The sequence below is a fragment of the Acinetobacter sp. ANC 5600 genome, from assembly GCF_002018395.1.
GTDB classification, from domain to species: Bacteria; Pseudomonadota; Gammaproteobacteria; order Pseudomonadales; family Moraxellaceae; genus Acinetobacter; species Acinetobacter amyesii.
The window spans coordinates 57,672-115,342 of the sequence record NZ_MVKW01000006.1 but is presented as its reverse complement, the minus strand read 5'-3'; the positions used below and the strand labels follow the sequence as shown (position 1 = coordinate 115,342).

At 40.2% G+C, this 57,671-nt stretch carries 51 protein-coding genes and 2 pseudogenes (2 of these 53 cut by a window edge); 22 read left to right on the top strand and 31 right to left on the bottom strand.

From position 1 onward, the window contains the following. The 4 genes and pseudogenes from B1201_RS13420 to B1201_RS13405 form a co-directional block, all read left to right on the top strand. A pseudogene (locus B1201_RS13420) lies at positions 1–969 on the top strand (circularly permuted type 2 ATP-grasp protein) (its annotated part extends 465 nt beyond the left edge of the window); the annotation flags it as partial. Between the two features lie 22 nt (positions 970–991). Then, a complete protein-coding gene (locus tag B1201_RS13415; RefSeq protein WP_078193974.1) occupies positions 992–1,594 on the top strand; it encodes a hypothetical protein in 603 nt (200 codons plus the stop codon). Beyond that, a complete protein-coding gene (locus tag B1201_RS13410; protein WP_078193973.1) occupies positions 1,591–2,370 on the top strand; it encodes a transglutaminase family protein in 780 nt (259 codons plus the stop codon). The genes B1201_RS13415 and B1201_RS13410 overlap by 4 nt, the downstream gene beginning before the upstream one ends. A 16-nt stretch (positions 2,371–2,386) precedes the next feature. Beyond that, positions 2,387–3,121: a proteasome-type protease gene (locus tag B1201_RS13405; RefSeq protein WP_078193972.1), complete on the top strand. Its 735-nt coding sequence runs from the start codon at positions 2,387–2,389 to the stop codon at positions 3,119–3,121. A gap of 82 nt (positions 3,122–3,203) precedes the next feature. Here the strand turns inward: B1201_RS13405 and alr are convergent, their stop codons facing one another. From alr to ppsA, 15 genes and pseudogenes are all read right to left on the bottom strand, one after another. Next, positions 3,204–4,277, bottom strand: coding sequence for an alanine racemase (alr, locus tag B1201_RS13400; RefSeq protein WP_078193971.1), 1,074 nt, complete (start codon positions 4,275–4,277; stop codon positions 3,204–3,206). A gap of 48 nt (positions 4,278–4,325) precedes the next feature. Beyond that, a complete protein-coding gene (dnaB, locus tag B1201_RS13395) occupies positions 4,326–5,765 on the bottom strand; it encodes a replicative DNA helicase (protein WP_078193970.1) in 1,440 nt (479 codons plus the stop codon). 238 nt (positions 5,766–6,003) lie between these two features. After that, positions 6,004–6,450, bottom strand: a complete 447-nt coding sequence (rplI, locus tag B1201_RS13390; protein WP_078188585.1) for a 50S ribosomal protein L9 — start codon at positions 6,448–6,450, stop codon at positions 6,004–6,006. 9 nt (positions 6,451–6,459) lie between these two features. Beyond that, positions 6,460–6,687: a 30S ribosomal protein S18 gene (gene rpsR / locus B1201_RS13385; RefSeq protein WP_004278792.1), complete on the bottom strand. Its 228-nt coding sequence runs from the start codon at positions 6,685–6,687 to the stop codon at positions 6,460–6,462. A gap of 12 nt (positions 6,688–6,699) precedes the next feature. Beyond that, a complete protein-coding gene (gene rpsF / locus B1201_RS13380) occupies positions 6,700–7,086 on the bottom strand; it encodes a 30S ribosomal protein S6 (RefSeq protein ID WP_004696436.1) in 387 nt (128 codons plus the stop codon). Between the two features lie 157 nt (positions 7,087–7,243). Further along, positions 7,244–8,031: pseudogene (locus tag B1201_RS13375) on the bottom strand (DUF3142 domain-containing protein). Between the two features lie 6 nt (positions 8,032–8,037). Next, a complete protein-coding gene (locus B1201_RS13370; protein WP_322853443.1) occupies positions 8,038–9,483 on the bottom strand; it encodes a hypothetical protein in 1,446 nt (481 codons plus the stop codon). A gap of 164 nt (positions 9,484–9,647) precedes the next feature. Next, positions 9,648–10,154 carry a hypothetical protein gene (locus B1201_RS17270; RefSeq protein WP_306670024.1) on the bottom strand — a complete coding sequence of 169 codons (507 nt, stop codon included), beginning with the start codon at positions 10,152–10,154 and terminating at the stop codon, positions 9,648–9,650. Between the two features lie 100 nt (positions 10,155–10,254). Then, the gene (gene cyoE, locus B1201_RS13365; RefSeq protein WP_078193969.1) at positions 10,255–11,133 is read right to left on the bottom strand and encodes a heme o synthase; all 879 of its coding nucleotides are present in this window, start codon (positions 11,131–11,133) and stop codon (positions 10,255–10,257) included. Between the two features lie 10 nt (positions 11,134–11,143). Further along, the gene (locus B1201_RS13360; RefSeq protein ID WP_078188582.1) at positions 11,144–11,470 is read right to left on the bottom strand and encodes a cytochrome o ubiquinol oxidase subunit IV; all 327 of its coding nucleotides are present in this window, start codon (positions 11,468–11,470) and stop codon (positions 11,144–11,146) included. Continuing rightward, positions 11,470–12,090, bottom strand: a complete 621-nt coding sequence (cyoC, locus tag B1201_RS13355) for a cytochrome o ubiquinol oxidase subunit III (RefSeq protein ID WP_078188581.1) — start codon at positions 12,088–12,090, stop codon at positions 11,470–11,472. Before cyoC ends, B1201_RS13360 begins: the two co-directional genes overlap by 1 nt. Before the next feature lie 4 nt (positions 12,091–12,094). Next, positions 12,095–14,083: a cytochrome o ubiquinol oxidase subunit I gene (gene cyoB / locus B1201_RS13350; protein ID WP_078193968.1), complete on the bottom strand. Its 1,989-nt coding sequence runs from the start codon at positions 14,081–14,083 to the stop codon at positions 12,095–12,097. A gap of 3 nt (positions 14,084–14,086) precedes the next feature. After that, the gene (gene cyoA / locus B1201_RS13345; protein ID WP_078193967.1) at positions 14,087–15,154 is read right to left on the bottom strand and encodes a ubiquinol oxidase subunit II; all 1,068 of its coding nucleotides are present in this window, start codon (positions 15,152–15,154) and stop codon (positions 14,087–14,089) included. A gap of 301 nt (positions 15,155–15,455) precedes the next feature. Then, a complete protein-coding gene (locus B1201_RS13340) occupies positions 15,456–16,238 on the bottom strand; it encodes an RDD family protein (protein ID WP_078193966.1) in 783 nt (260 codons plus the stop codon). Between the two features lie 82 nt (positions 16,239–16,320). Beyond that, positions 16,321–18,699, bottom strand: coding sequence for a phosphoenolpyruvate synthase (gene ppsA / locus B1201_RS13335; protein WP_078193965.1), 2,379 nt, complete (start codon positions 18,697–18,699; stop codon positions 16,321–16,323). Between the two features lie 153 nt (positions 18,700–18,852). Between ppsA and B1201_RS13330 the strand changes: the two genes are divergently transcribed. Further along, positions 18,853–19,689, top strand: coding sequence for a pyruvate, water dikinase regulatory protein (locus B1201_RS13330; protein WP_078193964.1), 837 nt, complete (start codon positions 18,853–18,855; stop codon positions 19,687–19,689). A 998-nt stretch (positions 19,690–20,687) separates the two neighbouring features. Here B1201_RS13330 and B1201_RS13325 read toward each other — a convergent pair. The 5 genes from B1201_RS13325 to B1201_RS13305 all read right to left on the bottom strand — a co-directional run bounded on the left by B1201_RS13325 (position 20,688) and on the right by B1201_RS13305 (position 24,665). Then, positions 20,688–21,260 carry a flavoprotein gene (locus B1201_RS13325; protein WP_078193963.1) on the bottom strand — a complete coding sequence of 191 codons (573 nt, stop codon included), beginning with the start codon at positions 21,258–21,260 and terminating at the stop codon, positions 20,688–20,690. Positions 21,261–21,523: 263 nt separating this feature from the next. Beyond that, positions 21,524–22,000 (bottom strand): inner membrane protein YiaA, encoded by a 477-nt coding sequence (yiaA, locus tag B1201_RS13320; RefSeq protein WP_078193962.1) that lies wholly within the window; start codon positions 21,998–22,000, stop codon positions 21,524–21,526. Positions 22,001–22,233: 233 nt separating this feature from the next. Continuing rightward, complete coding sequence (locus B1201_RS13315; RefSeq protein ID WP_078193961.1) at positions 22,234–23,241, bottom strand: LLM class flavin-dependent oxidoreductase; 1,008 nt, start codon at positions 23,239–23,241, stop codon at positions 22,234–22,236. A gap of 178 nt (positions 23,242–23,419) precedes the next feature. After that, a complete protein-coding gene (locus B1201_RS13310; RefSeq protein ID WP_078193960.1) occupies positions 23,420–23,947 on the bottom strand; it encodes a hypothetical protein in 528 nt (175 codons plus the stop codon). A gap of 289 nt (positions 23,948–24,236) precedes the next feature. Next, positions 24,237–24,665 (bottom strand): glycine zipper domain-containing protein, encoded by a 429-nt coding sequence (locus B1201_RS13305; protein WP_078193959.1) that lies wholly within the window; start codon positions 24,663–24,665, stop codon positions 24,237–24,239. A gap of 367 nt (positions 24,666–25,032) precedes the next feature. On the opposite strand from B1201_RS13305, the gene prfA reads away from it, so the two are divergent. Both prfA and prmC read left to right on the top strand, forming a co-directional pair. Next, on the top strand, positions 25,033–26,121 hold the full coding sequence (gene prfA / locus B1201_RS13300) for a peptide chain release factor 1 (protein WP_078193958.1): 1,089 nt from the start codon (positions 25,033–25,035) through the stop codon (positions 26,119–26,121). Continuing rightward, the gene (gene prmC / locus B1201_RS13295; RefSeq protein WP_078193957.1) at positions 26,121–26,939 is read left to right on the top strand and encodes a peptide chain release factor N(5)-glutamine methyltransferase; all 819 of its coding nucleotides are present in this window, start codon (positions 26,121–26,123) and stop codon (positions 26,937–26,939) included. Before prfA ends, prmC begins: the two co-directional genes overlap by 1 nt. A 115-nt stretch (positions 26,940–27,054) precedes the next feature. Here the strand turns inward: prmC and B1201_RS13290 are convergent, their stop codons facing one another. The 4 genes from B1201_RS13290 to B1201_RS13275 all read right to left on the bottom strand — a co-directional run bounded on the left by B1201_RS13290 (position 27,055) and on the right by B1201_RS13275 (position 30,757). Then, positions 27,055–27,816 carry an ABC transporter permease gene (locus B1201_RS13290; RefSeq protein ID WP_373684747.1) on the bottom strand — a complete coding sequence of 254 codons (762 nt, stop codon included), beginning with the start codon at positions 27,814–27,816 and terminating at the stop codon, positions 27,055–27,057. A gap of 70 nt (positions 27,817–27,886) precedes the next feature. Next, on the bottom strand, positions 27,887–28,855 hold the full coding sequence (locus tag B1201_RS13285; protein ID WP_078194005.1) for an aliphatic sulfonate ABC transporter substrate-binding protein: 969 nt from the start codon (positions 28,853–28,855) through the stop codon (positions 27,887–27,889). Positions 28,856–29,169: 314 nt separating this feature from the next. Then, complete coding sequence (locus B1201_RS13280; protein ID WP_078193955.1) at positions 29,170–29,523, bottom strand: hypothetical protein; 354 nt, start codon at positions 29,521–29,523, stop codon at positions 29,170–29,172. Positions 29,524–29,722: 199 nt separating this feature from the next. Further along, positions 29,723–30,757 (bottom strand): AraC family transcriptional regulator, encoded by a 1,035-nt coding sequence (locus B1201_RS13275; protein ID WP_078193954.1) that lies wholly within the window; start codon positions 30,755–30,757, stop codon positions 29,723–29,725. Between the two features lie 141 nt (positions 30,758–30,898). Here B1201_RS13275 and B1201_RS13270 point away from each other — a divergent pair, with 141 nt between their 5' ends. The 3 genes from B1201_RS13270 (at position 30,899) to B1201_RS13260 (ending at position 35,066) form a co-directional block, all read left to right on the top strand. Further along, positions 30,899–31,669, top strand: a complete 771-nt coding sequence (locus B1201_RS13270; RefSeq protein ID WP_078193953.1) for a 3-hydroxyacyl-CoA dehydrogenase — start codon at positions 30,899–30,901, stop codon at positions 31,667–31,669. Positions 31,670–31,988: 319 nt separating this feature from the next. After that, complete coding sequence (locus B1201_RS13265) at positions 31,989–33,125, top strand: acyl-CoA dehydrogenase family protein (RefSeq protein ID WP_078193952.1); 1,137 nt, start codon at positions 31,989–31,991, stop codon at positions 33,123–33,125. 297 nt (positions 33,126–33,422) lie between these two features. Then, positions 33,423–35,066 carry an AMP-binding protein gene (locus tag B1201_RS13260; RefSeq protein ID WP_078193951.1) on the top strand — a complete coding sequence of 548 codons (1,644 nt, stop codon included), beginning with the start codon at positions 33,423–33,425 and terminating at the stop codon, positions 35,064–35,066. A gap of 162 nt (positions 35,067–35,228) precedes the next feature. On the opposite strand, the gene B1201_RS13255 is transcribed toward B1201_RS13260, so the two are convergent. Then, positions 35,229–35,744: a pyridoxamine 5'-phosphate oxidase family protein gene (locus B1201_RS13255; protein ID WP_078193950.1), complete on the bottom strand. Its 516-nt coding sequence runs from the start codon at positions 35,742–35,744 to the stop codon at positions 35,229–35,231. Positions 35,745–36,420: 676 nt separating this feature from the next. On the opposite strand from B1201_RS13255, the gene B1201_RS13250 reads away from it, so the two are divergent. The 6 genes from B1201_RS13250 (at position 36,421) to B1201_RS13225 (ending at position 40,874) form a co-directional block, all read left to right on the top strand. Then, a complete protein-coding gene (locus tag B1201_RS13250) occupies positions 36,421–37,149 on the top strand; it encodes a HesA/MoeB/ThiF family protein (RefSeq protein ID WP_078194004.1) in 729 nt (242 codons plus the stop codon). Positions 37,150–37,207: 58 nt separating this feature from the next. Continuing rightward, positions 37,208–38,506: an ABC1 kinase family protein gene (locus B1201_RS13245; protein ID WP_078193949.1), complete on the top strand. Its 1,299-nt coding sequence runs from the start codon at positions 37,208–37,210 to the stop codon at positions 38,504–38,506. An 83-nt stretch (positions 38,507–38,589) separates the two neighbouring features. Then, a complete protein-coding gene (gene folB, locus B1201_RS13240) occupies positions 38,590–38,970 on the top strand; it encodes a dihydroneopterin aldolase (protein ID WP_078193948.1) in 381 nt (126 codons plus the stop codon). Next, on the top strand, positions 38,927–39,376 hold the full coding sequence (locus B1201_RS13235) for a 2-amino-4-hydroxy-6-hydroxymethyldihydropteridine diphosphokinase (RefSeq protein WP_078193947.1): 450 nt from the start codon (positions 38,927–38,929) through the stop codon (positions 39,374–39,376). The genes folB and B1201_RS13235 overlap by 44 nt, the downstream gene beginning before the upstream one ends. 161 nt (positions 39,377–39,537) lie before the next feature. Next, positions 39,538–40,116, top strand: a complete 579-nt coding sequence (locus tag B1201_RS13230) for a DedA family protein (protein ID WP_228144785.1) — start codon at positions 39,538–39,540, stop codon at positions 40,114–40,116. Between the two features lie 77 nt (positions 40,117–40,193). Then, complete coding sequence (locus B1201_RS13225; RefSeq protein WP_078193946.1) at positions 40,194–40,874, top strand: hypothetical protein; 681 nt, start codon at positions 40,194–40,196, stop codon at positions 40,872–40,874. Between the two features lie 69 nt (positions 40,875–40,943). Here B1201_RS13225 and coq7 read toward each other — a convergent pair whose 3' ends face one another. Beyond that, positions 40,944–41,579 (bottom strand): 2-polyprenyl-3-methyl-6-methoxy-1,4-benzoquinone monooxygenase, encoded by a 636-nt coding sequence (gene coq7, locus B1201_RS13220; protein ID WP_078188555.1) that lies wholly within the window; start codon positions 41,577–41,579, stop codon positions 40,944–40,946. Positions 41,580–41,582: 3 nt separating this feature from the next. Further along, positions 41,583–42,902, bottom strand: coding sequence for an MFS transporter (locus B1201_RS13215; protein WP_078193945.1), 1,320 nt, complete (start codon positions 42,900–42,902; stop codon positions 41,583–41,585). Positions 42,903–43,079: 177 nt separating this feature from the next. Between B1201_RS13215 and B1201_RS13210 the strand changes: the two genes are divergently transcribed. Together B1201_RS13210 and B1201_RS13205 are read left to right on the top strand one after the other, a co-directional pair. After that, complete coding sequence (locus B1201_RS13210; RefSeq protein WP_078193944.1) at positions 43,080–45,821, top strand: autotransporter assembly complex protein TamA; 2,742 nt, start codon at positions 43,080–43,082, stop codon at positions 45,819–45,821. A gap of 21 nt (positions 45,822–45,842) precedes the next feature. Beyond that, positions 45,843–50,363, top strand: a complete 4,521-nt coding sequence (locus tag B1201_RS13205; RefSeq protein WP_078193943.1) for a translocation/assembly module TamB domain-containing protein — start codon at positions 45,843–45,845, stop codon at positions 50,361–50,363. Positions 50,364–50,434: 71 nt separating this feature from the next. Here the strand turns inward: B1201_RS13205 and xseB are convergent, their stop codons facing one another. From xseB to B1201_RS13185, 4 genes are all read right to left on the bottom strand, one after another. Further along, the gene (gene xseB / locus B1201_RS13200) at positions 50,435–50,629 is read right to left on the bottom strand and encodes an exodeoxyribonuclease VII small subunit (RefSeq protein ID WP_078188551.1); all 195 of its coding nucleotides are present in this window, start codon (positions 50,627–50,629) and stop codon (positions 50,435–50,437) included. Next, positions 50,604–51,899 (bottom strand): exodeoxyribonuclease VII large subunit, encoded by a 1,296-nt coding sequence (gene xseA / locus B1201_RS13195; RefSeq protein ID WP_078193942.1) that lies wholly within the window; start codon positions 51,897–51,899, stop codon positions 50,604–50,606. Before xseA ends, xseB begins: the two co-directional genes overlap by 26 nt. A 123-nt stretch (positions 51,900–52,022) precedes the next feature. Continuing rightward, complete coding sequence (locus B1201_RS13190; protein ID WP_078193941.1) at positions 52,023–53,318, bottom strand: Y-family DNA polymerase; 1,296 nt, start codon at positions 53,316–53,318, stop codon at positions 52,023–52,025. 15 nt (positions 53,319–53,333) lie between these two features. Next, positions 53,334–53,981, bottom strand: coding sequence for a LexA family protein (locus tag B1201_RS13185; protein ID WP_078193940.1), 648 nt, complete (start codon positions 53,979–53,981; stop codon positions 53,334–53,336). 299 nt (positions 53,982–54,280) lie between these two features. On the opposite strand from B1201_RS13185, the gene B1201_RS13180 reads away from it, so the two are divergent. From B1201_RS13180 to B1201_RS13165, 4 genes are all read left to right on the top strand, one after another. Next, positions 54,281–54,715 carry an I78 family peptidase inhibitor gene (locus tag B1201_RS13180; protein ID WP_078193939.1) on the top strand — a complete coding sequence of 145 codons (435 nt, stop codon included), beginning with the start codon at positions 54,281–54,283 and terminating at the stop codon, positions 54,713–54,715. A 112-nt stretch (positions 54,716–54,827) separates the two neighbouring features. Next, positions 54,828–55,187 carry a hypothetical protein gene (locus tag B1201_RS13175; RefSeq protein ID WP_078193938.1) on the top strand — a complete coding sequence of 120 codons (360 nt, stop codon included), beginning with the start codon at positions 54,828–54,830 and terminating at the stop codon, positions 55,185–55,187. Positions 55,188–55,483: 296 nt separating this feature from the next. Next, the gene (locus B1201_RS13170; RefSeq protein WP_078193937.1) at positions 55,484–55,753 is read left to right on the top strand and encodes a hypothetical protein; all 270 of its coding nucleotides are present in this window, start codon (positions 55,484–55,486) and stop codon (positions 55,751–55,753) included. A gap of 296 nt (positions 55,754–56,049) precedes the next feature. Further along, a protein-coding gene (locus B1201_RS13165) for a bifunctional aconitate hydratase 2/2-methylisocitrate dehydratase (RefSeq protein WP_078193936.1) crosses the window boundary here: on the top strand, positions 56,050–57,671 show its 5' portion. It continues 1,018 nt past the right edge of the window; the window shows 1,622 of its 2,640 coding nt (coding positions 1–1,622); its start codon is at positions 56,050–56,052; its stop codon lies beyond the right edge, outside the window.

Here is a 57,671-nt window from a genome sequence, read left to right as displayed (position 1 = left end):
GGCGAATTTTACGTCCTTGAGGATAATCTTAGAACACCGTCGGGTGTGTCATATATGCTAGAAAGCCGTAAGATCAGTCAAAAACTGATGCCTGAACTTTGCCAGCAAAGCAACATCATGGAGATTGAGCAGTATCCGCAGCTTTTACGTGAAATTCTTGCAGAAAATGCCTACGTCGATAACCCGTTTATCGTGGTTTTAACCCCAGGGCGTTTTAACAGTGCGTATTATGAACATGCCTTTTTGGCAAGGGAGATGGATGTACCCTTAGTGACATCGCGTGACCTTTATGTAGAAAACGATAAGGTTTATGTGAAAACCATCAAAGGTCGACAACAGGTTGATGTAATTTATCGTCGTGTGGATGATGCTTTCCTCGATCCATTATGTTTCAAACCTGACAGTACTTTGGGCGTAGCAGGGCTCATGTCAGCGTATATGCAACATAATGTGGTCATTGCAAATGCACCGGGAACAGGCGTAGCAGATGATAAATCGATTTATCCTTATGTGGATAAAATGATTCATTTCTATTTAGGTGAACAAGCGATCCTGAAAAATGTGCCGACCTATCAATGTCGTGAGCAGAACGACTTGGACTATGTGCTGTCGAATATCGAAAAATTGGTGGTCAAAGAAGCACAGGGTTCAGGTGGATACGGCATGCTGATCGGTCCGCAAGCCTCTTTACAAGAATTAAATAGCTTTAAAGATAAAGTGGCCGCAGCACCACATTTATATATTGCACAGCCGACTTTAAATTTATCTGTTAGCCCCACCCTAAGTGAGGCAAGTGTTTCGGAACGCCATATTGATCTGCGTCCATTTGTATTGAGCTCTCCATATCGAACTGAGATTGTACCGGGTGGCTTAACTCGTGTTGCAATGCAAGCAGGTTCATTGGTGGTGAATTCTTCGCAAGGCGGCGGGATTAAAGATACATGGGTTGTAGACGATTTACGCTCATAGCACTTCAGTGAAGGAGCAAAACATGATTTTATTAAACAGTAATGCAGAACATATTTTTTGGTTGGGACGTTATTTAGCACGCACTCAATATTTATGCAGTATTTTTCCATTTCAAGATGTCGATATGGCATTGAACTATGCACATGCTTTTTGTTTACCAGCCTTCGATGTCGACTCAATGAATGAATTGGTTTTAAATGCAGAGCAACCGGCGTCATTTTACAGCCAATTTAAATATGCGCAAAGTAATATACAGGACTTAAGGGGTGTACTTTCAGCAAAAAGTTATGCAGAACTCAGCCGTTTAATTCGTAATGCGAGTGATAACCCGGGTTATATCTGTGACGTGGTAACAGATTGCCAAGATGTTTTAGAGTCCGAATCTGAAGATGTATTTTTATTTTTTAGTTTAGGACAAGCCATAGAGCAGCTTGATCGCCAGTTACGCATGCAGCAGGAGATTCAATACACCCTAGCGAAGATTGAACATATCGTAATCGCTTTGGTTCAGTTTGGCTGGGAAAGCGTGCAAGAGGCATGGCAGGCACTAAAGCAACAACCGAATAGCCAAAATTTTTACCATTTCAGTGATCATATCCAAAATATGTTTGAGGTGGCTGTATGAGGCTCATGATCAACCATCAGACCCATTATGTTTACACTGATGTGGTTAGCAGAAGCATTCAATATATCAAAATGACCCCATCCACTAATGCGCATCAACAGGTGCAAAATTGGGATGTGAGTGTGCCGGGGCAACGTGATATGCAATTGGATACTTTTGGTAATGTGTGGTTGACCACAACGCAGCGCGAACCTTATCTGCAAATGACCATTATGGCGCAGGGCATCGTAGAGATGAATTTGAGTTCAAATGATTCAAATGCGGATGATTTAAACCCGAAATTGTTTTTACAGCCAACACCGAGTACGCAATGCGACATTTATATGAAAAGTTTTGCCGATTGTTATGTCCCTCGTATCAATCGTGTCAATCTAATTCGTTTGGCTGAAGCGATCTTGGCGCATATTCCCTATGTTTCGAATCAGACATCTGTACATACTTCTGCAATAGATGCTTTTCATTATAAGCAGGGGGTATGTCAGGATCATACTCATGTCATGATCGCAATGTGTCGCTATTTGGGTATTCCTGTACGATATATTTCTGGGTATTTATTTGTACCGAATAGTAGCCATCTTGCTAGTCACGCTTGGGTAGAAGTCTATATCGAAAATAAATGGTATTGTTTTGATGTAAGTAATCAGCTATTTACACCACAATCACATATTTATGTCGCGATTGGGCGGGATTACTGGGATGTAGCTCCTGTTCGAGGTGTTCGTGATAAAGGTGGTATTGAGTCTATGAGCTCAATTGTACAAGTGTTGAGTTGTTAATCTTAGAGGGATAAAAATGACCTATTGTTGTGCATTACGATTAAAAGATGGCATGGTATTTGTCAGTGATACACGTACAAATGCAGGAGTTGACCATATTTCAGTTTTTCGTAAACTTTATACCTTTGGTGTTGCGGGTGAGCGATTTATTACCATCCAAACCTCTGGGAATTTAGCTACTACACAAGCGGTCATCGGGCATTTACAAAATAGACTAGAAGTCAAACAAGAGCCGAATCTATATAGTGTAAATACGATGTTCGAAGTGGCTGAATTGGTCGGGCATACCTTAAAAAAAGTTATCTCTGATGTCACCTCAGATATTTTAGAACAAAGTAATTATTACTGTAGTTTATTAGTAGGTGGTCAAATTGGTAGCGCTGATATGCAGCTATATAATATCTATCCGCAAGGTAATTTTATTTGTGCGACACCGGATACCCCATATTTTCAAATTGGAGAAAGTAAATATGGTAAGCCGATACTTGACCGAACTTTGCGTTACGATATGCCACTCGATGAAGCAATGCGTTGTAGCTTAATTTCTTTTGATTCAACGATACGTTCGAATGTGTCTGTAGGTATGCCTTTAGATGCTTTGGTTTATAAAAAGGACAGTTTAGAAATACCAAATGGTAAGCGCATTTATGAAGAAGACCCATACTTCACCATGATCAGTAAAGGCTGGTCAGAAGCATTGCGTCAGGGCTTAATCGAATTGGCAAAACCAACAGCTGACTATTTTCAATAAGGATTTGATCAACGAATAGATCAATTAAAAAAAGCGAGATAAAAAAAGCCCAGATTTGATCTGGGCTTTGTGATTTGGCTAATTAAGCTAATTTACGTACAGGGCGCGCGCTCATACGGCATAATAATTCATAGCCAATGGTTCCGTTCGCTTCTGCAACGTCATCAACTAAACGGTCTTTACCCCAAAGCTCGACTTCTGTGCCTATGGGTGCATTTATACCAGTGATATCAATCGCAATCATATCCATGGCAACACGACCAATCACACGTGTTTTCTGTCCTTGAATAGATACATAGTTTTGTTTAGGGAAGGCGCGTGGATAACCGTCGCCATAACCAATCGAGACAATCGCAAGATTCATTTCTTGCTCTGCAACAAAAGTCGATCCATAACCCACAGATTCACCAGCTTGAATGGTATTTAAAGCAATAACTTCAGCGGTAAAGGTCATCACCGGTTTAAGATCTAAGGCTTCTACAGAACGGTCTGCGAAAGGTGTCGCGCCATATAGCATGATGCCTGGGCGAACAAAATCAAAATTCAGTTCTGGCCATTTGAAAATCGCAGCCGAATTACAGCACGAACCCATGATTGGCGCACAAGCTTCTTTTACGTGTAAGAATTGTTCACGTTGTTGGTCATTTAAAGGATGATTTTCTGCGTCTGCATTGGCAAAGTGCATCGCCAGTACGCAAGTAAAACCTTCCGCCTTTAATGCATTGATAACATCAATAATTTCAGGCACTTTAAAACCTAAACGGTTCATACCGCTGTTGAGTTTAACCCAAACTTTCAGACCTTGAGCGATATAGGCCTCTTTATGCTCACGTAACCAATCTAGTTGTTGCTGATGATGCACCACACATTCAATTTTTTTATCGATGATAATTTGCATTTCATCATCTGAAAAAATTCCTTCAATGAGTGTAATTGGCTGTTCATAACCCAGTTCGCGAATTTCTAATGCTTCTTCTAGGCAGGCAACACCAAAGGCATCACTGTCTTTTAAGGCTGCTAAGCAGTCTTTAACTCCATGTCCATAAGCATTAGCTTTCACCATACTTACAATTTTAGCGGTTGGGGCAAGTTGTTTGACACGGTTTAAATTATATTGAAGTGCTTGTTGATCAATATAAACTGTAGCTTGGCGCACCCTAAATACTCCTACAGGGTCGATGAATTAATGGATGATAAAGAGTCTTTACTCTTCATCATCATACTGAGCATAAAACTCAGGGGAGAGGTTACTAAATTTGGTGTATTGACCTTCGAAGGCAAGACGCACAGTACCAATTGGACCGTTACGCTGTTTACCAATAATAATTTCTGCAGTACCTGCTTCTTTAGACTCTTTGTTATAAACCTCGTCGCGGTAAATAAACATGATCAAATCGGCATCCTGCTCGATTGCACCCGATTCACGTAAGTCGGACATCACTGGGCGTTTATTAGGACGGTTTTCCAGTGATCGGTTCAACTGTGACAGTGCAATTACTGGGCAGTGCATTTCTTTAGCCAGTGCTTTTAAGCTTCGGGAAATTTCCGAGATCTCGCCAACACGGTTATCGCCCATACCGGGTACTTTCATAAGCTGCAAGTAATCGACCATGATACAGCCAAGTTTACCGCCATGCATTTTGGCAATTCGGCGCGCGCGGGCACGTACTTCCGTTGGAGGTAGTGCAGACGAGTCATCGATATACAAATTCTTTTCTTGGAGATGCACAATGGTACTGGTCACTTTTGACCATTCATCAGCATCCATTTTACCTGCACGCAAATGCCCTTGATGTACACGACCGAATGATGAAATCAAACGCATCGCAATCGAATCCGCGGGCATCTCCATAGAGTAAACTAGAGCGGGCAGGTTATTATTAAACAGCACACTTTCAACCAAGTTCATGGCGAAAGTGGTTTTACCCATCGATGGACGGGCCGCCACAATAATCAAATCGCCTGCTTGCATACCTGAGGTTTTATTATCTAGTTCAACAAATCCAGTGGTTAAACCCGTGATACTGCCTTCAGTTTGTGAAAGTTCATTCAACTTATCAAAAACACTAGCAACGACAGAGTTAATAGCTTTAGGGCCTTGTGCTTTGGCGTTGTTGTTGTGTTGCTCGGCAATCGAGAAAATATTGGTTTCTGCGAGATCTAAAATTTCACTGACCGTACGACCTTTGGTGTCATAGGCATTTTGTAAAATTTCTGAGCTGACTTTAATCATGCTGCGTAAAGTGGAAAATTCTTTAATTTTTGCAGCATAAGTTTCAAGGTTATAGAAACTTGAAGGTGAATCTGACATGAGTTGCATCAGATATTCTTCACCACCTGCAGCATCGAGCAAGTTTTGTTTAATCAGCCAGTCATTGACCAAGACCGCATCATAAGGAGAGTTATCTTTTGATAGCTGGTCGATGGCACGGAAAATATATTTATGACGGGTCGCATAAAAATCAGCTTCAGTCAGTACATCACCCACTTGCTCAAAAGATTCTGCAACGGTCATCAGTGCAGCAAGCACGGCTTGTTCAATCGCAAGGTTATGGGGTGGGGTACGAAACTCTTTCAACGAACTTTGTTCTGTGGTTTTTGCTGTTGGCGTAGAGTTTGGCTTGCTGGCATTCGCCTGTGACATAAAAATCCCTGATGCTGAAACCATTTAATGTGATGGAAATGGGTGCTAATTACAGTTTTTTCAACTCTTCATTGAACTGAAATGATAGGCGTTTTCTACAGAAATGCGAACAAGTATTTCCGATTAATTCGTCATACATTGAATTGAATGAAGAGTTAAAAATATAAAAAAGTTGGAGCACTATTTTTTACAGATAAAAAAAGAGCATGCGTAAGCATGCTCTTTTCTTTGCAAGAAATTACTCAGCTACGATAGTAACTAGAACTTCTGCAACAACATCATGATGCAATTGGATTGCGATGTTGAATTCACCAGTGTTGCGAAGCGCACCATTTGGTAAACGAACTTCTGCGCGGTCTACAACAAGACCAGCATTAGTTAACGCGTCAGCGATGTCACGAGTACCGATAGAACCGAATAGTTTACCTTCGTCACCAGCTTTAGCAGTGATCACGATGTTAACTTCGTTCAATTGGTCAGCACGTGCTTGAGCAGCAGCTAATACTTCAGCTTCTTGTTTCTCAAGTTCAGCACGACGAGCTTCAAATGCAGCAGTGTTAGCTTCAGTAGCAGCAACTGCTTTACCTTGAGGGATAAGGAAGTTACGGCCGTAACCAGCTTTAACTGAAACTTTATCGCCTAATTTACCAAGGTTTTTAATGCGTTGTAATAAGATAATATCCACAGCTCAACCTCACTTATGATTGTCAGTGTAAGGGATCAAAGACAAGTAGCGAGCTTGTTTGATAGCAAGCGCTAATTGACGTTGGTAACGAGCTTTAGTACCTGTAATACGGCTAGGAACAATCTTGCCGTTTTCAGTGATGTACTGTTTTAAAGTGTCGATATCTTTGTAGTCGATGTACGTAACGTTCTCAGCTGTAAAGCGGCAGAACTTGCGACGACGGTAAAAACGTGCCATGTTATGTTCTCCTTATGCTTCAGCAGAGTCTTGAGCTTGTTGTGCTTCTTCACGTTGAGCTTTACGCGCACGTTTTTCTTCAGCACTCTTAGCCAATAGTGACTCTTCAGTGATAGCGTTTTCACGACGGATGATAAGGCTACGAATGATTGCATCGTTGTAACGGAACAATTCTTCTAGCTCATCAAGAGTAGTTTGACCACACTCAACATTCATAAGAATGTAGTGAGCTTTGTGGATCTTGTTGATTGGGTAAGCCAATTGACGACGACCCCAGTCTTCAAGACGGTGGATTTGACCTTCAGCTTCTTTGATGTGAGTTAGGTAACGTTCTACCATACCCACAACTTGATCGCTTTGGTCTGGATGTACCAATAGTACGATTTCGTAGTGACGCATTGTCAGCTCCTTACGGTTTAGGCAGCCCCAATCATTAATTGATTGAAGCAAGGAGTCACAACCAAAGTTGTGTCGCAAAGTTTGCGAAGCGTGAATTTTAGAGCGTTTAGGTTTGAAATACAAGGCATGGATTTAAAATGCTTGAATTATTTATGGTTTAATTCGGTTTTTCACTGCGCAATAAAAATACCACATAACCTTTAAAATAAGGATCTTGCGCTAAATGTGCAGGTGCTTGCCAAAGCCCGTTTTGTACAAGACCAATTTTATAGGGGAGTTTTAATTTTGAGACTTTATTTAAATAAAGCGTATAGTTTTTAATGGTGTGGCTGCCTTGATAGGTCTGTATAGCAATCTCATCAATATTTTGAGCAAGTAATTTTAAGGTTTGCTGATCCTGAACATTGGTCCAATCCATTAAACCCGTAATGCTTAAACGATATTTTTGAGGCATTTTCTTTCGTATCTTTTCAAGGAATACCGCATATCGATGGATATTTTGTGTCTTTGCATCAAAATCAATTTGTAAGCCTTGAATCTGATTGCCATTTTTTCCCAATTTTTAAGCCGCTGCAAAATTTGCTGAATATTGTTATTTGACCATTGTAAATGATGGCTACGGATTACAATCCAAATTTTCTGCTGTGGTTTATGGAGGACTTGAATACCTTGTGGGATAAACTCGGATTGCTTTAACGGTTTATTCCAATTCATTTCACCTTGTAAAATATAGAGCTCCGTGGCTTGCTGTAAGTAGGGGCTACTAGAAATATTGCCCCAAATCCAAAAACTTGAATAATGTGCTGTATTAACACGTTGCTGTATTTCGGTGTGAGCTTGTTGTGTATTTCCAGATTGGGCAGGTGAACAAGCGGAACACAAGACAATGCTCAATATGAACAAAAGTTCTAATGTATTTACCCGCCTCATCACCTGTAAAAGCATTGAAAATTACCAATAATATTTTAAGGATTTAGCCCAACTTGTTTCAGGATAATCCCGTTTGATTTGATCAAACCATTGTTTGCGTACAGACTTACTCACATCTTTGTCTTGGCATTCATTATTACCACTTGGTGCATAACATTGAATGGCACGGTACAGCGCATAAGCCGTTAATTCAGATTTTGTCCCTGTTTTAATAATATTTTTATATACATCTCCGCGTGCAAAATAACGACCTTTAAAACTTTGTGGCGAATCATCTGACTGATAGCTGAGATCGACCATGCTGTAGGCTTGTGAACTACGCGCATACTCACCTAAACACAATTGCAGGCTCAGGTCTTTCGGATTTGCTTGTAATTGTTTGGTCAATGTCGCTAAGTCAGGGCATTTGATTGAATTGCTCACAGTGATGCCTTTCCATAAGAAATTGGCAAATGGTGGTTGATAGCGATATTTCTCCGCAGTATTTTGCTCACTATTAAACTGGGCTGCATTAGTTGGTAATTCGGTATAGGCTTGATTAAATAAATCAAAATTTTGATAAGCCAGTGATTTGTTCAGTAAGGTATAAAGTGCTACATTTTTTTGATCCTGAGTCGCTGCATTATTTTTCACAACACTCACTAAGCTTTGTTCATTTGCAACTTCAACTAAATATTGTTGCTGCAAAAAAGCTTGTTTAATTTTTGCTGAGGGACCGATAAATTGTGCTGTATTTTGCTGCTGAGCATAGTAACGATACAGCATAAGTTCAGCCAAACCACGTTGTTCAGCTGTTTTGCTAATGGAAAGTAGATTTTCCCAATATTGCTGCGTTGTTTGATTTTGTCCACTTGCTTCCAAAATGCGACCTTTCAACATGACTTGGCTCAATTGAAGGTAGCTGCCTATGTTATTCGGCATTTGTTGGGGAAGGTATTTCAAGGCTTCTTGTGCTTTGTTTTGCACATAAAATAAGTGGTTCGCTTGCAAATACTGGAACAGTTCTGGCGCGTCTTTAAAATAATTTTTTTGTGCGTTTAATTCAGCCCAGGAAATGACAATATCATCGGAACTTTGTATTTTCCGCATGTGCATCAGATCATAGATAGTGAGGAAAAACGGATCTTTCAAATTTTTGACATTCAGACGCTTACTTTGAAATACATGACGATCTAATTCATAGGGTAGATTGGGCAGCTCTAAGTTATAAACGCTGGATTTAGGATTATTGATTTGCCATACGTATTCATAAATCAGCAAATCATGTTTTCCACTGAGCCAAAATCCACGTCTTAATAAACCGCGTGCACTTGCGGCATATTGACCTTGGGGATAGAGCTTAAAGTACTGGGTGATATTATTGAAAAAATTGGTTAATAAACTTTGGTTAAGTTTGTCATGATCTAAATCGCCATATTCACCTAAACCACTTTGATAAGCCTCATTTAAAGCACTTCGAATCAACATATATTGTGATGTTTCTTTCAGCCAAGGTTGATCCACATTAGTTAATACTGAATAAATCTTAGTCGCTGTGGAAAAGTTAGCATTGTAAAACGAAATTGTGGCGTTTAAATACGATGCATATTGGCGTGCAGATACTGACCAATTGGGATTTACGCTTAGCAAAGTTAGTTTATTGTCGCAATCATTAATTTTTGACGTTCGCGAATCAGGGTGTTTTTTTCACTACTTGAAAGCTTACTGTCTTTTTTGACTTGTTCAATAAAGGCTTGTGCGCCATTTTGAATGCTGTTGCAATGTTCGTTAAAACTTAGATCAGGTGTTTTTAAAGGTTTACGCGCATTCGGCAGTTTATTGCTGCTAGTGCTCATGATACTGGAAACTTCAAATGGAACTTTGCTGTAGCTAGTTCGCCAAAGTGTGGATTTATCTTCATGAATATTAAATTTGGCAATACCTAAATCGCTAAGCAACAGCAGCATGTTGGTTTGATTGTCATTTGCTGGTGTGAGCGCAGGGAGTTCATCGCATGCGGTATAAGCATTGGTTTGAATAAGTGTCGACGGTTCACAATAAATATCCATGCCTGCATGACTTTGCATACTAAAGAAAATACCGAATGGAATACTTGATGTGAAAAGGGCAGAGTGAATAAATTTTTTTTGATATGACATAAGGCACAGTTAATTATATTTGTGTGTGCAATGGTATCAAGTTGGGCTTAGGGTTTGAAGCTATTCATAAATAAAAAAGATAGAGTAAAACTCTATCTTTTTAAAAAAATACAATTGGCTTTAGAGGGGCAGTGGAAGTGAAACTAAAAATTAAACTAATCACTGTGATCAATTTGACTGAAAACATGAAATATTGTTTTGCCCAAATTTGATCATCTTCAGCTTTGAATCCTTGAATGGTTAAATAAATCCAATACAGACTTAAGGCATTCAGGACAATCATATAAATCCAATTCGCATAACCAAAAAAGAATAAACCGTTCATGGTGATGCAGAACAAAAACACATAAACCAAAGACTCAACTTTGGTACGGTGAATTGAACGAGCTACAGGTAAAATTGGAATACCTGCATTTTTGTAGTCATCAAATCGGTAAACAGCAATTCCCCAAGAATGAGGCATTTGCCAAAATGCATAACCAATAAAAATCAGTAATGCACCTAAATCAAACTGGTTTGCAACAGCCGTATACCCGATTACAGGTGGCGCTGCGCCAGAAAGACTGCCGATAATGGTTTGATGGATTGTTGTTCGTTTTGTCCATAAGCTGTAAAAACCAACGTATACGACAAAACCAATAACAGCAAAAAGAAAAGCGTAAGCATTTACCCAGAACCATAAAATGCTAAAACCAAATACACCTAAAACTAAAGCAAAAACTAAAGCAACAGGAATCGAGATTGATTTTTTAACCATCGCACGATTTTGTGTGCGTTGCATTTTTGAGTCGATGTCTTGGTCAATAACGTTATTAACAACACATCCAGAAGCGACCACAAAGAGGGTGCCTAAGAGGGTAAGAAGCAACAGAAGGAAATCTACAGAACCTTGGGCAGCTACAAAGTAGCCACCCAAAGCGGTAACAAAGTTACCAAAGAGAATTCCTGGTTTAGTCAGGAATAAATACTTTTTCAGCATGACGACCAGTTTAGATCATCATGTTGAAGTGAAGGTAGTTCATAATCCACACAGAACCTACTAAAAGGATAGCAATTGTGAGGATTGTATAAACAAATGCAATCACGTTCCAGCGTTGCTCTGAAGAAGAGTTCATATGCAGGAAGTAAACTAACTGAATAAGAACCTGAGCAACCGCAGTAATCGCGATTACGGCAACCAATAGACCGCGGCTAAAACCACCTGCCATTACCATACCGAATGGAATTACGGTAAGTAGAACAGAAAGGATAAAACCGATTGTATATTGTTTAACGTTACCGTGAGCTGCACCAGCAGAGTTATGATCGTGACTCATTAGATAACTCCCATCAAGTAAACAACGCTGAATACGCAGATCCAAACGATGTCAAGGAAGTGCCAGAACAAGCTTAGGCAAGCAAGACGACGAGTGTTTGGAAGTGTCAAACCATATTTCTTGATTTGGAACATCAACACAAGCATCCATACCAAACCAGAAGTTACGTGAATACCGTGCGTACCAACTAAAGTAAAGAACGCAGATAAGAACGCACTTGTGCTTGGGCCATGACCAGCATGAACTAAATGATTGAACTCATAAAGTTCCATGCCAATGAAGGCTGCACCAAATACCCAAGTAACTGCTAACCAAGTTAAAACTTGACCAACATTTTTCTTGTATGCTGCAAGAACAGCAAAACCAAAAGTTACAGAAGAGATAAGAAGGGCGAAAGTTTCAGTTAAAACGAAACCTAAAGATTCACCAAACAGCTCTTGTGCACTTGGCGTACCCACTGGAACGTGGCTACTTAATACAGCGAACGCGATGAAGAGTGTCCCGAAAAGAACCAAGTCACTCATCAAGTAAGTCCAGAAACCAAAGACAGTGATGTCAGTATCATCGTGATGATGATGTTCGTCATGTCCGTGGTTGTCGTGATGAAGTACTTCAGCCATTGTCTTAGTCCTTCTTCAAATGTTTTTCAAGAAGCGCGTAGCGTTCATTTTCAATACGTTCAACTTCTGCAGCTGGAACATAGTAGTCCACTTTCTTAGTGAAAGAAGAAACGATGAAGCTGATAATTGAAGCAATGAAAGTTACAACGACTAACCACCAGATATGCCAGATTAATGCGAAGCCCATAACTGTAATAAACATTGCAATTACGAAACCTGCCGCACGGTTTGTAGGCATATGGATGTCTTCGTATGTAGTTGGCTTAGCGTAAGCAACACCATTTTCTTTGTCAGTCCAGAAAGTATCAATACCATTGATCTTTGGAAGATAAGCAAAGTTATAGAATGGTGAAGGAGATGAAGTAGCCCACTCAAGAGTACGACCATCCCAGATATCGCCAGTAACGTCCATGTTGTCTTTGCGTTGAAGGAAACCAACAACGATTTGCATAACAAAACAGAAGATACCGATAGCAACCAATACAGAACCAAATAAAGCGATCGCTAAGTACGGATCCCATTCAGGGTTGTCATATGTATTCAAACGACGAGTCATACCCATGAAACCAAGGATATAAAGTGGCATGAATGCAAAGTAGAAACCGAAGAACCAGAACCAGAACGCTGCTTTACCCCAAGTTTCATTCAATTTCCAACCAAACATTTTTGGCCAGTAGAAAATGATACCCGCGAACATCGCGAACACTACACCACCAATAATTACGTTATGGAAGTGAGCGATAAGGAATAAAGAGTTGTGTACTAAGAAGTCCGCTGGTGGAACTGCCATTAATACGCCTGTTAAACCACCAATACCGAAAGTCACAAGGAAGCCAAGTGTCCAAAGCATTGGAGTTGTATAGGTGATGCGGCCCTTGTACATGGTGAATAACCAAGAGAAGATTTTCACACCAGTAGGGATCGCAATGATCATGGTCATGATACCGAAGAACGCGTTAACGTTGGCACCAGCACCCATTGTAAAGAAGTGGTGAACCCATACAACTAGTGAAAGAACACCAATTGCTACAGTTGCGTACACCATAGATTTGTAGCCGAACAACGCTTTGCGTGAGAACACAGCAGTAACTTCTGAGTAAATACCAAAAGCTGGTAATACCAAGATGTAAACTTCCGGGTGACCCCAAGTCCAAATCAAGTTTACATACAACATTGGGCTACCACCCATGTCATTTGTAAAGAAATGGAAGCCGAAGTAACGGTCAAGTGAAAGCATTGCAATAGTCGCAGTCAAAACTGGGAATGTTGCAACGATAAGCACTACAGTAACTAATGCAGTCCAAGTGAAAATAGGCATGTCCATAAGTTTCATGCCAGGCGCACGCATTTTGATGATGGTAACGAAGAAGTTAACACCAGTAAGAAGCGTACCTAGACCAGAAACCTGAAGTGCCCAGATATAGTAGTCTACACCTACACCTGGAGAGTATTCGATGCCAGAAAGTGGAGGGTAAGCCATCCAACCTGTTGCAGCGAATTCACCAATTGCAAGAGAAGCCATCATCAAGCCCGCAGCGCCGGCGAATAACCAGAAGCTAAGAGAGTTTAATAATGGGAATGCTACGTCACGTGCACCAATTTGAAGTGGTACAGCAACGTTCATTAAACCAACAACTAGACCCATTGCTACGAAGAAGATCATGATTACGCCATGGGCAGTAAAGATCTGGTCATAGTGTTCTGGGTGTAAGTAACCTTCACCGCCACCTTTTGCAAGGAACAGTTGAAGACGCATCATAATCGCATCGGCAAAACCACGCACAAGCATGACAATTGACACGAGGATATACATGATACCAATTTTTTTATGGTCTACAGATGTGAACCATTCGTTCCACAAGTAGCCCCATTTTTTAAAGTAGGTGATACCAGCAACAATTGCGATACCGCCAAGGATCATCATTGCAACAGTAACCAACACGATTGGGTCGTGTGGAATTGCATCTGGTCCTAACTTACCTAATAAGCTCATGTCTTATTCCCCTGCAACAGTCGCATGTTCAACGCCTGCATGAGCTTCAGAAGCAGCAGCTTCGTGTCCAACAGTAGCTGTATGATCAGCACCGTGGTAGTTGCTCATGTATTTGTTAATCACTGATTCGAACAATTTAGGTTCAACTGAAGAATAGTAAGTCACTGGGTGTGGCTTAGTAGGGTAAGGCTTCATTGCTTCAGCTAGAGCCTTCTCTTCAGGAGTAGTTGCTTTGGCAACTAAAACTTCGATCTGGTGTTTAGAACGGTTGCCGTCACGTAAGGTTGCAAATTCAGCTTGGTCTAAAACAGTTTTTTGAACCGCTTCAGGATTAACTGAAGAACCATTACCAGCTTTAACAGCAGAAACCCATTCAGCAAACTGAGCATCAGTCACAGCATGTGCACGGAAGCGCATTTGTGAGAAGCCATAACCTGAATAGTTAGAAGAGAAACCACGGAAGCCTTCAGCAGGACTAGTTTCATCAGCTAATAAGTTCAAGTGAGTTTGCATACCTGCCATAGCATAAATCTGACCACCTAACGCCGGAATGAAAAATGAGTTCATTGTGAAGTTAGATGTTAAACGAAGGCTTACAGGAGTTTTCTCAGGGAAGCGGATCTCGTTTACAGTCGCGATGCCTTGTTCAGGGTAGATGAAGATCCATTTAAATTGTTCAGCAATAACTTGAACAGTTAAAGGAGCTTTATCTGACTCGAGTGGACGGTAAGGGTCATACTTGTGGGAACCCCACCAAGTTAACCAAGCTAAAATAGCGATAATAATTACGGGAATACCCCAAACTACAACTTCAATTGCAGTCGAGTGTGCCCAAGTAGGTGCATAGTCTGCATCTTTATTTGACGCGCGATATTTCCAACCAAACCAAAGAGCCATAAGTGCTGATGGAATAACTACCAACAACATTAGGTAGATCGCAGTAAGCATGAGGTTTGACTGACCTTCAGCAACTGGACCTTTTGAGTTTAGAAGTACCATATCACCACCACACCCAGTTAAGAGTGCAGCGATCGCAGATAAAGACAATACAGCTAAAATTGTTTGTCTCATTTTACAACCTCGGTGAAGAGTCCCATTCCCTAATTTTTAAAATTGGGATAGCGAATAAAGTGTCGCATGATTGTGATTTTTCAGATATGAAAAAAAGTTCACAATGATGTGACACCGCTACGTTGTAGGGCATTATGCCTGATATCGGCAAACTAAGCTATACATAAAGATGCTTTAAATGACTGTATTAAAACCCTATTTTGTTGGTCGGGATTGTGTTTTTTTTATCTGAATTTTATTTTAATTTCAATGTAATGCACAAAAAAGGGATGAGAAATTCATCCCTCAATAAAAGTGAAAGTTATTGGTTTATTACCTTGGTTTTTGCTAACTTGTCATGCAAAGTTTGACGCTTTTTGCCGAAAATAAAAACGGAATCAATGATTGCGCTTAAAGGCATCGATAAAAAGTTCAGAAAAATAAATAAAACACTACGTAAAGTGAAGCCACGCATGAGGTTGACAGGTTGGCTAGTTTCGGCATCTACGATTTTAATTTTGGTGATTTTTTTACCAATACTTTGACCAGATTTAGCAATCAAATACGCTTGAATGAAAAGCATAATGAAGAGGTAAGCAAACATTGCAATCCAAGCTTGGTTGGGAAACATCTCAACCATTTGTGTTTGTAGTGCTTGTAAAACATTAGGGTCAGCATTTGGGGTCATCACAGCTTGCATAAACTGTTCATTTAGATTGGCAAATTGTGTCTTTTCACTTGGATTAAAAAATGCCGTTAAGATAAAAGTTGCCGGTATCCAAAGCAGTAAATCGACGATCTTAGCCAAAACACGTTTAGGAATACTTGCTAGGCTAGTTTGCAATTGTACAGCCTGAGGTTGTGTGTAGGTATTTGATGGCGTAGTTGTAGTTTGATTTGATTCGAATGCTGTCGGTGCTATATAACCTGCAGGCATATAAACCAACTGACCTTGAGTGAGTTCACCCAAAGCTTTCCATTCGGTCATACCTTGGTGCCAAACCAAGTCCGTGAGTAACACTTGTTGGCTCGCGAGCATTTGGTTAAGTTGTTCTAAGGTATAGGGACCAGCTTGTTGGTTATTTCGTGCCAAGTAAATCTGCATAAAACTAAAATCTCAAAAAACGTCTGTAAAAGTATAAATAAAAAAAAAGACCCACATGTGGGTCTTTTTTTAACACAGTTTATTAAGCTTGTTGAGCTTTTTCTTCAGAAAGGAAGAACCAAGTGTCTAATACTGAGTCTGGGTTAAGCGAAACAGACTCAATGCCTTGTTCCATTAACCATTTAGCTAGGTCAGGGTGATCTGAAGGGCCTTGACCACAAATACCTACGTATTTGCCAGCTTTACGACAAGCATGGATTGCCATAGAAAGAAGTGCTTTAACGGCTGGATCACGTTCATCAAATAGGTGAGAAACGATACCAGAGTCACGGTCTAGACCGAGTGTTAACTGAGTTAAGTCGTTAGAACCGATAGAGAAACCGTCGAAGTGTTCAAGGAACTGTTCAGCCAATAATGCGTTAGTTGGAAGTTCACACATCATGATCACTTTAAGACCGTTTTCACCACGTTTAAGACCGTTAAGCGCTAACAATTCAATAACACGTTTCGCTTCAGCAACAGTACGTACGAAAGGAATCATGATTTGAATGTTAGTTAAGCCCATTTCGTCACGTGCTTTTTTCAGTGCGCGGCATTCAAGTTCGAAGCAGTCACGGAAATTGTCAGACACATAACGGCTTGCACCACGGAAGCCAAGCATTGGGTTTTCTTCTTCAGGTTCGTATAACTTACCACCGATTAAGTTTGCATATTCGTTTGACTTAAAGTCAGACATACGAACAATCACTGGTTTGTCAGCAAACGCTGCAGCAAGTGTAGAAATACCTTCAACTAGTTTTTCAACATAGAATTCGATAGGAGATGCATAACCCGCAGTACGTGACATTACAGCAGCACGAGTTTCACGTGGTAGGCTGTCAATATTAAGCAATGCTTTAGGATGTACGCCGATCATACGGTTGATGATGAACTCAAGACGAGCAAGACCAACACCTTCGTTAGGAATTTGAGCAAAGTCAAATGCGCGGTCAGGGTTACCTACGTTCATCATAATTTTGAACGGAAGTTTAGGCATAGATTCGATAGAATTACGTTGGATTTCAAAGTCCAAAGCACCTTCGTAAATAAAGCCTGTGTCACCTTCAGCACAAGAAACAGTCACTTCTTGACCGTCAGTCAATACTTCAGTCGCATTACCACAACCTACGATTGCAGGAACACCAAGCTCACGTGCAATAATCGCAGCGTGACAAGTACGGCCACCACGGTTAGTGACAATCGCAGCTGCACGTTTCATTACTGGTTCCCAATCTGGGTCAGTCATGTCAGATACAAGTACGTCGCCGTCTTGAACTTTGTCCATTTCTTTGATCGAAGTCACGATACGAACGCGACCAGAACCAATACGTTGACCGATTGAACGACCTTCACAAATCACATTACCTTTTTGCTTAAGCAGGTAACGCTCCATTGTGCCCACGTTTTGGCGGCTCTTCACAGTTTCAGGACGTGCTTGAACGATATAGATTTGGCCATCATCGCCATCTTTCGCCCATTCGATGTCCATTGCTGAACCGTAATGGTTTTCAATGATCAATGCTTGTTTAGCAAGTTCTTGAAGTTCGTGGTCATTTAAAGCGAATTGTTGACGATCTGCTTTTTCAACGTCTACAACAACCACTGACTTACCTGCAGCACCTTCTTCACCATAAATCATTTTTTGGTGTTTAGAACCAAGGTTACGACGTAATACAGCGTGTTTGCCTGCATTTAAAAGTGGTTTAGATACATAGAATTCGTCAGGGTTTACAGCACCTTGTACAACCATTTCACCTAAGCCATAAGAAGCTGTGATGAAAACTGCGTCGCGGAAACCAGATTCTGTATCTAGTGTAAACATTACACCAGCTGCACCTGTTTCAGAGCGAACCATGCGTTGAACACCTGCAGATAACGCAACGACGTCATGTGCGAAGTTTTGGTGTACACGGTAAGAAATTGCGCGGTCGTTATAAAGTGAAGCAAATACTTCTTTAATCGCAATAAGGACGTTGTCGATACCACGGATGTTCAAGAAAGTTTCTTGTTGGCCAGCAAATGAAGCATCTGGTAAGTCTTCTGCTGTTGCAGATGAGCGAACGGCAACCGCGATATCAGGGTTGCCGTTTGAAAGAGCTGTGAAAGCCTCACGAATTTCTTTTTCAAGTTCAGCAGTAAGCGGAGTGTCTACAATCCATTGACGGATTTTTGCACCGGTTTCAGCAAGTGCATTTACATCGTCAACATTGAGTGCAGCAAGTTCAGCGTTAATTTTAGCGTTTAGGCCACTTTGCTCGAGGAATTCACGATATGCTTGAGCTGTAGTAGCAAAACCACCAGGAACAGATACACCAGCATTTGCTAGATGGCTGATCATTTCACCTAATGATGAGTTTTTACCACCCACGAGTTCTACGTCGTGTTTCCCTAATTTTTCTAGACCAATTACGCGCGCTTCCAAAGTTGTTACTCCACTTTTGCAGTATTAATCACTATCTTGGCATGAAATTATAACAAATTACTTAGCATTCTAAATTTACTAAGTGACAGTCATGTAAGATGGTTTACTATAAAGATTATATAGCACTAAGACAAATTTTGGAGGAGAATTTTAATGTCAGAAGGTAAACAGATTCAGCGTAGTGTTTTCTTTGTTTCGGATGGTACCGCGATTACCGCAGAAACACTTGGACACTCACTGTTAGCCCAGTTCCCTCATGTAGATTTTGACATTCATATTATTCCATATATTACCTCTGAAGAAGCAGCTACAAATGTGGTTGCAGAGATCAATCTTAGAGCGCAGCAAGACGGTCAAAAGCCTTTGGTGTTTGATACCCTTGTAGACCCGTATGTACGTGACATTATTAATACTGCAAATGCGATAAATCTTGATGTTTTTGAAGGGCTTATTAGTAAATTGTCGGACGAGTTGGGTACAGCTCCTACGACTTTAGTCGGTCAAACCCATGCAGTTACAGATTCTGAGTCTTATAAAGCACGTATTGATGCGGTGCATTTTGCTTTAGATAACGATGATGGGGCACGTACTCGTCATTATGATAAAGCAGATTTGATTTTAATTGGAGTATCACGTTCGGGTAAAACACCAACTTCAATCTATCTCTCTTTGCAATTTGGTATTCGTGTAGCTAATTATCCTTTGACAGAAGAAGATTTGGATGACAACCGTTTACCTGCAGTTTTACGTGAGCACAAACATAAGTTGTTTGGCTTGATGATTGATGCAGAGCGCCTTGTAGCAATTCGTTCAGAGCGTAAGGCCAATAGTCGTTATGCAAGTTTTAGTCAGTGCCAAATGGAACTACGTGCGATTGAAGGTATTTATATTTCTGAAGGAATCAAATACTTAAATGTGTCTGAAATGTCGATTGAAGAAATTTCAACACGTGTTTTACAAATGACCGGACTGAAGCGTCGCATTGGTTAAGTGTAAATTGAGCCACTTTGGTGGCTCTTCTGATAATAATAAATTACCGTATAAATTATATAAAAATAGTATTAATTTCTGGTTTGTCATACTTTTAATGAATGATAAATATTTAAGATATTGATGAAAATTTTCCTCAATATTTAGACTTAAATTTTAAGCAATTTTTGCATTCATTTGTGTACCAATTCGATAAATTTCTTTGCCTAAAAATTTATAAAATATGACCAAATTGACAGCACAAATCTTTTATAAAAATCCGTGTTTTGCTGTATCTTTATCTATGAATTAAGCCTGAATAATCCACTTGATATGAGTTGTGTAAATACAAGATTTAGCTGATATGGTTTAATATTTAATCAATTTTTCAAAAATACTGATTTAAATGCTAAAAAAATAGGCAGAAAATAGAATAAAAAATAATCAAACAGTTGCTTTTGGGTGCTAAATATAAAGAAATGGCACCATTTATCTAATTGATGTGAGTGAAAAATATTCAAATTGATAACATTCAGGCTTTAAAAGCTGATATGAAGTAATATTAAAATTGGATTTTTAGCTGTTATTTTCCTATTGAATATAGATTAGAACATAAGTAAATGTTGGCTGAACATGAGCATCGGTATAAATTTTCTAACTTACAGTTAAGGAGTAAATAGAGCTGTGTAAAAAAATAAGCACTGAAAAAATTATTGGTTTGAAATAAAGTTTTCATGAAGAATTGATCATAATTATTCCAAAATTACACCTCTATAAACTCGCTCTATCTGCAGGTGTAGTGCTGATGCATGATTTAAGTCTGAGAGCTGAAAAAGCATGTAGCACGATTAAAGCTATTTTCATTTATGGATTTTTAAGAATCCTTAGCCTTATCGAATGAAAGTATCCAATATAGTAGGGGAGTTACCAAAAGCCGCCAGAGATGGCTTTTGGTGTTGTGAGTTTTGATCAATCGGATAAATTATAGTAAATGTTATGTGAAAATCATTTCATTGTAATTACTTTTCTTCAGGCTGGTTAGATTCGCTGCGCACAATGACATCACACTCAAACGTATGCTCATCTAAAGCCGTGATTGAATTACTCTGAATTTTTGCAATTGGCCAAGTATTTAAGATGCAATTTGGCTGCTGTAATGCTGCATAATAATGATCAGATTTTAGGAAGGTTTTGTTTTGAATTGCGGTATTTGGACTGAGTAAATGTCTTAACCAATGGTTCGGCACTTGATCTTCTAAAAAGCGAATCGCCAAAATACTCTTAATACGATTGCTAAATAAACGTCGATTTTTTGCAATCAGTGGGTGCTGGATTAATTTATTCAGTAGACGTTCGGTGCGTGGTAAGACAAATTGCGGTTTGATTTGATAGACCATGATGTTATCTGCAACCTGACATAGATGGTGCAATTCAGAGACCACATGCTGATCTATCCCAATAATTGCGATTTTTTGCTTCTTAAAGTCATAATCTTTGATCTGTTCTGAACTGATGATCGTTCCACGAAAGTGTTCAAAATCCTCTAGATGATTATTAAAATTATGGTGGGTTGCATCCTGCTTGTTGGCCATATTTATTCCTTGTCTTTTGTTTTTTTAGTTGAGTCTTAGATAGGAATATATTCTGTGATGGGCCAGTCGGGGTAAAGCGTTTTTTCAGTCTGATGAGTCATACAATTTGTCTAGAATTGATTTGCTTGGCCCTTGTCATTTATACATTTCTAGGAGTGAACTGATTTTTTTATGCGTTGTAGTTCATTAACCGCTCAAGCAGATCGATAAAACAATGAGCGACCTGCATGAACAGCTTTTGAGATCTATAAATTTTGTGAGTTTTAAAGTGGTTCATCATCTGATGAGTTATAGTCAAGCTGACTCGGGGTTGAATGCTTAAGTTCGGGTTGGTCGGTATGTGTACGTAAATAGTCCATATCACGAATATTTTTTTGTACAGCAACTGCACCAAACAGACTCATTAGGAAAGCCATCATGTAAAAACCTTTTTCACTTAATGCCAGTTCAGCATTCCATAGACCAATGGCAAGAAGTACGAGGCAAATAATGACGGATGCCCAGCACAGTCCAAAGTAGATTGCAGTGACATGCATTCCTTCTAAACGGTCACGAATGATTTTTTGTAGTGAAACCGATGAAAATAATCCATAAAGCAATAAAATGAGATAAAAGCCTTTTTCATTCAACATCATATTTGCATTGAATAAACCTATGCAAAACACCACAGCGCCTAAGATCAGTGCACACCAACTTGCTGCGATAAATGCGGGTGTGGGTTTATTAATATATTGGCTCATCTGCTTATTTTTCTCTTTGTTTTGCTTATGTTTAATATTTATACAGCAATAAAAATGAGTAAAGCAATTATTTCGTTGAGGCAATGATGGTTTTTAAGTACAGGTTTGGTCGTTGTTAGCCGAAACCATATTATCTGTTGACTGCTATCCGTCTAAAGAGCCACAAAAGACGCAATCACAATTCTACCTTTAGACGGATTAAACGCTTGGATTAGATCATTAAGTTTAGAGTCTTAAGCGAGATCATTTTTGATTTGCATTAAACGCTCGAAGTTTTCAATGCGCTTATCGGTATCGTAAATGTCGCAGGTGAAAATAAATTCATCAACGTCATATTTGGTGAGTAGGTTTTCTAAACCCGCTTGAACGGTTGCATTTGAACCGACTTGTCCCATAGCGTAGAAATTATCAACAGACATTTTTTCTGCAGTAGACCATAAGCCTTGCATACTGTCGACTGGAGCCTTGAGTTTTAAACTTTGACCGCGCATTAAACCTAAAACGCGTTGATAAGCACTCGTTGCCAGATATTCTGCTTCTTCATTAGTTTCGGCGACAACCGTTGGTACGCCCATAGAAACATAAGGTTGATCTAAATATTCGGATGCTTGGAAATTCTCACGATAGAGCTGAATTGCTTGTCCAAGCATGCGTGGTGCGAAATGTGAAGCAAAAGAATAGGGTAGACCTAAACGTGCAGCGAGTTGTGCACTGAACAGACTTGAACCTAAAAGCCATACAGGAACATGTGTATTTTGTCCCGGTGTAGCAATGATGCGCTGCTGTGGCTCAGGTGCTTTAAAGTATTGCAATATCTCAAGGACATCTTGTGGAAATTGATCTTCGGTTTCCTGACGGCCACGGCGTAAAGCGCGCATGGTGGTTTGGTCGGTACCTGGTGCCCGACCTAAGCCGAGTTCAATGCGGCCAGGATATAGCGTTTCAAGCGTGCCAAATTGTTCAGCGACAACCAACGGCGCATGGTTAGGCAACATAATCCCGCCTGAACCGAGCTTGATAGATTGTGTATTTGCTAGGAGATAACCGAGTAAAACCGCAGTTGCAGAACTTGCGATGCCGTCCATATTGTGGTGTTCGGCTAACCATAGACGCTCATAGCCAAGTTGTTCTGCTTTCTGTGCTAATTGGAGTGCATGTTTGAGTGAAAATTCGATGGTTTTATCATCTCGAACAGGTGCGAGTTCAAGTATTGAAAATTTTGTATCGGCTAGAGTACGCATGTTTTCTCTCAGAGATCTTTATATCGAAATAATACGATATAAAAAGCCTAATGTATATCGAATAAACTCGATATGGTCGTGGGGCGGTGTGAAAAGGCAACTTTAGATATATCTAAACTTTTTTTATATACAAAAAAAGCACCCGAAGGTGCTGATTTTTTTCATTGAAATATATCGATTAACGTTTACCGTTTTTGTACCAACCTAAGTGACGACCATTGTTTCCACGGTAGCCTCGGTCGTTGTAGCTGTAATTATTGGTACGATAGCCACGGTTGTTATAACGACGGTCATAGCGATCATCATAACGACCATTGTAGCGGTCATCATAGCGACGGTCTTCAGACACTTTTTTACCTAGTGCAGAACCACCGGCTGAACCAAGTGCAGCACCGATATAACCACCGTTTGTGCCGCCCATGTTTTTACCTACGGTATAACCACCTGCGCCACCAAGTGCACCACCAATGATGGCACCATTACGGTCACGTTTGTTCGCCGATGCTGCAGCACCTGCACCGCCACCAATTGCTGAACCAATCATTGCGCCAGTTTGGCCGCCAACTTGGTTACCGATTGCTGCACCAACAACACCACCTAAAGCAGATGTTAATGCAGTATTGGTGCTATTACCTGCATGTGTTGCAGTCATAGTAAGTGCTGAAGCGGCAATTGCTGCACTGAATAGAATTTTATTAATTTTCATTTTTAAACTCCTTACGAAGCATGATGTTTATCTGTTGATATCAATATATGAAAACACATAGCGAATATTTGGAGCGTGATGTGAAATAAAATACGTGTTCCGTTGCTGCAATGTAAATTTTGCACTTTATTTCTACATGATTGATGGCTTGGTTGGAGAGAAGGTAAATCTACATATGTATGAGGTGCAATAAATAAAGTTGTATTTATCATTTGAAAAAAGGCGATACATAAAAAAGCACCCGAAGGTGCTATTTTCACTATTCAATAAGGACTCACTAATTTTTGAATTAGTGACGACGACGATAACGTTTTTTGTATTTACGTTCTTGGTGTTTGTCGTAAGCTTTATCTTTAGAGATTTTATTACCTAGAGCAGCACCACCAGCAGCACCTAGTGCAGAGCCGATGTAACCACCGTTTGTACCGCCCATGCTTTTACCAACAGTATAACCTGTACCACCACCTAAAGCACCGCCGATAGCAGATTCTGTACGGTTGCGTTTATTACTTGCTACCGCAGCACCACCAGCACCACCAAGAGCTGCACCAATTGTAGCGCCGGTATTACCGCCCATGTTTTTACCAATTGCAGTACCTGCAACACTACCTAATGCACTAGCTGCAGCAACGCGTGTTGTACTATCTGCATTTGCAGACACAGTGAACATAGAAGCAGTTGCTAGAGTGGCTGTCATTAAAAGAGTATTCAGTTTCATAGTTCACTCCATGTCCTTCATAAACGCGAGGACTTTTCTTAATCATTTCGATGGCAGTAAATGTAACAAAACTATTCGCTATAAATATGGAGAGCTTTCTCTTTATTTGGTGATTTGAGTGTCTAGTTTGTATAAGTTTTATTAATATTGTGAAAAAAATGGTCGAATGCAGAAAATCTGTACGACTTTGTGGAGAAAGGTAGGAGTGATGAAGTTCACACTTTGATATTTAGGGTCATTGATAGGCCAAAAAACAATATATATGTCATTTCAGACCTATTATCGGTACACTAGCGCCATTATTTTGAATTTTGGCATATCCGTGAAAGTTTAGCGGTAGAGCCTGTGTATTGAGATTTTTTGAAAAATGAAAGAATCGTTACGTTTACGATTAGATCAGCTCTCTGACCGTCACGAAGAATTAAATGCATTACTCGCAGATGTAGAAGTCATTTCAGACAACAAACGTTTCCGTCAGTTGTCACGTGAGCATAGTGATTTATCTGAAATCACTGAAGTTTGGAAAAAATACCGTCAAGCTGAAGAAGATATTGAGACTGCTGAAGTAATGATGACGGATCCAGATTTTAAAGAGATGGCCGTTGAGGAAATCAAAGAAAATAAAGCTTTGATCGGTCAGCTTGAAGCAGACTTAAACATTCTGATGATTCCAAAAGATCCGAATGATGCGAACTCTGCTTATTTAGAAATTCGTGCCGGAACAGGTGGTGACGAAGCTGCAATTTTCTCGGGTGACTTGTATCGCATGTACAGTAAATATGCTGAATCACAAGGTTGGCGTATTGAAGTGCTGTCTGAAAATGACGGTGAACATGGCGGTTATAAAGAAGTGATTTGCCTCATCAATGGTGAAGGTGTATATGGTCGCTTAAAATTTGAAAGTGGCGCGCATCGTGTACAGCGTGTGCCTGCAACTGAGTCACAAGGTCGTGTTCATACTTCGGCATGTACTGTTGCGATTTTGCCGGAAGTTGATGTAGACACCAGTGTTGAAATTAATCCTTCAGAATTACGTATTGATACCTATCGTGCATCTGGTGCGGGTGGTCAACACATTAACAAAACTGACTCTGCTGTGCGTATTACCCATATTCCAACGGGTACAGTTGTAGAATGTCAGGATGAACGTTCACAGCATAAAAACAAAGCCAAAGCGATGGCGCTGTTGGTTTCTCGTTTAGAAAATGCCAAACGTGCGGCGGCAGATGCCGCGACGTCTGAAATGCGACGTGACTTGGTGGGTTCTGGTGACCGTTCTGAGCGTATTCGTACCTATAACTATCCACAAGGTCGTATGACTGATCATCGTATTAACCTAACACTGTATAAGTTGGATGCAGTGATGGAAGGTGATTTGACTGAATTGCTAGATAGTTTGCATCGTGAATATCAAGCCGATCAGTTGGCGTTATTAGCACAGCAGAATGGTGGCTAATGAATATTGCACAGGCTTTGGCCTATCGTGGTGAACCTGAGAGTTATGAACGTCAGGAAAATGCGTGGTTGTTAGAGCATATCACCGAGATTGATTCTTTTGATTTAATCATGAAAAAGGATCAAGAATTGACGGCAGAACAAGAACAACTGTATGTCGACAGTCTTACTCGTATTGCTGCGGGTGAGCCTTTGGCTTATGTCACAGGTTCTCAGCCATTTTGGACGCTAGACTTAAAAGTGACTAAAGATACTTTGGTGCCACGTCCTGATACGGAAGTACTTGTTGAAACTGTACTGCGTTTAGAACTTCCTGAAGATGCTCGTGTGGTCGATTTAGGAACAGGAACTGGTGCTGTAGCGTTATCATTAGCCAGTGAACGTCCAGATTGGTCAATTGTGGCTTCAGATATTTACGAACCTACATTGGAAGTTGCTGAATTTAATGCCAAAAAGCATGATCTTGAACATGTGCAGTTTGTCTTAGGTTCTTGGTTAAAACCTTTTGGACGTGCTTTCTTTGATGTAATTGTGTCAAATCCGCCGTATATCGATGCTGAGGATGTACACATGAAGGATTTGGCGACAGAGCCTGAACGTGCTTTGGTTGCAGACAATCATGGGCTTGCAGATCTTGAGCAAATCATTCTTCAAGCCAAAAAACATTTAACCGTGAATGGTTGGGTGGTGCTCGAACATGGTTATGACCAAGGTGAAGCGGTCAGACATTTGTTCTTACAAGCTGGGTATCGAAATGTTCGGACTGTAAAAGATTATGGTGGCAATGACCGTGTCAGCTTAGGTCAGTGGCAACATTGATTTGGTATTAGAGAAATAGTCAAAAATAAAGCGCATTGAATGCGCTTTATTTTTTTGTTTTTCAATTCACATGTGAGCGTTTGTATGTGTGCATTTGCAAGTGTAGAAAATAGGTTTACTTCACCACATCTCGCCAACGCAATAGATATTGTTCTAGATATTTCATTAGGCTATCGGTGATTTTCCCTAAGAGTGCCAATAGAATAATGGCGATAATCACGATATCTGGACGTGAGGTTTCACGACCATCACTGAGCAAATAGCCAATACCTTGCGTGGCTGCAATCAGTTCGGCAGCAATCATAAACATCCACGCCAAACTTAAACTATTGCGTAAGCCTGTAAGTATACCCGGTGATGCTGCAGGTAAAATAATCTCACGAATCTGTCTCAAATATTTCAAACGATAAACTTGAGCAACTTCAATGAGTTTTCGGTCTACACCTTGAATTGCTGCAACGGTATTGGTATAGGTCGGGAAAAAAGCACCTATGGCAATGAGGATGATTTTTGATGATTCATCAATACCTAACCATAAGAGCAGTAAGGGAATCCATGCCAAACTAGGGATAGATTTAATTGCTGAAAATGTAGGTTCCAAAAATGCTTCGGCTTGTTCGTTCAAACCAACTAAGAGTGCAAAAATCAGAGCAAGTCCGCTACCAATAAAAAAGCCTAAAAATACCCGCCAAGTACTAGTCCAGATATGCTGCCAAAGTTCACCTTCAGATAACTCTATAAATGACTGCCAAAGACTACTCGGAGCGGGGAGTAGATACGGTTCGATAACACCATTTTTGACCAAGATTTCACATAGCAGCAATAAAACCACAGGTAGAGCAAGACCTTTTAAAATCAAGATCAACTTGGGTTTTATATGGTTTGATGAATCGGAAGCGGTCGAAACCGCTGTATTGATTTTGGGTTGAGTCAGTGATGATAACATGTTATTTCACAACCTTTTTCGCATAACGTGCTTCAAAAAGTTGGTCAATGACTTGATTGACATTGGTTCCTTTACGAACTAAATCTTCTTCAGTCAAAATCGTGCCAGATTTCTTTAAGGCCGCAATGTGTTTAGCTGTTGGGATATTTTGATCAAAGTTGGTACGACTTAACTGGAGCTTGGCAACAGCCAATGGAAGCTTAGACTCACGTGCCAATAATTCGGCTAATTTATCTGGATTGGCTTTGGCCCATTGTCGTGCTTGTTCATAGGCTTTAATCACAGCTTCAACGGCTTCAGGACTTTGCTGGCTAAATTGTTGTTTGGTACTTAAAACGCTATAGCTGTTAAAACCCACATTTCGATAAAGCAAACGCGCGCCTGATTGTACCTGTGCCGATGCCATGAGTGGATCTAATCCCGCCCATGCATCGACTTGACCACGTTCTAAAGCTGTTTTTCCATCAGGATGTTGTAAATGTACCAATTGCACATCACGTTTATTGAGGCCGACTGTTTCCAACGACTGCAAAGTAAACATGAATGGATCGGTTCCTTTGGTCGCTGCAATTTTTTTGCCTTTGAGGTCTTTCAGACTTTTAATCGGAGAGTTTTTTGCCACAAGCAATGCCGTCCATTCAGGCTGTGACTGTATATATACGGTTTTAATCGGACTGCCATTGGCACGACTCAAAACGGCTGCAAGTCCTGCTGTTGAGGCAAAATCCACACTGCCACTATTGAGATATTCGAGTGAGCGATTACTACCTTGGCTAAAGACCCATTTAATTTGTGTTTTGGGTAATGCTTTTTCTAAGAGTTTTTGTTCCTTCACCACTAAACTGGTCGGTGCATAGTAGGCATAATCCAGTTTAAGTGTCGAAGGAATAGCAGCAAAGATAGAGCTACTGAATAGGCTGAATGTCAGCGTAGAAAAAATTAGTTTTGAGCTTTTAAATAGGGAAGTCATATCGTTCACAATCAAGTGTTGAATTATGAGCACATAGATACGACGGAAATATTTCAGAAACAAAACAGAATAAATGCTAAGAATAATAGAAATCGAGATAAGCGTATAAATCAAATATAGGTATTTGATTTAAAATACTTTATTGGATTTAATTGTGATGAAATTTCGTTATATAAATTAATGTGTAAACTTGCATGAAAAATGCTTAGATATTTTAGTGTAAAGAATATTCAAAAATTATAGTGAATTACAGACTTAAAATAACTTTTCCAATAAAAAAGCAGCTTTCGCTGCTTTTTATATGTGATCAATACTTACATTGGGTAGTCTTGTAAGCTATCGGAGACTTCAACTTGTTCTAAAGCTGATGTTTCTACTGCAAGACAGTAAGCAATAATTTTTGCAGTTGCACTCACTAAATTTTCATCTTTTAGATTTGCACCTGCTTGAATTGCTTCAATGTCATCTGCTTGGATATCCAGTGCATGAGCAACTTCAACTGCATTTTCAGTGCTAAAAAATTGTGAAATCAAATTTTGCAAATCGATATCTGCAACAGTTTTAAGCTGTTCGTGAAACAGTTCATCAATTGCGTCAATCTGAGTGAAAAGAGAATCTGAAAAGTTTTGAACAAGTTGTTGTTCAAGAACATCAATCATCTTAAGCATAGGAAAGCCTTTCAAGGAGATGCAGGAGAATTAGAAAAAAATAAGCAAAGTGCTTTAAATTGAGTGAAAAATAACCTAATTAGACTAAAGTAGCAATCGTTCAAGGATGAATGGTCAGTCTATTTATTGAATATTTTTAAGTTATTGATTTTCTATTAATTAGATGAATATTCAATTTATAAATAGCGAATATCAAATTTTAGGCCTTGAATTCAGGCGCATTATTTTGTCGATATGCACCAGGACTGACACCTGTCCATTTTTTAAAAGCCCGATGAAAAGCACTCGGATCATGAAAATTTAGTTCTTCACTGATATCTTGTAAGCTTTTATCGGTATGGGTTAAAAAATCGATGGCGGTATCTCGTCGGATATCATTTTTGAGTTGTTGATAACTCACACCTTCACTTTTAAGACGGCGATGCATCGTGGCTTCCGACATATTCATTTTGACCGCCAACTCATAAAACTCTAACCATTCGGCAGGAGGAACGTCTAACAGTTGTTTACGAATTTGGCTGCTGAGCGCATACGGGTTTTTAAAGCGTACCAAAAGGTTTTCAGGTGTTTGTTGTAAGAATTGATACCACGAACGTGTGTTTTGCTTGATGGGTAGACTTAAATAACTGGCATCGAGCTGTATGTAGTTTTGACTGGCTTGGTAATGAATATTTTCACAGAAGCGAACTTTGTAGTCGTGATCATCAATAGGTGCATCACATTTAAATTGGATTTGGTTTAATAAAATCCGTTGACCACTTAGCCAGCACAGTAGCGTATGGATAAGCATTAAATATGTGGCATAGCTGAACATGCGTTTAGGCGCATGTTGGTCATAGATCACGATATAAGCAAAGTGATCTTCAATGATTAAATCACTATGCAAGTCATCTAAAACCAGATTTAAAAATTGTAGGATTTGCTTGAGTGCATCACCCAAGGTACTGTTATGCATGATCATTTTCGACAGTAGCTTAAAACTACCACGTCGCATGGCATGCCGATCCATGCCAAAAAATTCATCATCCATCACATCTGCAAGATGAGTCCATAAAGCCGCATATTGTGAAACGGAAACTCTGGTCTTACTTGATAGCAGTAACTCTGAGGGTATACCAGACTTTTGTAAAATAGCAGAAATATCAAAGTGCTTTTTTTGCGCATCGTGTAATGCTTCATGCACCAAGTCGATTGAAATCGTCCCTTTGCTGTATTCGAGTCCATGCTTCGGCATATGTGCGGATAGGTCCTTGTTCAGAATTGTCCAATTACATCAGAAAAGATGCAACATTTGGAAATTGTACTGAATAAATTCTCTGTTTACTCTGCATCTTAAGTCGAATTTAAAACAAGACATCGTAAATAGGGAATTGATATGGACATTAAAGGAAAAGTTTTTGTTGTGACTGGTGGTGCATCAGGACTAGGCGCTGCGACAGCAACACATCTGATTGGCCTGGGTGCAAAAGTGATTATTGTGGATATGAATCATGAGCATGGCGAAGCGATGCAACGTCAACTGGGTGATCATGCCAAATTTGTTCAATTGGATGTCACTGATGAACAAGCGGTTGGCGCTTTCTTTGCACAAGTTGAAGCGGAATTTGGTCAACTCAATGGTTTAGTGAACTGTGCCGGTATCGCACCCTCTGCAAAAGTTTTAGGTCGTGACGGATTGCATGATTTGGCGATGTTCCAAAAAGTATTAAATATTAATGTTTCAGGTACATTTAATATGCTGCGCTATGCGGCACAACTGATTGCTAAATATGAATTAAAAGCGGGTGAAGAAGAGCGTGGCGTGATTGTGAATACGGCGTCAGTTGCTGCTTTTGATGGTCAAATTGGTCAGTCGGCTTATGCAGCATCTAAAGGGGCAGTGGTTGCAATGACATTACCTCTTGCACGTGAGCTTGCACGTGAGTCGATTCGTGTGATGACTATTGCTCCGGGCATTATGGAAACCCCGATGCTCAAAGGCTTAGCACAAAATGTACAAGATGCTTTGGGGAAAATGGTGCCTTTCCCACCACGTTTAGCAAAACCACAAGAGTTTGCAAAATTAGTGACGCATATTTTTGAAAATGCTTATCTCAATGGTGAAGTGATACGTCTTGATGGCGCGATCCGTATGCAGCCTAAATAGTTATTTATTAAAACTGCTTATTCAGGCTTCTACGACGGAGTCTTATCGAGAATAACTTCGTTGACAGTAGCTCATCTCGTTACTTTTGTTTCGGCAAAAGTAACCAAAAACATTGTCATTTGTAAAGCTCGTCATCAAGTATTTATTGATTTATAGGTTGCAGAAAGATTAGAGATTAATGGCGTCCTGCCTCAGACAGTTGCAAATGACTTCGTCGTGTATCCAACTTTGCTTTAATACAGTCAAAGAATTTTTAATTCCGCAGTTATCCAACATTTAAAGCTATACGCGCTATAAAAGATTTAGAAAAGGAAGTCTCATGATTTTAAATGATGAACAAAAAATGGTTCAGGACATGATGCGAAGTTATTCGCAAGAAAAACTGAAACCAACGGCTGCAGAGCGTGATAAAACGGCAGCATTTCCTGCACAAGAGTTAAAGGAGCTTGGTGAGCTGGGTGCTTTAGGCATGACGGTTTCGGATGAATGGGGTGGTGCTGGTTTAGACTACGTGTCTTTGGTTGTTGCCTTAGAAGAAATTGCTGCAGGTGATGGTGCGATTTCGACGATTGTCAGCGTACAAAACTCACTGCCATGTGGTATTACACAGCGTTATGGTACAGAAGCACAAAAAGAAAAATACTTAAAAAAATTAGCCACTGGCGAATGGTTAGGTTGTTTTTGCCTAACAGAACCACAAGTGGGTTCAGATGCGAGCGCATTGGAATGCAAAGCGGAGCGTGATGGTGACGAGTGGGTGTTAAATGGCACCAAGCAATTTATTACCACAGGAAAACATGCCCAAGTAGCCTTAGTTTTTGCGGTAACGGATAAGTCTGCAGGTAAAAAAGGGATTTCGTGCTTTTTAGTACCAACGGATGCGCCAGGTTATATCGTATCGCGATTAGAAGACAAAATGGGTCAGCATTGTTCCGATACAGCAACTATTGTTTTAGATGACTGTCGTATTCCTGCGGATAGTCTTTTAGGCCAAGAGGGGGAAGGCTATAAAATTGCCTTATCAAACCTAGAGTCAGGTCGAATTGGTATTGCTGCGCAGTCTGTGGGTATGGCACGAGCAGCATTAGATGCGGCTGTTGAATATGCCAATGAACGCAAGGCATTTGGGGTGGAGATTGTACAGCATCAGGCCGTGGCATTTCGCCTAGCAGATATGGCCACCCAAATTGAGGCGGCACGCCAGTTAATTTTCCATGCAGCAACGTTAAAAGATGCAGGTTTTCCATGCTTAAAAGAAGCCTCGATGGCTAAACTTTTTGCATCGACGATGGCTGAACGGGTGTGTTCAGATGCGATTCAAATCCATGGAGGCTACGGTTATGTATCTGATTTCCCAGTTGAACGCATTTATCGTGATGTTCGTGTCAGCCAAATCTATGAAGGTGCATCGGACATTCAGCGGCTGGTGATTGCACGTGAAGTCACCAAAGGGTGAAAGGTTAAAAAATAGACTTTAGTCGATGTTCAAACCCTGCAATGGCGTTGATGGTTATGGAAATTGCAGGGCACATCCAAACATGGTTATCTAGGTATAGACAGTCTAATAATAGATTGTTTAACAAAGTATAAGTTTCAAAACGAAAAAACCGACATTGCAATCGGTGTATGGAAAAGCAGTAAAAGCGGATGTGGCAAAGGAATCGTCACGGATACGCAGCGGTATAACAACAAGATCAATAAACCTCAAAGTATTGCACTTTGAATCATAGAGAACAGGATAGGAATTGTCGTCATGAAGACACTAGAACAAGCATATCGTGATTTTAATTTTGAAAAGATGGTTACAGAACAATTGGTCGGTACACCAAGTTCTATAAACGCTTATGATGAATGTTGTGGGCGCTATGTTGGGCAAAATAGAACTGCACTGATCTGGGAAGGTAAAAATGGTGAATCTGAGCAATGGACTTTTGAGCAATTAGATTTAGCTTCTGCACAATTGGCAAATTATTATCAGCGCATTGGGCTAAAAGCAGGTGATTGCATTGCAGGTCTATTACCCCGTACAGCAGAGTTATTGATCACCGTATTGGCAACATGGCGTATAGGGGCAATTTATCAGCCTTTGTTTACGGCATTTGAGTCCAAAGCGATTGAGCATCGGGTGCAAACTGCGGGAACAAAGCTGATTGTAACCAACACTGAGCAACGATCAAAACTCAATCATATTGATTTACCACATATTTTAACCGTGCATGCCGATCAAGCAATTCAGACAGATCCTGACTTTTGGTCAGAGCTGCAACTTCATGACACCACATATAACTCAGTACCACGTTCATTTGACGATGAATTTTTAATGATGTTTACATCGGGAACGACCGGTTTGGCCAAGTCTGTACCTGTGCCACACAAAGCGTTATTGGCATTTAAAGGGTATATGACACATGCGGTTGATTTGCGTGATGAAGATTCATTTTGGAATTTGGCAGATCCGGGTTGGGCTTATGGTTTGTACTATGGAATTGCAGGGCCATTAAGTTTAGGACACAGCATTATTATGGATGAACGGGCTTTTAGTGTTGATCATGCACTTCAAGTCATCAAAAAATATAAAGTCAGTAATTTGACTGGTTCACCAACGGCTTTTCGTATGTTCTTTGGCTTCAAAGAAAAATTTGACGCATCCATAAAATCACATTTACGGGTTGTGAGTAGTGCAGGTGAGCCGCTAACGCCTGAAGTGATTCAATGGTTTAATCACGACTTAAACGTCAATATTTATGACCAATATGGACAAACGGAACTTGGAATGGTGATTGCAAATCATCATGCTTTAGAACACTACAAAAAAGTGGGTTCAGCCGGTTTTGCTATACCGGGCCATCGTTTCGCGGTGCTTAATAAAGACTATCAAGAAATTGAATGTGGTGGCATTGGAACATTGGCATTAGACTGGTCGCAATCTCCACTCATGTGGTTCACAGGCTATGGTGGCAATAACCGTAAAGCCTTTGTCGGGAACTACTATTTAACCGGTGATACCGTTCGTTTAAACGAAGAAGGCGGCATTGATTTTGTAGGTCGTGCAGACGATGTCATTACAACGTCAGGCTATCGTGTAGGGCCTTTCGATGTGGAAAGCACATTATTAGAGTGTGAAGAGGTTTTAGAGTCGGCAGTTGTTGGTAAGCCTGATCCTGAGCGAACTGAATTGGTCAAAGCTTTTGTGGTATTGAAACCACAATATCAAGCAAGTTCTGAACTCATGGATAAACTACAAGCCTATGTACGATCTCGTTTATCCAAGCATGCTTATCCAAAAGAAATTGAATTTGTGGATGGGTTGCCTAAAACATCGAGTGGAAAAATCCAACGTAATTTGTTGAAGCAACAAGAAGTGGCCAAAGCGCAATTAATTCAAAAGGTCAGTTGAGTCAATTTATATACGCAAAAAAGGCTGCTTGATGCAGCCTTTTTGAAATTGATATTTGAGCTGGTGAAACCATTCATTCGAGATCATATATGCACTTGACTAACTATGGGACAATCCAAATTAACCTAAAATTAAAGCATTCATTCAAATCAATAAAATCATTTATTTTAAGTTCAGGGTATTATGTTCAGTATCAAGTTCTTGAGTTTTACCCGTTAAATTGCCCTTCAAAACTTTGAATAAATGGGTGACTTTATTGTCTTTGACATTCCAGAATTCTGCACTAATAGGATTAGCTATCAAAACGCGAACAGTAGGATCAGTCTTGCCATCGAACCAGTTTTCAGCCCAAGGATTCCATAATTTATCGATTAGGGCCGCATCTGTACTGATTTCTCCATGAGCACTAATTGATACATAAATATCGTCTGAAGGTTTAGCGAATGCTAATCCAAGATGATTACGACCTGCATTGACTGCCTCTACAAGGTCATTGTTTTCTTTCATAAGAAAATAGATATTTTCATGCTCATTCATCTTATCAGAATTAAGCATGGTCATAGGTTGAGAATGAATTTCTTGCTTGTCAGTGACATGGCTAATCATGGTGAAACGCACGTCTTTAATGAGTTTCCATAATTTTTGTCGCTGATCTTGTTCAATGTATTCTTGTGACATTTTTATTCTCCACTTTTAAGTAATCACTTTGGGGGTAAAGGGGTAAATATGACTGAGCACAAAGTATTTGAATAATGTGTGTTAGCTCATAAGTTTATCGAACATATTATGTCAGCAATTTAATTCTCACTGAATTCATACATATACCTACGGATTAAATCTCTTTGCATACATAAAACGCTTAAAATGTCTTGAATTAAGTTTTATTTTTTGAGGCTAAGGTAGAAAAGAATCATTAAAATGAATCTAATGTAAGCAGCTCTAGTGCAACTAAACATGGTTAAAAATATAACTATAAAATATAACTATATTTTTTATTTATTATTTTTAAAACATGTATACGCTATACCTCTATGATGTTTCTACATACTAAGGTGTTTGAGATACTGTATTTTAAATAGTGTAATTGAAGATACGCTAACTAAGAAAAATACCATGTCTACAGAGCATTTATTTTAACTTTAAGCTGTATATTGTCTTGCTCAAATAGCCGGGTGTTTTTACACTGTTTCGGGTTTGTAGCCGTATAACATTTGATGGATATCGGTGTTTTAATCTTTTGCGTGCGGTATAAACTCTCCCATTTTTCATGGTTGACGAATTTTAATAAGGAAATACTTTGTCTACGTTTAAATCGAATGAATCAACATCTGAATTTGAATTAAGTGATGATGAAATGCATTTATACAGCCGTCAAATATTGCTTGATGGATGGGACATCGATGCACAAGAGAAGCTAAAACTTGCCAATGTACTCATCGTAGGGTGTGGTGGAATTGGGTGTACCACAGCCGAATTATTGGCACGTGCAGGCGTCGGACAAATCACTTTAATCGATGCAGATCGAATTGAAATCAGTAATTTGCAACGACAAATCGCGTATACCAAAAATGACGTAGGTTTTTATAAATCGGAAATTTTGGCTAAACGCTTACAAGCGATTAACCCGCATATCCGAGTGCAAAGCTATACCACAAAATTAGATGAAAGCAACGCAAAGACATTGATTTCACAGCAAGATTTGGTTCTAGACGGATGTGATAACTTTAGCACGCGTTATTTGGTCAATGCGAGCTGCGCAGAAAATAATGTGGCGCTGATTAGTGCTTCAGCGATTGGTTTCCAAGGGCAACTGTTTATGGTCGAAGGAAACGCGGCATGTTATGAATGTCTATTTCCAAAAGAACAACAAGCCAATGAAAGTTTGCGCTGTGCAGACTCGGGTGTGCTTGCAACCACACCAAATGTTATGGCAAGTTTGCAAGCTCATCATGCTTTGCTTTATTTGGGTTTAGGAAAGACAGTATTGAAACAAAAGCTTTTGTTATGGGATGGTTTGTCAATGAAACAAAAAATTCTCGCTTTTGAAAAAGATCCCGATTGTTCAATCTGTCAGGCAAGATAAAGCAGCAAGCCCTTATTTTTTTGCTACACTCACGTTAATTATTTTTTTCTAAGACATTATGAAAAACAATATCTGGTTAGATGGAATTCGCTCGGTTGCCCGAATGGGTGAGACCGCAGTCGTTGCTGCAAAAGCCGGCTTTAAATATGCAACTGAAAAACCAAGTAACGCAAAATTAATGCGTGAAACTTTTGAATCACTGGGTTCAACCTATATTAAATTAGGTCAATTTATTGCAAGTACACCTTCTTTATTTCCACGTGAATATGTCGAAGAGTTCCAAGGCTGTTTAGATCAGACACCTTCATTGCCGTTTAGTTATGTGCAGCAGGTATTGGCTTCAGAATTTGCTGGTCGTAATTTAGATGAAATATTTGCTTCAATTGATGAAAAGCCTTTAGCTTCTGCCTCGATTGCACAGGTGCATGCCGCTAAATTGGTCAGTGGTGAAAATGTCGTTATTAAAGTGCAAAAACCGGGTGTCGAGACGATTCTCTATACAGATTTAAACGTTTTACATTGGGCAACCAAACTGGTTGAAAAAGCTGTACCTAAAGTCAAATTTGCTTCACTTGCAGATATTGTTGAAGAAATTAAAGTTCGCATGGTACGTGAGGTGGACTTTATTGAAGAAGCTCAAAATCTTGATGACTTTGTGAACTATCTGAATGTAACTCAAAACAAAGCCGCGACTGCACCAAAAGTTTATCACCAATATTCAACACGTCGTGTCTTAACGATGGAGCGTTTATACGGCGTACCATTGACTGATTTTGATGTGGTTAAAAAAGTCGCTAAAGATCCATCGCAAGTTTTGGTGACAGCGATGAATACATGGTTTGGCAGCTTGATGTTATGTAATAGTTTCCATGCAGACTTACATGCAGGTAACCTGATGCTGCTAGAAGATGGTCGAGTTGGCTTCATCGATTTTGGTATCGTGGGCCAGTTGAAACCTGAAGTGTGGACAGCATGTATTGCGTTTATGGATGCCCTACAAAAAACTGACTACAACTTGATGGCTGAAAACATGCTAAAAATGGGCATGACGGCTGTCAAAATTGACACACAAGTCTTAGCTGCCGATTTAGAGCGTTTATTTAGCGGTGTGCTCTTGGCCGATCCGCAAGAGTTATTAACCTCAAATCCTGCCGATTTGAATGACATCATGATGGATATGGTACAAGTCGGAGAGCGTCATGGTATTCGCTTCCCACGTGACTTCGCTTTATTATTCAAACAAATGTTGTACTTCGATCGCTTTATGCGCATCCTTGCGCCATATACTGATATTTATGCAGACCAGCGTATTCAAATGGTGCAGACTATGGACCCTAATTTATTGTTGAAGCAATAATTTAGCCGCAAGATATAAATAAAATCCTCTTGCTTAAACAGGAGGATTTTATCGATGTTTAAGATTTTATTTTGAGTGTAAGAATGGACGCAATTATCATTGAAGGTTTGAAAGTTGAAACAGTGGTTGGCTGTTTCAATTGGGAGCGTCAGATTATTCAGCCTTTGATGCTCGACCTCAATATTCAAACCAGTTTAGCGCAGGCGGCTCAGTCAGATGAGCTTGAAGATACCTTGAATTATGCTGAAATTTGCGAAATATCAGCCAAAGTCATTCAAACTGCTCAACCTAAATTGATCGAACATACAGCAAAACTGGTGATTGATGCACTTTTTGCTACCTATGACAGCATTGAATCTATTATGATTACCGTCCGGAAGCCTGCCATTATCGCGCAAGCCAATTCTGTAGGAATTCGTCTTGAACGCCACCGAAACAATTTTCGCCCTAGCTCTGGCGAGTAATTTCAATCCCAAACCGCATTTTCAACAGGCTTTACGTCAAATTCAGGCTTTGGGTCATGTTGAATTTTCCAAAATTTATGTGATTCCTTGTCGTGATGGCATTGGGGCGGATTATTGGAATGCAGCTTGTTTGGTGAAAAGCAGTTTATCTGTAGATGAAATCAGCACCTTACTGAAAAAAATGGAAGCAGACTCAGGTCGTGTTCGTCCGTCTCATAATATCGCTTTGGATCTGGATCTGATCGCGTGGGGCGAAAGCTTAGCGCACATGCAATTTAATCCGAAAAAACTGCCTTTAGCACTCGATGTTAAAATACCAATGTTCGACATTTGGAAAAATGAGATGTTTGAACATCCAGCACATCAATTTCCTATGGTGAGTTGTCAAAAAGTTTTAGTAGATTGAGTGAATGAAACGGAATGTTTTTAACGCACATGAGTGATATTTCAAACTGACCTAACTATGCTAGATAAACAATAACAAAAATATTCAAATCCTGTCATGGTATGCGCTAGCGTATAGGCTGTCGCAGGATTACATTATCTTTTTAGCTTCAAAATAATGATATGAACTGGACGGATCTGATTCAGCACTATGGCTATATTGCGATTTTTATTGGCACATTGTTTGAAGGAGAAACAGTGCTGATGATTGGCGCCTATGCCGTCCATCAACACATACTTCATTTTCCAATGTTGATTGCAGTGGCGATGTTGGGCAGTTTTATTGGCGATCAGTTTTATTATCAAATGGGCGCTCGCTATGGGCAAAAACTTATCCAGTCGAATGCAGAATTTGCACAAAAATTCGATCGTGCGAGCCAGTTTATTGAACGTTATCCTATTTTGACCATTTTATTTATGCGCTTTGCTTGGGGTTTTAGAACTATTTTACTTATTGCAGTCGGTGTGCGTGCTTATCCTGTTTGGAAATATGTGCTGATTAATCTGGTTGCCTGTTTTATTTGGGCGATGTTGGTCGCAACGATTGGCTTCCAAATCAGTCATTATTTACATCTATTTTGGGCGAAAATGCTGCCTTATCATCAAGATATTTACATCGTTATTGCCGTTATATTATGTATCGTATTCTTCCGTGTGCTCTATACGGTGTTGAAGTGGTGGCGTAAGCATCATCAACATTGATAAAGTGCAAGTGGTTGATCTGATAAAGTCGTCAAAACATAATTAAAAGATTTAAAGGGATATTTAGTGAGAGCAATATGGGCTTAGGTTATGGTGCGGGTGCGGGAGGTTTCCTTATTATTTGCTTTGCGATTTTGGTGCTATTTATTGTCATTGCGATTTGGTTGAGTTGGAATAATTGGTATAAAAAGCAAAAAAATCGACCATATAAAGTAAATGCTGCACTTAAAATTGGTTTATCTGGCGTATTGTTTTTCCCTTTATTTGTTGCAGTAACGCTTGGATTGTTCGTGATTTCAGATCTTAGTTCTGACTATGCAGAGTGGCAGCATCAAAAGAAAATTCATATACAGTTGCAGGAACCCTTAAACTTTGGAGAGGTTGTACTGCCTGAAGGCACGTGGATTAACCGATCATTTGAAACCGACTATACTCTGGAACAGATGACTGATATTCGTCAAGGTTTGACATCGGCTCGTTTTCCACAGCCTATTCAAATAGCTGGATTTGATGTTATTGCATTTGAGCTGCATCGGCATTTATTGCTTGAGTTGGCACATGATCAAACCGTTATGATGAATAACCAAAAAGAAATTTGTCCGGCAGGATGGCTGCTTGAGTTAGGTGGAGCTGGTTATCCGTCCACTGCACAACGTTATAGGTTGAATTTTGATTGGTTTACACCAAGTCGATGGCAGCCTATAAACTGTTTTGATGGCGAAGGAATTATTGTATTAGAGTCAAAACATTACTTATGAAAAAGCCTGCATCATTGCAGGCTTTTTGTTCACTATTTATAAAACTTAGCGACAATCATTAGAAAATCATTAAATGTAATAACTGGTTTTGGTCATCAGCTTTGAAATACCAGTCATGGCAATACGAACTGGAACAGGAAGGTCTACACCACCTGCATTGAGTGCTGTATCACGGTGATGCAGCTCATCTTCATTCATTTGCACTAAGATTTTACGTGAACGTTCGTCTTGTTCAGGAAGTTGGCGGATGTGATCTTCTAAATGCAGGCTCACTTGACGCTCAGTTTCAGCGACAAAACCTAAGCTGTATTTATCACCGGCAATACCTGCCAATGCACCCATCCCAAAAGAAAGGCCGTACCAAACAGGGTTGAGCAGACTGGTATGGCTGTCTAATTCTTTTAAGCGGTCTTCACACCAAGCCAAATGATCTTGTTCTTCAATCGCAGCTTGTTCCATTTCACGGCGTACGTTCGGCAGTTTCGCGGTGAGGGCTTGGCCATGATAAAGCGCTTGAGCACACACTTCACCACTATGGTTGACCCGCATTAGACCTGCTACATGACGTGCTTCACTGACTGCAAGTTGAGTCTTTTCAGCAACAGACGGATTTTCACGATGTGCAGCCGTTGCTCCGGGAACTAAACTACGTAAGGCCTGATCAAATGAGTGAATAAGTTTGTCGACACCTGTAAATTGACGCATGGATTAATCCTCCAGAGAGACTTGCGTAGTTTGAAGCAAAGGTTTGATGCGTAATAGCAGCCAAATACAAAAGATTGCACTGAGCACTGCGGTTATACAAAAAAGTATTTTAATATCAATCTTTAAAACACTCAGAATGATAATTGAAAATATAGCAGAAGATACCATGAAAACGGCATTTAAAATGTTGTTTGCTGCAACTACACGGGCACGATGTGAGCGAGGCGAATAGGCTTGCATCATGGCATATAGTGGAACAATGTAAAAACCACCGCTAATCCCCAATAAAGTCACTGCGATCATTACATGGTAATAGCTCCACCCTTGATGAAATACTTCCGATAAGGTAATAAGTGGGCCAGTTTGAGTCGGGACGAGGGTCAAACTAAATGCTAAATACAGTGCAAATACCGTTAAACCGACAGCACCGATGGGAACCATCTTAATATTGACTTGAGTGCCGCCCAATTTACGACAAAGCAATGAACCTACGCCCACACCGACAGAGAAAAAGGTCAATAGCAAGCTAACGACATTTTCAGAGGCATGTAGATTTTGCTGAGTCATTTGTGGAATTTGGGTGAGGTAGGTTGCACCATAAAACCAATACCACGAGTTCCCCAATAAAATAGTAAAAATCAGCGGCAAACTTTTGGCATATTTCATTGTTTGGTAACTAGTTCGGAAAAAGTTCCAATCGATTTTTAAATCTGGTGTAGTGACATTTTGCTTAAGAATAAAACGACTGGTGATATAACCTAAAATGGCGATGGTCATTACGGTCAGGCTGATCCACAATAAATTGCCTTGTGATGAAGCAATCACAGCACCACCCAAAATCATCCCGAATAAAATCGCCATGGATGTTGCAGATTGGAACAGCGCATTGCCTGACATTAGCTCATTGGGTTTTAAAATTTCAGGCAAAATCGCATATTTGATTGGACCAAAAAATGTCGAATGGGTTCCCATCAAAAATAGAGCCAACAATAACAACCATAAATGACCGGTCAGAAAGCCAATGCTGCCGATGATCATGATGATAATTTCTAAAATTTTGATGCCACGGACAAGTTGTGAACGTTCAAACTTATCTGCGATCTGTCCCGCTGTCGCTGAAAAAATAAAGTAGGGTAAAATAAACAATAATGCAGCTAGATTGTTTAGCGTGCTGATGGGTAATGCCTGTTGTTGGATTAATCCATAGGTGATGACCAACAATAAAGCCTGTTTGTAGACATTGTCATTGAGGGCCCCAAAAAATTGGGTCAAAAACATAGGCAGGAAGCGGCGTGTACCTAGCAGATGTTCGTTGTTATTCATAAGCGTCTTGCTACATTAAGTTTTATTAAGAAATGTGAGTGATTGGTAAAATCTCTAAAAAAATCATGTAATATGTTTTTGAGTTTGGGGATGGCGAAAAACCAATAGATATAAGATCTTTAGCTCTACATCTGATTGACTAAGTCCATTACATAATGAAATTTGTTAGAGTTTGCTATGCCTGCAAAAATCAAGTTTAAAAAAACAATGCTTCATCACAGTATGGCTCACTGCATACGACAGCATCATAGCAATAAAAGTCTATATATGAGCATCTTTTTGACCTTGTGTGCTCAGCATAGTTTCGCCCAAACTCCCGCGGAAACTGTTCCAACCTCTGCAGATACAAAAGCAGAGATTGTTGCTGAAATCAAGGATGAGGCTGTAAAGCAAGGGCTGTCGACGCCTGAAGCAATTGAAAAAATTGAAAATATAAATGAGCCGAAAGAATCTGTTGATAGCATGAAAATGCTGCAAGAACAGCAGCAAGCAGGAACACAACTACAAGAATTTAAACCCATTGAGTTCGAAGATTTAGAAAACTTACCCGTGACACCTGTTGATCAAAACATGGCGAATGAAATCTTCCAAGTTGCTGAAGAGGCCAAACGTCAGGCGCAGGAGTACCGTGCGACACAACAAACAGAAGTTGCTGTTGCGGACATTACCCAAAAAGAGTTAACGGAAATTAACCAAGCGCCAGTCAATATTGATCAGCTCATGAGTGAAATTCGCTCTGATAATGAAATTATTGCAACACAAAATGAAAATGCCAGTACGCTGCAAGAGCTGAATAATCCAACTGTGGAAGATGATGCAGAGCCGGGTATTTTCAAGCGCTTATTATATAAAGTGCGTCCGCCACGTCAGATGAATACGGCAAAAGTGCCACGAATTAGTGCGGATGTTGAAATTACCTCAGCACATAATACCAGTCAGACTTCGAGTAAAGCCTATGGTGCGGCACTGGAGGATCTCAAAGCCAATATTAAAGGCAAGCTTTCAAGTTTTACTCAAGAGTCTTTTAGCGATTTTCCATCGGCATTACCTCAATTACGCAGCTTGTCCAATCAAGCTGCACAAGCTGTAGGTTTTTATCAGTCAGAATTCAAATTTGAAAAAGTGTCTGATAGTAAAGTTCGTGTATTGGTTACACCAAATACGCCTGTGCAAATTCAAAAGCAAAATATTGAATTTTCAGGGGCTGGAGCAAATCAAGCTCAGTTTCAGGTGATTGGTGTTTTACCAGATCAGGAAGAAGGTGACATTCTTAATCATGGTGAATACGAAACGACGAAAGGCCGAATTAATGATGCAGCAACTAATAACGGTTATTTCGACTCGTACTGGCGTTTGCACGATGTAAGAGTGGCTCAACCACAAAATACAGCCGATATCAATTTGCGATTTGAAACGGGTGAGCGTTATAAGCTTGGCGAAGTCGAATTTCGAATGAGTGATCCGAATGCAGAGTTTCCATTGGATCGCGATATTTTAGAAAGTTTGGTGACGTGGAAAGACGGTGCTGACTATACTTTCTGGCGTGTGAATGGTTTGGCTAACAACCTGACCAACTCTCGCTATTTTAACTACACCTTAGTTGATGCGATTCGACCAGACCCAATTGAAAAGCCGCTTGAACTGCCACCAGATATTCAGACCTTGGTCGATCAAAATCAGTTGTCTGAAAGTTCACAAGTAGTGAAAGACAAAACGGAAGTGATGTCGAATAAGGAAGTCACGCAAAAAGTGGTTGATGAAGACCAATTTGCGGGGGTGAATGATGCAGAGCAATCATCTAAATTACGCAGTTTGCAAGATACGCAAGATGCCAAACAAGCAGAACAAGAACGTTTAAAAGCGCAAGCACGTGAAGATAAAAAAGTCCCTGTGATCGTGACACTAAATGCAGATAAGTTGAATAGTGCAGAAATTGGTGCTGGTTTTGGTACCGACACCGGTACACGTGTTCGTGGGCAGTATCGCCGTGCCATTGTAAACAAACGTGGTCATTCTTTTGACGCCAACATGGAAGTATCCAAAATCCGTCAATCGATTGATGGTCGCTATAACATTCCATATAACCATCCATTAAATGACTATGTCAGCTTGGTCGGTGGTTATGAGCGTGAAGAACGTGACGATGTCGGTCAAGGCGTTAATCTTTCGATTGAATCTGCTGTAGCTGGGGTTGACCGGATTATTAAAAACCCACGTGGTAGTTGGCAGCATACCTTTGGTTTACGTTACCGTTTGGACCGTATTACCGATGACGGCCTAAGTCCTAGTGATGACATTCCAGATGCGTTCTTGGTAAATACCAACAATGAACAGCAGTCTTTGATGTTTGGCTATGAAATTTCTCGAACCGACTCTGATAAACGTGTGAATCCGAGTAAAGGGATTAAGCAAACCTATAAAGTTGAAGTCGGAAGTGAAAGCTTACTTTCAGATGCTGACATGGCGATCTTGAATGCGGGCTGGCGCTTTATTTATTCATTGGGTGAAAATGATAATCACCAGTTCGTGGGGCGCAGTGATTTAGGTTATATTCTGACAGAGAACTTTGATAAAGTTCCTTATAACTTACGCTACTTTACCGGTGGTGACCAAACCATTCGCGGCTTTGACTATAAGAGTTTAGCTGCCGAAGAAAATGGCTATAAAATTGGTGGTCAAGTCTTGGCAACGGGTTCATTAGAATATAACTACCAATTTAAAGAAGGCTGGCGTGCTGCGGTCTTTAGTGACTTTGGTAATGCTTACGATAAAGACTTTAATACACCGACTGCATATAGCGCAGGTGTGGGGATACGCTGGGCTTCTCCAATTGGCCCAATTCGTTTAGATGTTGCTACTGGACTTTCTGACGACAGCAAACCAATTCGTTTACATTTCTTTATTGGTTCACAATTATAATTTTTAGGTGATGTGTTTTTTATGACTGAACAAGAACAGCAAGAACCAGAAAACGAAACGCCGGTAGAGCAACTGCCGAAGAAGCGTCGTATTCTTCGAAGTGTCATTTTGACCTTCGTGTTCGTGCTTATCTTTTTGGTGGCTGCATTAGCAGTTATGTTCTCTACAGACAAAGGCAGTAAGTTTTTACTTGACCGTGTTCTGGAACGTCAGCAAATCATTCACTATGAATATGAAGGTGGTAACCTGTGGCGGGGCATTATTTTACGAAATGTCCTCGTTACGCTAAAACCTGTCGATGTAAAAATTGACCGTGCCGATATTACACTCGGTTGGCGCGCCATTATTAATAAAGAAATTCATTTAAATAAAGCAGATGTTAAAAATCTGCAAATTATTACCAAGACCCCGCCTAGCGATAAACCTTTTGCATTTAGTGAAATCCGTCTGCCGTTCGTACTTCGTGTCGATCATGCAGATCTAGATCATATGCTGATTAAAACCCATAGTTCAGGTGTGGATTTTTATGACATTGAATTGAATGAAGCGCTTTGGTCAGGGACGGAATTAAAATTTGAAGATACCCGTATGGATATGGGCTATTTATCTGTGCGCCAAGCGTCTGGGAATATGAAATTTGAAGGCAAGTATCCGCTAAATGCTGTGGGTATTGTCAATTTACCTTCACTACGTGAAAGCTTGAACATTCATGATATTCAAGTGGTGGCTAAAGGATCTCTTGATACGATTCAAGCTGGTGTGGCAACTCATACCCCAGATCTTTTAACTGGTTGGGCTGTGGTTCATCCAATGCGTCCACATGTTCCAATGTTTGGTGCACTCAAATTTAAAAACTATCATTTACCTTTACTGACTGAGCAAAAGCTTTTTGCTAAAAATGGTCTGGCAAAATTCAAAGGGGATATTCAGCGTCTTAATTTAGATTTAGACACGGACCTGAGCGGTGCCAATATCCCTGAAGGTAAATATACTGCGCTCATGAGTACGGACTTGGTCAACCAACTTGATATTACTAACCTAAATGGTCAAGTGATGGGCGGCGCTGTCAATTTGGGTGGCGTGGTGAGTTGGAAAGATCAGGTCACTTGGGATGTAAGCGGTCGTTTAGATAAAATTAATCCAAAACATAAGTTGATTCCGCAGGTGGTTCAAGATTTTCTACCTGTGAGTTTAAATAGTAAGATTGCTTCTAAAGGAACCCTTGAAAAAGGCATGCACCTGACGGCGTTGGTGGATTTTGATCAATATGAAACTTGGAATTTAAAACTCGATCAAGCGCCTGCTAAAAATAATAAAGCTCAGCCGATGCTGATGGATGTGTCTTGGAAAAATATAGACCGTGCAGTGCCATATGTTGGATGGTTGAGTAGTGATTCGGGCAATGTGCAATTGGCGCTTACAGAAGGTCAGCAAAACATTAATGTGGCGACCACCGTGTCACGACATGAAAAAGGTGCTCTGCCTGCTGGACAATATCAAGCCAAACTCAATCTGAAAAATAACAATCTCAATGTCCCTGCCTTTAGTTATGTGGCCGACAAAGGTCAGCTCAAAGGTAACGCGGTTGTAGAATTGCCTGATGAAAAACGTATGCTGAAATGGCAAGCCAATGTACAAGCACAGCAGTTCAATCCACAAACCATCGTGGCTGCTGCGCCTGTCGATCAAATTACAGGGTCATTAAAAGCCAATGGTTATGCAAAACCAAATCAACAGATTATTCAGCTGAATAATATTGATTTGTTAGGCCGACTAGCACAGCAAAATGAAACAGTTCATTTAACAGGTCAATCTACTGCTGCGCTGACTTTCCATGATGAGAAACAAGGTGGAGGCTTTAAAGCTTTTGCTGTGAATTATGATGGTGGCCTCAATGCAAGCCAAGTTGCCGCAAGTAAAGGCAGTTTGATTTTCAAAGTATCTGGCACACCTGAATTAATTAAAATAGCCGAGCTGCGTCATGATGGCGTGGCAGGTAAAATTTCTGCCAATGGACAAGTTTTACTACAAAAAGCCATTGGTTGGGATATTAATGCATCACTGGTGCATTTTAAGCCGCATTATTTTGCCTCAAATGTACGGGGTGAATTATCTGGAAATTTAAAAACCAATGGTGTGTGGTCAGATGCGCTAAAACGAATTCAAATTGAACGTCTGAATTTGGCAGGTATGATCAATAACAAACCTGTCCGTGGTCAAGGTAACTTGGCGATGGTGATTAATTCAAATCAATCTGGCTTTATGCCAAAACAGTTTGAAGCGAATAATTTACTGTTGGCTTATGCCAATAACCAAATTCAAGCCACTGGTAATGCACAAAATTTACAATTGAAAATTAATGCACCAGCGTTATATGAAATTTATGCAGGCCTACGTGGACGTGCTTATGGCTACTTAAATGTTCAAGCACAGCCACGACTGCAAGCATCTGCCAATATCGCAATAGATGATTTTGCTTTTAATAATTTATTCAGTGTGAAAAAAATACGGGTGCAAGGCGAGTTGCCAACTTCTGCGACTTCACCAAGTTTATTAACGGCAACGATGGATAATTTACGCAGTAACAACCGTGAGATTGTAAAAGGTCAAATTTCACTGGCCGGTACACGTAATGCGCATTTATTAAAAGTCAGTGCTGAAAATAAATTATCAAAATTTTATGTGCAGTTAGCTGGTGGTTTTAATGCACAAAATAATTGGCTTGGTCAGATTCAAAAAGGCGATTTTGACTCCTTGCGTACACGTCTTGTGCAGCGTCAAAATGCGTCGATTATTTACAACACTGCACAGTCTGACTTATTTGTCGGTGCGCATTGTTGGATGAGTCAGCAAAGCGAATTATGTTTTGATCAGCCGATCCGTGTGAATAAAAACCGCGGCAATGTATCTTTTGTGACAAAGAATCTAGACTTAAACGACTTTGCAGCATTTATGCCTGAAGGCCTGGCGATTACGGGTAAAGTGAATGGTTATGCAAAAGCGTCTTGGGGGAAAGGTGCAAAACCTAAAATTGATGCACGTTTAGTGACTCGTGACGGTTTACTTGGTTTAGCAGCTGAAGATCCACAGTATTTAGCATCCACTTTAAAATATGATGAAGTAGGTTTGATTGCGAAAAGTGTCGCTGAAGGGCTACAAATTCGACTTGATACCAAAGCTCCAGATATTGGTACAGGTTATGCCAATATTATTATTGACCCGTATAAAGCCAACAAACCGATCCGTGGTGAAGTGGCCTTTAACCAAGTTCAATTGAAAATCTTAAAACCATTTATACAAGATGTCCGTTCAATGGGCGGTACATTGTCTTATGCGGCAAAAATTAGCGGTACATTGTCTCAGCCTTTAATGGATGGTGAGATTCGAGTGAAAAATGGCTCGATTAGCATGATTTCATTGCCTGTGAACTTGACCAATATTCAGTTGTATTCTGCTGTGCGTCAAAACTACGCGACGATTGATGGTGCATTTAACAGTGGGCGTGGTGTAGGCAAATTAACCGGAAATATTGACTGGAAAAATGATCCACGTATCCAGTTGAATTTAACGGGTAATGAAATGTTGGTCCGTCAAGCGCCATTGATCACCGCTGTTGTAACGCCTGATTTATCTTTAGATGTGCTGCCTTTCAGTAAGAAATTAACCTTAAAAGGTAAAATTGATGTGCCGCGTGCATTGATTTCGATGCCAGAATCGTCTGCAACAGTGGTTGGGGTATCTTCAGATGTGCGTGTGGTACATGAAGGTGATAATCAACTTGAAATCTTAAAATCGGCACGTCCTTGGGATATTCGCGCTGACGTACAGGTAAATATTGGTAATCAAGTTATTTTCCAAGGTTTTGATAGCCGAATTCCGTTGATTGGTCGTTTGAATTTGACACAACGTGGATTAGAAACAGCAATGCGTGCCAATGGTGCAATCGGTGTTTCTCAGCGTGTGAAAATTGAAGCTTATGGTCAAAGTCTGGACTTGAACCGTGCGATTGCCCGTTTTAATGGACCATTGGCGAACCCTACTTTAGATATCGATGCCAATAAAGCCGTGCAAGGCAGTACTGTTGGTGTTCGTGTGACAGGTACAGCATCAAGCCCTGCAATTCAGGTGTATAACGATGCAGGTCTATCTGAACAAGAAGCCTTAAATGCCTTAATTACAGGTCGTATCAATGAAGGAAGTTCAGGTTTAAGTCAGGCGGAGGGTTTCCGTTCTGATGTGAACAACACGATTGCTGCAGCCGGTATTAGTATGGGCTTGGGTGGTACACGTGCATTGACCAATCAAATTGGTCGTACATTTGGTCTGAGTGGTTTGGCATTAGATGCTCAAGGAACAGGAGATGATACTCAGGTTTCTGTGACGGGTTATATCACACCTGACTTATTCATTCGTTATGGTGTCGGGGTATTTACACCAGTGAATAAACTGACCTTACGTTATCAAATGAATCAACGTTTGTACTTGGAAGCGAGTCAGTCTTTAGAGCGTGCAATCGACTTGTTCTATAACTGGCGCTTCTAAGTGAAGCAAAATTTGAGTATAAAAAACGCAGCTTAGGCTGCGTTTTTTTATGCAAATAATGAACTGAGAAATCAATCTTTAAACGTATCATTCAGTGCCTGTTGTACTGCTTCAACACGAGTCTTGCAGGCTTTATAGGCTTGCATCGACTCTTCAACGATTTTCATAAGATTATCAATATCGGGTTCTTGCTGAGATTCGAGTAATTCAGCATTACGTTTTAAAACTTCATAGCCTTCTTTAAAACTTAGAGTATCGGTCGTCATGATTTTTTACCTGTATATGTTGAATGTCAGCCGTGATGACACCGTCTTGCATTTCAATTTCAATCGGTGAATGCGTGGAAGGCTGAAGATTTTGCGTTGCACGAATGGCGTGACCTTGCTGCCGGACGATGGCATAACCTTTGGAGAGCACATGTGCAGGGTTTTGCAGCAAAGTCTCACGTATGAGTATTTCAATATTCTGTGCAGCTGTTTTAAGTTGTAACTGAGCAAAATAAGCAGTGTTATCTTGGTGTTGTTGTAAGAGCCGAGTTGAGTCATTGATTTGACTCTGTGCCAAGGTCTTAATGACCTGTAGTAACTGATCATTTTGACTTTGATAAAGGGCAATTTGATGTTGAGAGCGCAGTTGAATGCTTTGTAATGCCTCTAAAACGTCCTGTGTTCGCTCAACAATATGATTACGAATACCCCCAATCACTTTACTCGGGGTGTCGAAAGAGCGATGTGCAATTTCATCTAAGATTGTGCGGTCTTTTTCATGGCCGATACCGACCCAAATTGGCACGCTACGCTTAGATAGAAGTACAGCCAAATCATAATCATTCAGATAAGCAAGATCGTTAACAGCACCGCCACCACGAATAATCACGATCAAATCTGGCGCAGTTTGAAAGTCATTGGCCCATTGTCTTAAACCCAGTGCTAAAGCATCTCGGATACTTTGTGCTGCGGTATTCCCTTGAAAGGTTGCAGCATGATAGACAAATTCACACACGCCAGCATGTTGTAGTGCATCTGCATCTTTTTTAAAGTCACCTAAGCCAGCCGCATTTTCAGGCGCAATAACCAAGACATGCTGAATATCAAATGGCGCAGGCAAGTTTCGATTTTTATGAATCAGACCTTCGCTGGTGAGTTTTTCTAAAATTTGTTGATAGCGTCGAGCCAGATCACCCAAAGTAAAACTCGAATCAATTTCTTCGATATTGACTGAAAAGCCGTACTGCGGGTCAAATTTGGCACGCACTTTAACCAAGACATTTAAGTCACGACTGAGCTCAATGCCGCTTTCACGTTCAAATTTTCCGACAACTTTATTTGCAGTAAATTTCCAAATTGTGGCCTTACAACTGGCAATGACTCTATCACTTTCTTGTTCTTTTTCAGCCAATTCTAAATAGTAATGTCCACCTTTGATGTTTAAATTTCGAATCTCGGCTTTGACCCACACGGCATCATTAAAAGCCAATTGAATGACTTCTTTGACCGCAGATAGGTATTCGCTCAGCGTTAATTGAACATCAGACATAATTTAAAATAGGAGAATATACAAATGAATATTCATTTAAATACTAAATAAATATTCAGCAATTGCAAATGATCATTTCGGTTAACACAGCAGACATTATCAGCGCCACTACAGTATAGCGTTTCATTTCACACGAAGCAGTTCGTTCCAATTACTCAGGTAAGCTGGGGAACACAGATTTTTTTTCATCCGCCATGTTGCAGCATCGTCCTGCGCTAAGCCGATCGAGACAAAATGATGCCCAAATTTTTTTTGAATATCGTCGATGGTGTCGGACAGTTTCAAACGGCTTTGTCTTAACGCCATATCGCAAAACAAATCTGGGGTAAAGTTTTGTTTTGGAATGATTTCTAATAACACCACACCGGCTTTTTTATATTTAAATCCCGCTTTAAAGATTTTTTCGGCGGCACGCGTTGCTGCTTGGGTGATACTAATTAAGTCATCGGTATGCTCATTCAGTGTAATGGCCAGATAAGGTGCGTATTTTTCAGTAGAATTAAAGCGGCTCGTTTGAATAAACACTCCCACCATACGACATAGAGAATGATCTGCTCTTAAACGTGTGACGGCTCGCGCGATATATACACGAATAGAGGCTTTAATATCTTCCAGTTCGTAGACTGGCTGACCATAGGAACGACTACTGATAATTTGCTGTTTGCTCGGTGCTTCTTCTTCAATAGACAGACAAGATAGACCTTGCAGTTCCAAGACGGTTTTTTCCATCACCACACTAAATTTTTTTCGAATATCTTTAGGCTGTGCATTGATCAGATCTAAAACATAATGAATGCCAAGCTGATTCAGGGCTTTTGTATGATTGCGACCGACGCCCCAAACTTCATTGACTGGTGTCTGCGCAAGGAGTTGTTCTGAGGAACAAGGGTCCATTTCAACTAAATTGCACACACCGTTCAAATAAGCATTTTTTTTGGCAAAATGGTTGGCCATTTTGGCTTCCGTTTTAGAACGACCAATCCCGACACAGCAGGTTAAACCTAGCCATTTTAGGATCGTATCTCGTATTTCTTTGGCATATAGGCTCAAATCAAACAGTTCTTGATAGGCAGTGAAATCTAAAAAACACTCATCGATCGAGTAAACTTCACGGTCTTCGGGGCCGACATACAGGCCTAAAATATTCATAAATCGATTAGACATTTCGGTGTAGAGAGCATAGTTACTCGACAACACCTGAACATGATGCTGTTGGATTAAATCCTGAATTTGATAGACCGGCACAGCCATTTTAATCCCGAGGTCTTTGGCTTCCTGACTTCGAGATACAACACAGCCATCGTTATTGGACAGCACGACGACAGGGACATTATTGAGCTTTGGGTTAAAGACACGCTCACAACTGACGTAGCAGTTGTTAAGGTCAACTAACGCAAATATTTTATTTGCAGCTTTCATGGTGAATTCTTGTGTTTAGGTGTGTGATGAGCGCTTATAAAATTGCTTTAAATTAAAGGTCACAACACCCTGAACAACGATAGATTCGCTATCTGAAGGGATAATATGCGCATAGGCTGGATTTTCTGCTTTTAGCCAAATTTTGGGTAAGACTTTATTGGGGTCACCAAAAATGTCGGCAATTTCTTCTTTTGACATTTTTGCGGTGATCATCAATCGCTTTAAGGTGATTTCACGATTATCAATCAGTGCAACCACGATATCGCCATGTTTGGCTTCTAAGCTACGATCGACTAAAAAAGTATCATTAATTTCAAAACCGGCATTGAGTAAAGACTCGCTATCGACATGCGCAATAAATGTAGCGAGCGGGTTAATTACCAAATAATCATTTAGGTCTAAGACTTTTTCAAAAACATCTTTATTGGCGAAAGCTGGGCCAGCAGGAATACGTTCCAAGGCAACGGGAAGTTCAATACGGGTATTTTTCTGAACAGGCTGAACATTGAGCGAAGAATCCAAAAATGGATCCATAGATAGTTCTTGAGATTGCCTTTCAAGCAGGGCATTGATGGTGGGACTGGGTTTGCCATCTGCGCCCATGAGCTGTTGCAAAGACGACCAAGCTTCGTCCGAAAAATAAATCGGCAGTTTTTTTGACATATTTTGCTCCTACGCAACGTGGCGTGCTTGAAGAAAAGTACTTTTTTTAGCATACGCGTTGAGCAGGTCATTTTTCAAATTTATAAAACCTTTAAAATCAAAGCTGCGACAAGTTTAGTCGTTTTAAATATTGCAAAAATCATCATCAGTTCAAAGAAAATGACGTTCTGTATTTTGAACATAGGGCACATTGCTGCCTAATTACAGAAAGTGGAATGACAACTAAAAATTTCAATAAACAACTCGTTTATTTGGCACAAACTTGGTAAGTTAAATTTTTATATTCAGAAATAGACTTGATGAAAAATATATGGATTTTAGCTGCACTGACAGCATTTATGGCGGGTTGTAGCACAACACAGCAAACTGAAACTACATCAGAAAAAATTGGTATGGCAAATCCAGCCAGCCAGTATTGTGTAGAACAAAAAGGTAAACTTGAAATTCGTGATGAAGCAAATGCTCAGGTCGGGTATTGCCATCTGCCAAACGGACAAGTGGTTGAAGAGTGGGCATTATTCCGTAGTAGCCAAACTGAATGTGTAGCTGATAAGGCTAAGACGCTGATTGGTCAAGCAAAATTGACTGAAGATCAGATCAAGGCGATTAGCCAAGCTCAAATTGTCCGTTTAGTAAAACCTGGGCAGCCAGTAACAATGGATTATCGTGTAGAGCGCGTCACCGTCACTGTAAATCCAATCAATAAAAAGATTATTCAAGCAACTTGTGGTTAATTCAAACGCATAAAAAAGGTCCGAAAGGGCTTTTTTTGTTTGTTCGGCTACGACTAATTTAAATGACAAATCCATTACGATCTTTTATATTGCCCCTCGTAAGGAGAAGTTCATGAAAAAGTTATTTGCTTTATCCGTTATGGTGGCTTTGGTCGGCTGTGCTGAGAAAAAACCATTAACCCCTGAAGAGCAGTGGCAGGGTTACTGCCGCAGTGTAGGTAATGCTGCACGTACGATTATGTTAGATCGTCAAAATGCAATTGAAAAAGACAAAGCAGTTGAGCATGCCAACAAAATTGAGGATGAAACCACCAAAGGATTTATCCTGAACATCATTGATGAAGTTTATGCCTTGCCGCAAGCTGAGATTAATACTGATGTTGAAAAAGCACGTGAAAAAATTCGTGCTGAGTTTACTGAAAAATGTATCGCAACACCGCATACCGAAATGCCAGATTATAAACCGTTCTAAGGAACGGTTTTTTATGCGAGAAAGCGCGTAAAGCAAAACCTAAAGGCTCTATTCAGCAGTGAGTAGTTACAACGGGGCAACTATCCGTTGTTTAGCCATATGATGGAGTTCATGCTTATTTTGCGAATGCATATTTATCTTCGGGTTACTTTGAATATGAGATGCTTAAAGATTTTAAAATAGCCTAAGCAGAGCGGAATACAAATTGTGACAACTTGCTAAATCATAAATATAGAAAAGAAAATCTTTTTAATGAATAATGAAATGGAGAATAAAAAACAGTAGAGGAGCAGAATATGGACGTTATAGGTTATATGCATCACTCAGATCTACTCCTAGAAGATGAACAAGGCGTAGCAATTATCGGTGGTGGGAACTACGTGCTCAGCATTGGAGATAAAGTCACATTACGCCAAAAAATAGATGAATTTTCTCAACGCTATTTGGTCGATATCAGCTTTGCAAGTAATCAACATCAAACCACATGTCAGGACGAATGGTGCCTCAGATTTACAGGCGATCGAGCAGAACTTCAGCAATATATCACTGCAACCACTGTACACTAAGGTGGAATATCCAATACTGATAAAAACAGGCAACATTTAGTTGCCTTTTTTTGATGGTTAATTTTAGTCAAAAGTTAATATGCGCAAGAAAAGCGTGTTCTAAGTATTGATTTTGCTTAATGTATAAACGATATGAGGATCATTTATTTATAAAATAACGGGCATCACGAAGAAACACTTGTAGTGCATTAACTTTTAACTGGAATTTTAGTAAAATTTAGCAGTCCATATTATTTGCGTAGCTTTATTTAAAGCAGGAATGCGTAAATAATTTTTTAAAAAAGAGGAATAACACCGTGCTAGAAGCTTACCGCCAACACGTTGAAGAACGTGCCGCACTCGGAGTCCCACCGAAGCCACTTGACGATGCTCAAACAGCTGCATTAGTTGAATTATTAAAAAACCCACCAGCTGGCGAAGAAGCATTTTTAGTTGATTTACTAGAAAACCGTGTTCCAGCGGGTGTTGACCAAGCTGCATACGTTAAAGCTGCTTTCTTAGCTGCTTTGGCAAAAGGTGAAGCGACTTCTCCACTAGTAACTAAAGAACGTGCGGTTTACCTACTAGGTACTATGCTTGGTGGTTATAACGTTGCTCCTTTAGTTGCACTTCTTGATGATGCAGAGCTTGGTGAATTAGCTGCTGACGCACTTAAGAAAACTCTTCTTGTATTTGATGCCTTCCACGACGTTGCTGATAAAGCAAAAGCGGGCAATGCGAATGCACAAGCAGTTATGCAATCTTGGGCAGATGCTGAATGGTTCACTAGCCGTAAAGACGTTCCTGAAGAAATCAAACTTACAGTTTTCAAAGTAACTGGCGAAACGAACACAGACGACTTGTCACCTGCACAAGACGCGTGGAGCCGTCCAGACATTCCGTTACATGCTAACGCAATGCTTAAAAACGTACGTGACGGTATCAATCCAGAAGTTCCTGGCGAAGTTGGTCCACTTAGCCAAATCAAAGAGCTTATCGCGAAAGGCAACCAAGTTGCTTACGTAGGTGACGTTGTTGGTACTGGTTCTTCTCGTAAGTCAGCAACTAACTCTGTACTTTGGTTCTTTGGTGACGAAATTGCTCACATTCCGAACAAAAAAGACGGTGGTTATTGCTTAGGTTCTAAAATCGCTCCGATTTTCTTCAACACTATGGAAGATGCTGGTGCATTGCCTGTAGAAATCGATGTTCAAAACATGAACATGGGCGACGAAATCACGCTTAAAATCGACCACGCTGCTGCTAAAGTAACTGCGTTCAAAGACGGCGTTCAAATCGCTGAATCTGAACTTAAAACTCCAGTTCTTTTAGATGAAGTACGTGCTGGTGGCCGTATCAACCTTATCGTTGGTCGTGGTTTAACAACTAAAGCTCGTGAAGCTCTTGGTCTTGCACCTTCAACTTTATTCCGTACTCCAGTTCAACCTGCAGCTACTGGTAAAGGCTTCACTCAAGCTCAAAAAATGGTTGGTCGCGCTTGTGGTCTTCCTGAAGGTCAAGGTGTACTTCCAGGTACTTACTGTGAACCTAAGATGACTACTGTTGGTTCTCAAGATACAACAGGTCCAATGACTCGTGACGAACTTAAAGATCTTGCTTGCCTAGGCTTCTCTGCTGACCTAGTTATGCAATCTTTCTGTCATACAGCTGCGTATCCAAAACCAGTTGACGTTCAAATGCAGCACACGCTTCCTGATTTCATCATGAACCGTGGTGGTGTTTCTCTACGTCCAGGTGATGGTATTATCCACTCTTGGTTAAACCGTATGCTTCTTCCAGATACAGTTGGTACTGGTGGTGACTCACATACTCGTTTCCCAATCGGTATTTCTTTCCCAGCGGGTTCTGGTCTTGTAGCGTTTGCTGCTGCAACTGGCGTTATGCCACTAGACATGCCTGAGTCTGTACTTGTTAAGTT

Coding starts and splice junctions, on each gene's coding strand:
- B1201_RS13415 (WP_078193974.1), top strand. CDS start 992: ATGATTTTATTAAACAGTAATGCAGAACATATTTTTTGGTTGGGACGT.
- B1201_RS13410 (WP_078193973.1), top strand. CDS start 1,591: ATGAGGCTCATGATCAACCATCAGACCCATTATGTTTACACTGATGTG.
- B1201_RS13405 (WP_078193972.1), top strand. CDS start 2,387: ATGACCTATTGTTGTGCATTACGATTAAAAGATGGCATGGTATTTGTC.
- dnaB (WP_078193970.1), bottom strand. CDS start 5,765: ATGTCACAGGCGAATGCCAGCAAGCCAAACTCTACGCCAACAGCAAAA.
- rpsR (WP_004278792.1), bottom strand. CDS start 6,687: ATGGCACGTTTTTACCGTCGTCGCAAGTTCTGCCGCTTTACAGCTGAG.
- rpsF (WP_004696436.1), bottom strand. CDS start 7,086: ATGCGTCACTACGAAATCGTACTATTGGTACATCCAGACCAAAGCGAT.
- B1201_RS13370 (WP_322853443.1), bottom strand. CDS start 9,483: ATGTTGATTCGAAGTGCTTTAAATGAGGCTTATCAAAGTGGTTTAGGT.
- B1201_RS17270 (WP_306670024.1), bottom strand. CDS start 10,154: ATGTCATATCAAAAAAAATTTATTCACTCTGCCCTTTTCACATCAAGT.
- cyoE (WP_078193969.1), bottom strand. CDS start 11,133: ATGCTGAAAAAGTATTTATTCCTGACTAAACCAGGAATTCTCTTTGGT.
- B1201_RS13360 (WP_078188582.1), bottom strand. CDS start 11,470: ATGAGTCACGATCATAACTCTGCTGGTGCAGCTCACGGTAACGTTAAA.
- cyoC (WP_078188581.1), bottom strand. CDS start 12,090: ATGGCTGAAGTACTTCATCACGACAACCACGGACATGACGAACATCAT.
- cyoB (WP_078193968.1), bottom strand. CDS start 14,083: ATGAGCTTATTAGGTAAGTTAGGACCAGATGCAATTCCACACGACCCA.
- cyoA (WP_078193967.1), bottom strand. CDS start 15,154: ATGAGACAAACAATTTTAGCTGTATTGTCTTTATCTGCGATCGCTGCA.
- B1201_RS13340 (WP_078193966.1), bottom strand. CDS start 16,238: ATGCAGATTTACTTGGCACGAAATAACCAACAAGCTGGTCCCTATACC.
- B1201_RS13330 (WP_078193964.1), top strand. CDS start 18,853: ATGTCAGAAGGTAAACAGATTCAGCGTAGTGTTTTCTTTGTTTCGGAT.
- B1201_RS13325 (WP_078193963.1), bottom strand. CDS start 21,260: ATGGCCAACAAGCAGGATGCAACCCACCATAATTTTAATAATCATCTA.
- yiaA (WP_078193962.1), bottom strand. CDS start 22,000: ATGAGCCAATATATTAATAAACCCACACCCGCATTTATCGCAGCAAGT.
- B1201_RS13315 (WP_078193961.1), bottom strand. CDS start 23,241: ATGCGTACTCTAGCCGATACAAAATTTTCAATACTTGAACTCGCACCT.
- B1201_RS13310 (WP_078193960.1), bottom strand. CDS start 23,947: ATGAAAATTAATAAAATTCTATTCAGTGCAGCAATTGCCGCTTCAGCA.
- B1201_RS13305 (WP_078193959.1), bottom strand. CDS start 24,665: ATGAAACTGAATACTCTTTTAATGACAGCCACTCTAGCAACTGCTTCT.
- prfA (WP_078193958.1), top strand. CDS start 25,033: ATGAAAGAATCGTTACGTTTACGATTAGATCAGCTCTCTGACCGTCAC.
- prmC (WP_078193957.1), top strand. CDS start 26,121: ATGAATATTGCACAGGCTTTGGCCTATCGTGGTGAACCTGAGAGTTAT.
- B1201_RS13285 (WP_078194005.1), bottom strand. CDS start 28,855: ATGACTTCCCTATTTAAAAGCTCAAAACTAATTTTTTCTACGCTGACA.
- B1201_RS13280 (WP_078193955.1), bottom strand. CDS start 29,523: ATGCTTAAGATGATTGATGTTCTTGAACAACAACTTGTTCAAAACTTT.
- B1201_RS13275 (WP_078193954.1), bottom strand. CDS start 30,757: ATGCCGAAGCATGGACTCGAATACAGCAAAGGGACGATTTCAATCGAC.
- B1201_RS13270 (WP_078193953.1), top strand. CDS start 30,899: ATGGACATTAAAGGAAAAGTTTTTGTTGTGACTGGTGGTGCATCAGGA.
- B1201_RS13265 (WP_078193952.1), top strand. CDS start 31,989: ATGATTTTAAATGATGAACAAAAAATGGTTCAGGACATGATGCGAAGT.
- B1201_RS13260 (WP_078193951.1), top strand. CDS start 33,423: ATGAAGACACTAGAACAAGCATATCGTGATTTTAATTTTGAAAAGATG.
- B1201_RS13255 (WP_078193950.1), bottom strand. CDS start 35,744: ATGTCACAAGAATACATTGAACAAGATCAGCGACAAAAATTATGGAAA.
- B1201_RS13250 (WP_078194004.1), top strand. CDS start 36,421: ATGCATTTATACAGCCGTCAAATATTGCTTGATGGATGGGACATCGAT.
- B1201_RS13245 (WP_078193949.1), top strand. CDS start 37,208: ATGAAAAACAATATCTGGTTAGATGGAATTCGCTCGGTTGCCCGAATG.
- folB (WP_078193948.1), top strand. CDS start 38,590: ATGGACGCAATTATCATTGAAGGTTTGAAAGTTGAAACAGTGGTTGGC.
- B1201_RS13230 (WP_228144785.1), top strand. CDS start 39,538: ATGAACTGGACGGATCTGATTCAGCACTATGGCTATATTGCGATTTTT.
- B1201_RS13225 (WP_078193946.1), top strand. CDS start 40,194: ATGGGCTTAGGTTATGGTGCGGGTGCGGGAGGTTTCCTTATTATTTGC.
- coq7 (WP_078188555.1), bottom strand. CDS start 41,579: ATGCGTCAATTTACAGGTGTCGACAAACTTATTCACTCATTTGATCAG.
- B1201_RS13215 (WP_078193945.1), bottom strand. CDS start 42,902: ATGAATAACAACGAACATCTGCTAGGTACACGCCGCTTCCTGCCTATG.
- B1201_RS13210 (WP_078193944.1), top strand. CDS start 43,080: ATGCCTGCAAAAATCAAGTTTAAAAAAACAATGCTTCATCACAGTATG.
- B1201_RS13205 (WP_078193943.1), top strand. CDS start 45,843: ATGACTGAACAAGAACAGCAAGAACCAGAAAACGAAACGCCGGTAGAG.
- xseB (WP_078188551.1), bottom strand. CDS start 50,629: ATGACGACCGATACTCTAAGTTTTAAAGAAGGCTATGAAGTTTTAAAA.
- xseA (WP_078193942.1), bottom strand. CDS start 51,899: ATGTCTGATGTTCAATTAACGCTGAGCGAATACCTATCTGCGGTCAAA.
- B1201_RS13190 (WP_078193941.1), bottom strand. CDS start 53,318: ATGAAAGCTGCAAATAAAATATTTGCGTTAGTTGACCTTAACAACTGC.
- B1201_RS13185 (WP_078193940.1), bottom strand. CDS start 53,981: ATGTCAAAAAAACTGCCGATTTATTTTTCGGACGAAGCTTGGTCGTCT.
- B1201_RS13180 (WP_078193939.1), top strand. CDS start 54,281: ATGAAAAATATATGGATTTTAGCTGCACTGACAGCATTTATGGCGGGT.
- B1201_RS13175 (WP_078193938.1), top strand. CDS start 54,828: ATGAAAAAGTTATTTGCTTTATCCGTTATGGTGGCTTTGGTCGGCTGT.
- B1201_RS13170 (WP_078193937.1), top strand. CDS start 55,484: ATGGACGTTATAGGTTATATGCATCACTCAGATCTACTCCTAGAAGAT.